Raw genomic sequence first — 43491 nt, forward strand, 5'->3', positions numbered from 1 at the left:
CGGGAATGGAACTAAAGTCGATTGATGGCATCGAAACGCCTGACTGGGATAGCGCGCGTCTGGCCCTGATTGGCAGGATTGGCGAACCTGACGTGGTGATTGAAACCGCTCCGTTAGGGGCAGAGAAAACCGAAAGCAAGCGACTTGAACTGCAACGTTGGCATTTCGATCCGGAAAAGCAAGATCCAGCGATTTCGCTGGGGATTGTACCTAAAGGCCCGCAGGTTGAAGCGGTATTGACTCAGGTCCAGCCTCGTTCTGCGGCTGAAAAAGCGGGTTTGCAAGTCGGCGATAGGATCGTTAAAGTCGATGGTCAGTTGTTGGCTCGCTGGCAGCAGTTTGTCATTGCCGTGCGTGATAACCCAGGTAAGCCGATTGCGCTGGAGGTGGAAAGAGGAGGGAATATACAGCCCGTAACTCTGACGCCTGATGGCAAAACGGTGGCTGAAGGGCGGCTGGAAGGGTTTGCCGGCGTGGTGCCGAAAGTCACTCCGTTGCCTGATGAATATAAAACTGTACGCCAGTATGGGCCGTTCAGTGCCGTCTATGAAGCTGGGAATAAAACCTGGCAACTGATGAAACTGACAGTCAGTATGCTGGGTAAGTTGATTACCGGTGACGTGAAGCTGAATAACCTGAGCGGCCCTATCTCCATCGCGCAGGGAGCAGGCATGTCAGCAGATTATGGATTGGTGTATTACCTGATGTTTTTGGCGTTGATCAGCGTCAATCTGGGGATTATCAATCTGTTCCCTCTGCCGGTACTGGATGGTGGTCATCTGCTCTTTCTGGCTATCGAAAAGCTAAAGGGTGGACCGGTTTCCGAGCGTGTGCAGGACGTGAGTTATCGCATTGGCACGGTGTTGCTGGTGATGTTAATGGGACTTGCACTTTTCAATGATTTCTCCCGCCTTTAGGTGTGGATTAGGTTAGGAAAAACGCATAACAACGATGGCGATGAAAAAGTTGCTCATAGCGTCGCTGCTGTTTAGCAGCGCCACCGTATACGGTGCAGACGGGTTCGTAGTGAAAGATATTCATTTCGAGGGCCTGCAGCGGGTTGCTGTCGGTGCGGCATTGCTCAGTATGCCTGTTCGAGTGGGAGATACCATCACTGACGAGGATATCGGTAACACTATTCGGGCATTGTTTGCAACCGGGAACTTCGAAGATGTCCGTGTCCTGCGTGATGGAAACTCGTTGCTGATTCAGGTCAAAGAACGCCCGACCATTGCCAGCCTGACCTTCTCCGGCAACAAAGCGGTGAAGGAAGAGATGCTCAAGGAGAATCTGGAAGCATCGGGTGTGCGTGTTGGCGAGGCGTTGGACCGCACCACCCTGTCCAATATCGAGAAAGGGCTGGAAGATTTCTATTACAGCGCGGGCAAATACAGCGCCACGGTCAAGGCGGTGGTGACGCCGTTGCCCCGCAATCGTGTTGATCTCAAGTTGGTGTTTACTGAAGGGGTATCCGCCAAAATCCAGCAGATCAACATCGTTGGCAACAAATCCTTCAATTCGGATGAATTGATTTCTCGTTTTCAGCTACGTGATGAAGTGCCGTGGTGGAACGTGGTCGGGGATCGCAAATACGAGAAACAGAAGCTGTCTGGCGACTTGGAAACCCTGCGCAGTTTTTATCTCGACCGCGGCTACGCACGTTTTAGCATTGATTCCACTCAGGTTAGCCTGACACCGGACAAAAAAGGTATTTACATCACCATCAACGTTACTGAAGGCAATCAGTATAAGCTCTCCGGGGTGGTGGTACGTGGCAACCTGGTGGGTCATGCCACTGAAATTGAAGATTTAACCCGCATCCAGCCAGGGGAGCTGTATAACGGCACCAAAGTAACCCGGATGGAAGAGGACATCAAAAAATTGCTGGGACGCTATGGCTATGCCTATCCTCGCGTGGTGACTCAACCGGAAATCAACGATACCGACAAAACGGTGCGGTTAAATATTAATGTGGATGCCGGCAACCGCTTTACGGTACGCCGCATCCGCTTTGAAGGAAACGATGTATCCAAGGATTCTGTGCTGCGTCGTGAAATGCGTCAGATGGAAGGCGGCTGGCTTGGCAACGATCTGGTAGAGCAGGGTAAAGAACGACTGAACCGCCTTGGCTATTTCGAAAGCGTAGATACGGAAACCCAGCGCGTGCCGGGAACACCGGATCAGGTGGACGTAGTGTATAAGGTCAAGGAACGTAACACCGGTAGCCTGAACTTCGGTATCGGCTTTGGTACCGAAAGCGGTGTCAGCTTCCAGGCCGGCGTTCAGCAAGATAACTGGCTGGGAACCGGTAATTCGGTCGGGATTAGCGGGACCCGCAACGATTATCAGACCTATGTCGAACTGTCGATGACTGACCCGTACTTTACGGTGGATGGCGTAAGTCTCGGTGGTCGAATTTTCTACAATAACTTTAAAGCATTAAATGCAGACCTGGCTGATTACACCAACCAGAGTTATGGTGTGGGTACAACGCTGGGCTTTCCTGTCAATGAGAACAACTCGCTGCGCGTTGGTTTGGATTACGTGCATAACTCGTTGTCGGATATGAAGCCACAGGTGGCGATGTGGCGCTATCTGAACAAAGTCGGCGTAGATCCGGATGCAACGACATCAAGCGCCAGCTTTAGTGCCAATGATTTCTTCCTGACGCCTGGCTGGACTTACAATAATCTTGACCGTGGTTACTTCCCGACAGCGGGTAGCCGTATCAACCTGAATACCAAGGTAACGGTGCCGGGGTCGGACAATGAATACTATAAACTGACCTTCGATTCGACGAGTTACTTCCCTATCAGCGAAAATCACAACTGGGTGCTGATGGCGAGAACTAAAGCTGGTTATGGCGATGGGCTGGGTGGTAAAGAAGTACCGTTCTATGACAACTTCTTTGCCGGTGGCTCTAACACCGTACGTGGCTTCCGTTCCAATACCATTGGTCCGAAAGCGGCGTACTATACTGGGTGTGGCACATCAAGTGTGTCGTCTTGCAGTATTGACCCGTCTAAAATGACGGATGCGGTAGGCGGTAATGCGATGGCGGTTGCCAGCGCGGAGTTCATCGTGCCGACACCGTTTATCAGTGACAAGTATGCCAGCTCTGTACGTACCTCTTTCTTCGTCGATGCTGGTACAGTATGGGATACTCACTGGGAAAACACTGCCCAGACACTGGCGGCGGGTGTGCCAGACTACAGCAAACCTGGCAATATCCGCATGTCTTCAGGTCTTGCTGTGCAATGGGTGTCACCACTGGGACCGTTGGTATTCTCGTATGCTCAGCCGTTTAAGAAATACGAGGGAGATCGCTCCGAGCAGTTCCAGTTTAACATCGGTAAAACCTGGTAAGCCGAAGTATCTGGTGTTTGGGTTGAACCAAGACGATGTACCGGTATCTGGTGGTGATTTGAGCATACAGCTTGACTGCCGATACCGTGATTATGATAAGCGCAATCAGCGTAGAAATACTTAGGGTGAGGAGTTTTAAAGTGAAAAAGTGGTTGTATGCCGCAGGGTTAGGTTTAACGCTGGCTGTTTCTGCCGGTGCTCAGGCTGCTGACAAGATTGCAATCGTCAATGTTTCCAGCATCTTCCAACAGTTGCCGCAGCGTGAAGCAGTGAGCAAACAACTGGAAAACGAGTTCAAAGGCCGTGCCTCTGAACTGCAGTCCATGGAGCGTGCCTTGCAGGAAAAAATGCAGAAGCTGCAGCGTGATGGTTCTACCATGAAAGCCAGCGAGCGCTCCAAGATGGAAAGCGATGTTATGGCTCAGCGTGAGCAGTTCTCCAGCAAAGCTCAGGCGTTCGATCAGGACAACCGTCGTCGTCAGATGGAAGAGCGTAACAAAATCCTGAGCCGTATTCAGGACGCGGTGAAAGCGGTTGCCTCCAAGCAGGGTTATGACGTAGTTATCGATGCGAATGCGGTTGCCTATGCTGACAACGCGAAAGACATCACTGCAGATGTGCTGAAACAGGTTAAATAATTCATGTTTTCAATTCGACTGGACGCCTTGGCTCAACAGTTGGATGCACAATTACACGGTGATGGCGACATTGTCATCACCGCTGTTGCTTCTATGCATTCAGCGCAGGCAGGACAGATTACGTTTTTATCCGATAGCCGCTATCGCGAACAATTGAACAGTACTCTGGCTTCAGCCGTGGTATTGACAGAAGCTGATTTGCCGTTTTGCAATACAGCGGCGTTGGTGGTAAAGAATCCTTATTTGGCCTATGCGCGTATGGCGCAGTTGATGGATACGACGCCAGCACCGGCACAGGGAGTCGCACCCTCTGCGGTGATTGCTCCAGATGCGCGTTTAGGAGATGGGGTTTCTGTTGGCGCGAATGCGGTTATCGAATCCGGCGCAGAGTTGGGTGAGGGTGTCGTCATTGGTGCCGGCTGTTTTATTGGCAAGAATGTCCGCATTGGGTCAGGTACCCGTCTGTGGGCTAACGTCACGATCTACCATAATGTTGTGTTGGGTGAGCAGTGCTTGATTCAGTCCGGCGCTATAATCGGCTCGGATGGGTTTGGGTACGCCAATGATCGTGGCAATTGGATCAAAATTCCCCAGTTGGGAACGGTCATCATCGGTGATCGTGTTGAGATTGGCGCCAGCACTACTATTGATCGTGGTGCGCTGGATGACACCATTATTGGTAACGGTGTCATCATTGATAACCAATGTCAGATTGCACACAACGTTATGATTGGGGACAATACCGCAGTTGCTGGTGGGGTAATCATGGCGGGCAGCCTCAAGGTTGGTCGGTATTGCATGATTGGCGGTGCCAGCGTGATCAATGGTCACATGGAGATTTGCGACAAGGTCACAGTCACAGGGATGGGTATGGTCATGCGGCCAATCACTGAGCCAGGAGTGTATTCTTCTGGTATCCCGTTGCAACCAAACAAGGTCTGGCGCAAAACAGCTGCGCTGGTGATGAATATTGACGAGATGAGTAAGCGGCTCAAAGCTGTCGAGCGTAAGCTCGAAGACCGTTAATCATCTGTATTCGCAACCGCTGTTTCGGATGCAAGACTGACGCCTATGTGCGTAATTTTTATTTGCGGCCTGCAGGTGTTCCTTCCTTGTTGGGGAATGTGCAGGCCGTGTTGTTAATGCTATCGTTTTTATTGACAGGAAGAGTATTTTGAATACAGACACGCATACTCTGCATATCGAAGAGATTTTGGATCTACTACCGCACCGCTATCCGTTTTTGCTGGTGGATCGTGTACTGGATTTTGAGAAAGGAAAATTCCTGCGCGCGGTAAAAAATGTCTCTTTTAACGAGCCGTTCTTTCAGGGGCACTTCCCTGGCAAGCCGATTTTCCCTGGTGTGTTGATTCTGGAAGCCATGGCACAGGCTACCGGTATTCTGGCGTTCAAGAGCCTGGGAAAACTGGAGCCGGGCGAACTGTACTATTTCGCCGCTGTGGATGAAGCGCGTTTCAAGCGGCCTGTAGCGCCTGGCGATCAGATGATTCTGGAAGTTGAGTTCATCAAAGAGCGCCGTGGTATTGCACGTTTCAAAGGCGTTGCTAAAGTTGATGGTGAAGTAGCTTGTGAAGCGGAAATGATGTGCGCTCGTCGTCGGGAGGGCTGATTAGTGATTGATCAAACCGCCTTTATTCACCCCAGTTCCATTGTTGAGGATGGCGCAGTTATTGGCGCCGGTGTGCATATTGGACCGTTTTGCCATATTGGTTCGCAGGTTGAGATTGGCGCCGGTACGGTGCTTAAGTCTCATGTCGTTGTTAACGGCATCACCAAAATTGGTCGTGATAACGAAATTTATCAGTTTGTCACGATTGGCGAAGTCAACCAGGACTTGAAATATGCTGGTGAACCGACGCGCGTTGAAGTGGGTGATCGCAACCGTATCCGTGAAAGCGTCACCATTCACCGAGGTACGGTGCAGGGCGGTGGGTTGACTAAAGTCGGTAACGATAACTTGCTGATGATCAATACGCACATTGCTCATGATTGTGTTGTCGGCAACCGCTGCATTCTGGCGAATAACGCTACTCTGGGCGGTCATGTTTCCGTTGATGATTTTGCGATTATTGGTGGTATGACAGCTGTGCACCAGTTCTGTGTGATTGGTGCACACGTGATGGTAGGCGGTTGCTCTGGTGTGGCGCAGGATGTCCCTCCGTATCTGATAGCACAAGGCAATCATGCCACGCCGTTCGGTATCAACATTGAAGGACTGAAACGTCGTGGGTTTGAGAAAGAAACTCTGCACGCTATCCGCAACGCTTATAAGCTTATCTATCGCAGCGGCAGAACGCTGGATGAAGTAAAAGCTGATCTTGAAGTACTGGCGGCGGAACACCCGGCAGTACAGGCCTATCTTGATTTCTTTACCCGCTCGACGCGCGGCATTATTCGCTGAGTCATGACACAACGTCCTTTGATTATCGGTCTGGTCGCCGGAGAAACCTCCGGCGATATTCTTGGTGCGGGTTTGATCCGTGCACTGAAAGCGCACGTACCGGATGCCCGCTTTGTCGGTGTGGCAGGGCCGCTTATGCAGGCAGAGGGATGTGAAGCCTGGTACGAGATGGAAGAGCTGGCGGTGATGGGGGTGGTTGAGGTGCTTGGGCGCCTGCCTCGTTTGCTTAAGATCCGCCGCGACCTGACACAGCGTTTCAGTACATTACAGCCGGATGTGTTTGTCGGTATCGACGCCCCTGATTTCAATATCACTCTGGAAGGCCGTCTCAAACGCAATGGCATTAAAACTATCCACTATGTCAGCCCGTCAGTGTGGGCATGGCGGCAAAAACGCGTTTTCAAGATAGGCAAAGCCACGAATCTGGTATTGGCATTTTTGCCGTTCGAAAAGGCGTTTTACGACCGTTTCAATGTACCTTGCCGTTTTATCGGCCATACCATGGCTGATGCAATGCCGTTGCATCCAGACAAAGCGGCGGCTCGTCGTACCTTAGGATTGGCGGAAGAGGCGCGCTGTCTGGCGATGTTGCCTGGCAGTCGGGGGGCGGAAGTGGACATGCTGAGTGCAGATTTCCTGAAAACGGCGAAGTTATTGCGGCAAACTTACCCTGAACTGGAAGTGCTGGTGCCGCTGGTTAACCAACGACGTCGTGAACAGTTTGAAAGAATTAAGGCTGACGTTGCGCCAGACATGACTATCCGGCTGCTGGACGGGCAGGCGCGAGAAGCGATGATTGCCAGCGATGCTACATTGCTGGCATCCGGTACGGCGGCGCTGGAGTGCATGTTGGCGAAGTGCCCAATGGTGGTTGGATATCGTATGAAATCCTTCACGTTCTGGCTGGCAAAACGATTGGTGAAAACCTCGTGGGTATCATTGCCCAATTTGTTAGCCGGTCGTGAACTGGTCAGGGAATTGTTGCAGGATGACTGCACGCCTGAAAAACTCTCGGCGGCATTGCTGCCCTGGCTTGCTGGCGGCGAAGCGACGCAGCAATTGCAGCAGGCGTTTTTACACCTGCATCAGCAGATTCGATGCGACGCCGATGAACAGGCGGCGCAGGCAGTACTGGAGCTGTGGCGGTCATGAGTGAGGTTTTTGTGTATCCCAAGGCGCATTGCATTGCGGGTGTGGATGAGGTAGGACGTGGCCCGCTGGTGGGTGCTGTGGTGACAGCGGCGGTGATTCTGGACCCTAACCGTCCTATTGTCGGACTGGCGGATTCTAAAACGCTTAGCGAGAAGCGCCGTCTGGCGTTATATGACGAGATTCGTGAAAAGGCGTTGGCCTGGAGTCTTGGTCGTGCTGAACCGGAAGAGATCGATTCACTCAATATTCTACATGCCACCATGCTGGCGATGCAGCGTGCAGTTGCCGGGCTACCGATTACGCCGGATTTTGTGCTGATCGACGGCAATCGTTGTCCGGCCCTGCCGATGCCATCACAGGCTGTGGTCAAGGGTGACAGTCGTGTGGCGGAAATCAGTGCAGCCTCGATTCTGGCCAAAGTGACGCGGGATCGTGAAATGGAAGTGCTGGATCAGCAGTTTCCTGAGTATGGATTTGCGCAGCACAAAGGGTATCCTACAGCATATCACCTTGAAAAGCTGGCGACGTTAGGCGCCACCCTTCATCACAGGCGTAGTTTTGGCCCGGTTAAGCGGGTGCTGGGTCTGGCGTAACGCAACGCATAATATGCCTGAAGATGTGCATCAGGCTGGTTACTGAAAAGATTATGGGATCCGGAAATGGCCGAACCACGTTTTGTTCACCTGCGTGTTCACAGTGACTATTCCATGATCGATGGGCTGGCTAAGACCGGCCCGTTGGTAAAAAAAGCCGCAGCACTGGGAATGCCAGCGCTGGCGATCACCGATTTTACTAATCTGTGCGGATTGGTGAAGTTCTATGGCGGCGCGCATAGTGCCGGCATCAAGCCGATCATCGGTGCCGATTTTTATCTGCAGAGTGAAGAGCTGGGCGACGAGTTGGCGCATCTCACTATTCTGGCGATGAATAACGAGGGTTATCAGAACCTGACGCTGCTGATTTCTCGCGCCTATCAGCGAGGGTATGGCGCTGCCGGGCCTACGATTGATAAGGCATGGCTGGTGGAGCATCAGGCTGGGTTGCTGCTTCTGTCCGGCGGTCGTCATGGCGATATCGGCAAGTTTCTGCTGCGCGGCAATCAGGCGCTGGTGGAACAGAGCGTCGCTTTTTATCAGCAACATTTCCCCCAACGGTTTTATCTGGAGCTGATTCGTACCGGTCGACCGGATGAAGAAAGCTACCTGCATTCGGCAATAAAACTGGCGACGGCACACGGCTTGCCGGTCGTTGCCACCAACGATGTCTGTTTTATCAGTCCGGATGACTTTGAAGCGCATGAAATCCGCGTGGCGATCCATGATGGTTTTACGCTGGATGACCCCAAACGTCCCCGCAATTACAGTGCGCAGCAGTACATGCGCAGCGAAGAGGAGATGTGCGAGCTGTTTGTCGACATCCCTGAAGCGCTGATTAACACGGTAGAAATTGCCAAACGTTGTAATGTCACTATCCGGCTCGGCGAATATTTCCTGCCGCAATTTCCTACCGGCGAGATGTCGACTGAAGACTATCTGGTGATGTGCGCCAGAAAAGGGTTGGAAGAGCGACTGACATTCCTGTTTCCGGATGAAGCGGTGCGCGCCCAGCGTCGCCCGGAATACGACGAGCGTCTGGAAATAGAGCTCAACGTTATCAACCAGATGGGCTTCCCCGGTTACTTTCTGATCGTGATGGAGTTTATCCAGTGGTCCAAGGATAACAACGTGCCGGTAGGTCCGGGGCGCGGCTCCGGCGCCGGTTCTCTGGTGGCGTATGCGTTGAAAATAACCGATCTGGACCCGCTGGAGTTTGACCTGCTGTTCGAGCGTTTCCTTAACCCGGAACGTGTGTCGATGCCTGACTTTGACGTCGATTTCTGCATGGAAAAGCGCGATCTGGTGATCGACCATGTAGCGGACATGTATGGTCGTGATGCGGTGTCACAAATCATCACCTTCGGTACCATGGCGGCGAAAGCGGTGATTCGTGACGTTGGCCGGGTATTGGGGCATCCATACGGATTTGTTGACCGTATTTCCAAGCTGGTGCCGCCTGATCCGGGGATGACGCTGGAGAAGGCTTTTGCCGCTGAGCCGCAGTTGGGCGAGATCTACGAAGCGGACGAAGAGGTCAAGGCGCTGATCGACATGGCGCGCAAACTGGAAGGGGTAACCCGCAATGCCGGTAAACACGCCGGTGGCGTAGTGATTTCCCCCACCAAGATTACCGATTTTGCGCCGCTATATTGCGACCCGGAAGGTAATCACCCGGTCACCCAGTTCGACAAGAGTGATGTGGAATATGCCGGTCTGGTGAAGTTTGACTTCCTCGGTCTTCGTACGTTGACCATCATCAACTGGGCGCTGGAGATGATCAACGCCCGGCGCGCTAAGCAGGGGCTGGAGCCGGTAGATATCGCCGCCATTCCGCTGGATGACAAGAAAAGTTTCGACATGCTGCAGCGCTCGGAAACCACGGCGGTGTTTCAGCTTGAATCGCGCGGCATGAAAGATTTGATCAAACGTCTTAAGCCGGACTGCTTCGAAGACATGATCGCGCTGGTGGCCCTGTTCCGTCCGGGACCGTTGCAGTCAGGGATGGTGGATAACTTCATCGACCGTAAGCACGGACGTGAAGAGATTTCCTACCCGGATATCCAGTGGCAGCATGAAACGCTCAAGCCTGTGCTGGAGCCGACCTATGGTATCATCCTGTATCAGGAACAGGTGATGCAGATTGCCCAGGTACTGGCCGGGTATACCCTTGGCGGTGCGGATATGCTGCGTCGTGCGATGGGTAAGAAAAAGCCCGAAGAGATGGCCAAACAGCGTTCCGTATTCAAAGAGGGCGCCGAGAAGATGGGCGTTGACGGCGAGCTGTCGATGAAAATCTTCGACCTGGTGGAGAAGTTCGCCGGTTATGGCTTCAACAAATCGCATTCGGCTGCCTACGCGCTGGTATCGTATCAAACACTGTGGCTGAAGGCCCATTATCCGGCGGAGTTCATGGCGGCGGTGATGACCGCCGATATGGACAACACCGACAAGATAGTTGGGCTGGTGGATGAATGCTGGCGCATGGGGTTGAAGATTCTGCCGCCAGACATCAACAGCGGTTTGTATCATTTCCACGTCAATGATGATGGCGAGATTGTCTACGGCATCGGCGCTATCAAAGGTGTGGGAGAAGGGCCGATTGAAGCCATCATTGAAGCGCGCAATAACGGCGGTTATTTCCGCGATTTGTTCGATCTGTGCGCCCGTACGGATATTAAGAAACTGAACCGGCGAGTGCTGGAAAAACTGATCATGTCCGGTGCGTTTGACCGGCTTGGGCCTCACCGCGCCGCGCTGATGAATTCACTGGTGGATGCCATGAAATCAGCCGAGCAGCACGCGAAGGCAGAGGCCATCGGTCAGGCGGATATGTTCGGCGTACTGGCGGAAACGCCTGAGCAAGTGGAGCAGTCCTACAGCACGGTGCCGCCGTGGCCGGAGCAGGTGGTGCTGGATGGTGAAAGGGAAACGCTGGGGCTGTACCTGACCGGGCACCCCATCAATCAGTATCTGAAGGAAATTGAACGCTACGCGGGAGGCGTGCGGTTGAAAGACATGCACCCCACGGAGCGGGGAAAAATGACCACCGCCGTTGGACTGGTGCTTGCCGCCAGGGTGATGGTAACCAAACGGGGCAACCGTATTGGCGTCTGCACGCTGGATGATCGCTCTGGTCGTCTGGAAGTGATGCTGTTTACCGAAGCGCTGGAAAAATATCAGCACCTGCTGGAGCAGGACCGTATTCTGATAGCCAGTGGACAGGTCAGCTTTGATGACTTCAGCGGTGGACTTAAAATGATGGTCAGAGAGCTAATGGATATCAGCGAAGCGCGGGAAAAATATGCGCGCGGGCTTGCTATCTCGCTGACTGACAGGCAAATTGATGACCAGTTGTTAAACCGTCTCCGTCAGTCGTTGGAACCCCATCGATCGGGGACGATTCCGGTGCATCTCTATTACCAGCGCCAGGATGCGCGTGCCCGGCTACGTTTTGGTGCGACTTGGCGTGTTACGCCTACTGATGTGTTGCTGAATGATTTACGTACCCTGGTTGGTAATGAACAGGTAGAACTGGAATTTGACTAAAATAGGAATACTATGAGTCTGAATTTTCTTGATTTTGAGCAGCCGATTGCAGAGTTGGAAGCGAAGATTGATTCCCTGACCGCAGTCAGTCGCCAAGATGAAAAATTGGATATTAATCTGGACGAAGAAGTTAAGCGTCTGCGTGAAAAGAGCGTGGAACTGACGCGTAAAATCTTTGCCGATCTGGGTGCCTGGCAGATTGCCCAACTGGCACGCCATCCGCAACGTCCTTATACCTTGGACTACGTTCAGCATATTTTCTCTGACTTTGACGAATTAGCTGGTGATCGCGCTTATGCCGATGACAAGGCTATCGTCGGGGGTATTGCCCGTCTTGATGGACGTCCGGTGATGATTATTGGTCATCAGAAAGGCCGCGAAACCAAAGAAAAAATCCGCCGGAACTTCGGTATGCCAGCACCGGAAGGTTATCGCAAGGCGCTGCGTCTGATGGAGATGGCTGAGCGCTTCAAAATGCCGATCATCACCTTTATTGATACCCCTGGCGCCTATCCGGGTGTGGGTGCAGAAGAGCGCGGTCAGTCCGAAGCCATTGCCCGTAACCTGCGCGAAATGTCCTGCCTGCGTGTGCCTATCGTTTGTACGGTGATTGGCGAGGGTGGTTCCGGCGGTGCGCTGGCTATCGGCGTTGGTGACAAAGTTAACATGTTGCAATACAGCACCTATTCGGTGATTTCGCCGGAAGGCTGTGCTTCTATTCTGTGGAAAAGTGCTGATAAAGCGCCGCTGGCAGCAGAAGCGATGGGGATTACCGCCCCGCGCCTGAAAGAGCTGAAACTGATTGATTCAGTGATTTCTGAGCCGCTGGGTTCAGCCCATCGTGACGTGGCGGCGATGTCTGCGTCGCTGAAATCTCAGCTGTTATCTGACCTGAGCGAACTGGATACGTTGAGCGAACAGGAACTGCTGAACCGCCGTTATCAGCGTTTGATGAATTACGGTTACTGCTGATTTAGCTCGCTGTATGCCAGAAAAGTCCGCGATTGGAAACGATCGCGGACTTTTTGTTATGCTAATAGCGGTTTTTTATGTGATGCATCATCCCAACGCGGCGGCGATTGCCTGACCCGAATATTTCTCCTCACTCACATCACATCGACGAGCGTGGTGGTGCGCTACTCAGGAGAACCAACCTTATGCTAACACTGCTGGATATCCATCATATTGCGATTATTGCCTCGGATTATGAGCGCAGTAAGTGTTTTTATTGCGATGTGCTTGGTTTCACGCTGCAACAGGAAGTTTACCGTGTGGCCCGTGATTCCTGGAAAGGCGATCTGGCCCTTAATGGCCGTTATCTGATTGAACTGTTTTCATTCCCCTCGCCGCCGGCACGGGTTAGCCGACCGGAAGCCTGCGGGTTGCGTCATCTGGCGTTTGCGGTTGACGATGTCGAACAGGCGGTGATTGCGCTGAGTGAGGCGGGGGTAAATTGTGAACCGGTGCGCACAGACGAATATACCGGTCGCCGGTTTACGTTCTTTGCCGACCCGGACGGATTGCCGCTTGAATTGTATGAACGCTGATATCGATATTTCCTCTGAACTGCTGACGGTGATTGATGCGCAGATTGTCACCGATGGGCGCTACCTGGTGGCTTACAGCGGCGGGTTGGATTCCACTGTATTGCTGCATCTGATGACGCGCTTGCGCCAGCGGGCCGTATCATTGCGGGCGGTGTATGTGCATCACGGCTTGAGTTCGTACGCCGATATGTGGGCTGAGCATTGTCGTACCCAGTGTCTGAACTGGCGGGTGCCGTTTGATGCGCTGCGGGTTCAGGTGGATGCGCGTGATGGTGGTGTCGAAGCCGCAGCCCGGTCAGCACGTTATCAGGCACTGCAACAGCACTTATTTGATGGAGAAACGCTGTTGACTGCCCAGCATCAGGATGATCAGAGTGAAACCTTCCTGCTGGCGCTCAAACGTGGTAGCGGACCTGCCGGACTGGCGTCGATGGCGGCAACTGCGCAATCAAATGGCGTTCGGCTGCAACGCCCGCTGCTGAGTATCGCTCGTGAACAGTTAGAGGCGTATGCCAGAGCGAATCAACTGCTCTGGGTGGAGGACGACAGTAACGCCGATGAGCGTTACGACCGCAATTTTCTGCGTCGGCAGGTATTGCCATTGCTAAAGCAGCGTTGGCCTCATTTTCCATCGGCAGTAGCACGCAGCGCACAGTTGTGTGCCGAACAGGAACAACTGTTAGATGAACTGTTGGCTGAATCGCTGGTGGCCTTGCGCAATGCCGATGGTGGGTTAAGTGTGAACGCTCTGGTACCCATGAGCGCGACACGCCGGTTTGCTTTGTTGCGTCGCTGGCTGGCGGAGCAAGGAGCACGTATGCCGTCCCGCGAGCAACTGAACCGATTATGGCAAGAAGTGGCGATCAGCCGTGATGATGCTAACCCTTGCCTGCAACTTGGTGCCTGGCAGGTTCGGCGGTTTCGTCATTATCTCTATTTATTGCCGATGATGACGCCAGTAACCGACTACGTGTTGCCGTGGCAACCGACAGTAGCCCCGTTGCCATTGCCGGATAACCTGGGTCAACTGCAGCTATCGACGCAGGGAACTTGGGTAAGACAGCCACGTGATAATGAAACCGTTACCGTACGTTTTGGTTTTCAAGGGTATGTGCAGATAGTGGGACGCACGCATGGTCGCCCGATGAAGAAATTATGGCAGGAACTGAATGTTCCGCCATGGCTACGGGAGCGTACGCCGCTGATATTCTACAACAATCACCTGATTGCGGCGGCAGGGCGATTTGTGACGCGTGAAGGAGAGGTGATGCCGGATAGTTGTGGATGGTTTATTGACTGGTGCTGACGGAAATAAAAACGGACAACCAGCGTTGTCCGTTAGTGTTGGTGAGGCGGTTTGTCAGGGTTCGCTGACCACTACTTTACCAATCTCAGGGTGACTAAAGCTAAGAATATGGTCGAGACGGAGTTCGTGCAGTTGGCCCGAATTTTCAATCACCAGATATTCGATGTTTTTTCGAGAGATCATATCACTGGCTTTACCGACCACGACCTCGCCGGATCGCAGTTCAACCGTTAACGTCAGATGCTGCTGACAGGTGGCTTCCAGGTTATCGTAATCATCACAATTGATGGGTTGATATTCATTACTCATTGACATAATCGCTCACCAATAAGTTAGCGGCGGCATAGGCCGCCTGTTCCCTGACAGAGGATGGTAATTCGCTGTTTGTCGCGATGCCATCCAGGGTTTTCAACACACAACCCAGCGCATCGGGTATAAATCCCAGATCGCCACTGGCGATCTCTGCGTACAGACGGCGTACTAATTCACTGTATTGTTGCACAATATCCTCCCTTAGAGCTTAGCCCGGTAGCGATTCATGCACACTTCATTGTTATCGTGACTGCAATGTAATTCTACGAAGATAAGCTCTCCTCTTCTTTTCGACTATAGCATAGGCCCCGGCAGGTTATCAGCATAATGCAACTGCATATTCTGCTGTTATTACCCGGTATGTGCGTGTGACTGTGATGTATGTCGCAGCTGAGGTAGACTAATGCCTCTGTGAAAAGGGGTAAATAATGGCCTTAAAAGCAACGGTTTATAAAGCCAACGTCAATATCGCCGATATGGATCGCGCGTTTTTCCAAGATGTCAGCCTGACACTGGCTCAGCACCCTTCCGAAACTGATCAACGAATGATGCTAAGGTTACTGGCGTGGATCTGCCATGCCGATGAGCACTTGCGTTTTACCAAAGGATTGTGTGCGGATGACGAGCCGGAAATCTGGCAGCATAGCGATGATGGGCAGGTGACGTTATGGATTGAACTGGGGCTGCCGGATGAGAAACGGCTGAAGAAAGCCTGCAGTCTGTCACCTGCCGTAGTGCTCTACGCTTACGGTGAACGTGCCGCCAGGGTTTGGTGGCAAAATATGGCCGATAAAGCGGGGGCGCTGTCTAATCTGACGGTACATTTTTTGGATGATCAGCAACTGGCGAATCTGGCCATGCTGGCGCAGCGTACCATGACATTGCAGGCGACGTTGCAGGAGGGAACTATCTGGCTATCTGACGATCAGAATAATCTGGAATTGTCGTTCAGCAACTGGCAAATCGCCCAAGGTTAAGGATGATCTGACAACATGCCAGCACAACAGCGCAGGAGAATAAAGATGAAAAAACTGGCGACAGGGGTGATGCTTGTTGTTTTATTATCAGGGCTGATGGGATGCCATTCCCGTACTCAGATTGAGGAGCAGCCATTGCGCCCGATGGCGCAGTATTATCGCGGTAAGTTGCCTTGTGGTGCGTGTGGTGAGATAGACGCTTCACTGTTTCTGAACGCGGACGGCAGTTTTGTCATGCAGGAGAGTTATCCGTCAAAGACTGACCGCCAAAAAACCGTTGCAGAGTTTGGGCATTGGAGCCGTACTGCCGAACGCCTGGTGTTAACCGATAGCGAGGGTGAGAAACGCTATTTCCGTGCGTTAGACAATGACCTGGAAGCGTTGGACGATGATGGTCAGTCATTGGGGCGTGATGCGCAGCGTTACCGGTTATTGGCGGTAGAGAAACAGAGCAAGCCAATCGTACCCGTTTGCCTGAGCCGTTTTTTAGGTCGAGATGTGCACACGATCATGGCATCGGTTGAGCGGTATATGACGGTGCAACCGGATGAGCACGTTTTTTCCATTACCTCCGTGCCAGTGAGCACGGAGGTTCGCGTGAGCTATGACTCTCATTCCCGCGTGATGAGCCATCCTGTGACGCTGTGACGTCGTTCTGTGCTGCCCAAGCCAGCAGGTTGACATTGTAAGCGGAGATCGAAACGCTGTCGTTCTCCGCTTAATGACTTCTTTACATCATGCTTTTCAGTTTATACAACCAGTCCAACGCCTGACGCGGCGTCAGCGTATCCGGGTCGATGGACTCCAGTGCTTCCAGCGCCGGTGAGGGGTCTTCTGGTGCGAGCAATGCAAGTTGCGAACCATCGACATGACTGGCCGACGCATGGCCTGCCAGCGACTCCAGCTCTTTTAGCTTTTGTCTTGCCCGTTTGATCACCTCTTTGGGGACGCCAGCCAGCGCCGCTACTGCCAGACCATAACTCTTGCTGGCTGCCCCCTCCTGCACACTGTGCATAAATGCGATGGTGTCGCCATGTTCCAGTGCGTCGAGATGGATGTTGATGACGCCTTCCATTTTCTCCGGCAGATTGGTGAGTTCAAAGTAGTGGGTGGCGAATAAGGTCATCGCCTTAATGTTGTTCGCCAGCGCTTCGGCACAGGCCCAGGCCAGTGACAGACCATCGTAAGTGGATGTACCGCGACCGATTTCATCCATCAGCACCAGACTGTGTTCGGTGGCGTTATGCAAAATGTTGGCGGTTTCCGTCATTTCCACCATAAAGGTTGAACGACCGGAAGCCAGGTCATCAGCAGCGCCGACACGGGTGAAGATGCGATCCACCGGACCAATCACCGCCTGCTCGGCTGGGACGTAACTGCCGATATGCGCCAGCAAGACAATGAGTGCCGCCTGTCGCATATAGGTACTTTTCCCGCCCATATTGGGACCGGTGATGATCAGCAGCCGACGTTGGGGAGAGAGCGACAACGGGTTGGCAATAAACGGTTCGCTCAGCACCTGCTCGACCACCGGATGGCGACCACCGGTAATTCTGATCCCCGGTTTGTCGCTCAGTGTCGGGCAGACATAATTCAGCGTGTCGGCACGCTCAGCCAGATTGCTGAGTACATCCAGTTCCGCCAGTGCGCCCGCGCTTTGCTGTAGTTCTGCCAGATGTGGCAGCAACAGCTCGAATAACTCGTCATACAAGGCTTTTTCCAGCGCCAGCGCCTTGCCTTTCGAGGTCAGTACCTTGTCTTCGTATTCTTTCAGTTCGGGAATGATGTAGCGCTCGGCGTTTTTCAGCGTCTGGCGGCGAACATAGTTCATCGGCACCAGGTGGCTTTGCCCACGGCTGACCTGAATATAGTAGCCATGCACGCCGTTGAAACCGACTTTCAGCGTGTCGATGCCGAGCCGGTCACGCTCTCGAATTTCCAGTTTTTCCAGATAGTCGCTGGCACCGTCGGCCAGCGTTCGCCACTCGTCCAACTCGTCGTTGTAGCCGCTGGCGATAACGCCGCCATCGCGCACCAATACTGGCGGCGCTTCCACTACTGCACGTTCCAGCAGGTCGCGCAGCTCATCGAAATGACCGACAAACCCGCGCAATTGCTGTACCGCTTTGGCGTTGACCGTTTCCAGCAGGGCATGGATATCCGGCAATTGTTGAAACGCGTGGCGCATTCTGGCCAGATCGCGCGGACGGGCTGAGCGTAATGCCAGGCGCGCCAGAATACGCTCCAGGTCGCCTACCTGGCGTAGAAACGGTTGCAGGTCAGTTGCAATGTCTTGCAGCGCACCAATAGCTTGCTGACGCAGCAGCAGCGCCTGAGTATCACGAATGGGGGCGTGCAGCCAGCGTTTGAGCATACGGCTGCCCATCGGAGTAACGGTACGATCCAGTACCGAGGCCAGCGTGTTATCGCCGCCACCGGACAGGTTTTGCGTCAGTTCCAGATTGCGGCGTGTTGCGGCATCCATGATGATGCCATCCTGCTGGCGTTCCATGGTAATACCACGGATATGCGGCAGCGATGTCCGCTGAGTATCTTTGGCGTACTGCAACAGGCAACCTGCGGCGCGTAGCCCCAGACGGGCCTGTTCTACGCCGAAGCCGGTCAGGTCGCGGGTGCCAAATTGCAGATTCAACTGCTGGCGAGCCGTGTCCAGTTCGAACTCCCACAATGGCCGGCGTCGCAGTCCATGACGGTGCTCAATCAGGAACATGGCCTCAAAGGTTTCGGGGTAAAGCAATTCTGCCGGATTGGTGCGTTGCAGTTCTGCCGCCATAGTTTCCTGATCAGCCGGTTCTACCAGCCGAAAACGGCCAGAGCTGATATCCAGCGTGGCATAACCGAACCCGCGGTTTTCCTGCCAGATAGCGGCCAGCAGGTTATCCTGTTTTTCCTGTAACAGGGCTTCATCACTGATAGTACCGGGGGTGACGATACGGACTACTTTGCGCTCTACCGGCCCTTTGCTGGTTGCCGGGTCGCCAATCTGCTCGCAAATCGCTACGGATTCACCTAATTGCACCAATTTTGCCAGATAGTTTTCTACCGCATGATGAGGAACACCGGCCATTGGAATCGGTTCGCCAGCTGAGGCGCCGCGTTTGGTTAGCGAGATATCCAGTAACTGCGACGCGCGTTTAGCGTCGTCATAAAACAGTTCATAGAAGTCGCCCATGCGGTAAAACAGCAAAATATCGGGATGCTGAGCTTTCAGCTTCAGATACTGCTGCATCATTGGCGTGTGGGCGTCGAGACTCTCTGGTGTACTCATCGGTTTGTGATGTCCGTCTTCTTAAGTTTTAATGAGTTAATGATGGTGGTTGTGCTCATTCGTTCTCATTAAATCCTGTGTTTTATTGCTGGCCGGTCTGGTTATCACCCGATGATAGGGGGAATGTACAGCCAGCATGGTTTTCATTCGTATGCAGGCAGCATGATAACGGAGTCTTTATGGCAGTAAAATAAGAGGGACTACCACATTCTTCGAGCGTGATCGAAACAATCGTGTTTGGTAATGGTGGTGACGTTGCTATCGATGAAGGTCGGGGCTGGTGCGGCTGATGGGGTAAAACTGGCGTTAAAACCTTTTTTCCACCGTTACACCAACCCTGTTACCGGCAAACTTGCACAGGTCAAAATTGGTAACTTCCCACAGACCTCTATGTTGCTGCTCGTCTTAAATTCAACGAGTAGTTCTGGTCAAGGAGCAGTTGAGCGGATTCGTGTTTAAACTCTGCGCTGAAATTTCTTCTTTTCAGTGGGACACCGGTATTGTTCTGAGGTGAGCATATCACCTCTGTTCAGGTGACCAAATTCAGTGTGCCACTACACCCGAATGATCTAACGGAGCACAAAACGGTCAATCTGCGTTATCAGCATACTGGGCAGGTTTTTCGCTGGCCGTTCCGGGTTGGCGAGCAGGAGATAGAAATTGTGCCTTCATCTAATATCATCGTTGATGCAAGTGAAGCCGTTGTAGCGGCAGTTGCTGCCGGTGCAGGAATAGGAATGGCCGCGAGCTTTATGGCTGATTCGTGGGTAAAGAATAAAAAATTAGTTCCTCTGCTGACGAACTTTACCGTAGAGCGGCATAATATTTCGGTACTGTGGCATGAAAGTCGTCGTTCTAATCCTGTTGTGCGGGCATTCCTGGATCATCTTTTTGGACATTTTTAAATTCTTATTACTGGTCTGGGCATTTTCAGGTTGATCTCTTGCGGAGCGCTATCGTCAAGCGCAGCCCCTTGCGCATGTGCGACTGCCAGACATTCACGCAGATAGGTCAGTGCCAGTTCAGTAATATCCCCGCGTGAGAACATCCCGGCTCAGCGATTCGCCAGAACCATCAGGCCTCCGACAGCATTTTGCAGCAGTTTACGCCAGGCCTCCGAGGTAAAATCAGATGACAATTCAACCGTGCAGCGAGTACCGCTGAGCGCATCAACGCGTTTTGCCTGTGGTACATCCGGCTGTGTCAGACGCGGTTTGGCGCACAGCCAGACGGAGGCATCTGGCTCGCGCTGTGCCGGTAGTCATCGTCGATCACCAGCAGATAATTACCGATATTAGATGCGCTGACCCTCATAAAGTCATGACTTTTCCTGACGACGTCAGTATCAAAATGTTGACCAATTTTCGGCATCGGGTGCTGAGGTTTTGTGCGTAGTCTCTCTTCCTCGTGAATGATCTTTATTGGTCAGCCACAGAGAACCTGCCTCGTGTGTGGTCGCTTGATCTACGGCAGCCTGATGCTCATGAGCTATACTCGCTTGCATTGCATTGTTTTCCAATTGGAATCTTCCCATCAGTCCGGCAAGCAATTGCGACTGGTGTGTGAGGTTTTTCGCAGTCGTTGCGCCTTTTTCAACCAGAGAGGCATTTTGCTGTGTCACCAGGTCGAGTTGCCCCACAGCATCAGTGATTTGGCTGATAGCGGAGACTTGCTCTTTCGCCGTGGAACTGATCTCTGTGATGAAGTCGGAGACTTTGCCTACTTGCAAAACAATGCTGTCCATCGATGCTCCAGCGTTTTCAACCAGATGTGAGCCGTTTTCGACTTTCTCCATACTGGCGCTGATCAGTTTTTTGATCTCCCTGGCGGCTTCAGCACTGCGTTGGGCCAGTGAGCGGACTTCACCCGCTACAACGGCAAAACCTCGCCCTTGCTCACCGGCGCGGGCAGCTTCAACCGCAGCATTCAGGGCCAGGATGTTAGTCTGGAAGGCGATGCCATCAATGATTGCGATGATTTCCGTGATTTGCTGGGCACTAGTCGTGATGTCTTGCATGGTTGAGATCACCTGATGCATGACCTCGCCACCTTGTTGCACCGTATGACTGGTTGAAGACGCCAGCCTGGTGGCTTGCTCGGCTGTTTCAGCGTTCTTTTGTACCGCAGAGCGAATCTCCATCATAGAAGCTGTAGTTTGCTGCAAGCTGGAAGCCTGCTCTTCCGTGCGTTTGCTCAGGTCGAGATTGCCTGTGGATATCAGCATCGAATCGGTGAAAATAGCGTCGGAACTGGTACGCACCATAGCGACGATGCTCTGCAGACTATCCTTCATGTCGGCCAGCGCTTTGAGCATTTGCCTGGCTTCGTCGCGGCCATGAACGTGGATGTTACAGGTCAGGTCGCCCTCTGCAATCTTCTGTGCGGCCTCGCAGGCATTCAGCAACGGTGAGGAGACTGCCGTGTGCAGACGACGGCGTGCACCGATGTAGAGTGCCAGACACACGCACAGTGCCCCTACAAGTACGCCCATGCTGGCTCTGGAGTTCGATGCTTCGATCGCATCAAAGGCCGCCAAATTCTTATCAGCGAAGGCATTGGAAACCTCCACTGTCTTGTCCACCGCTACGCGATGCGCTTCATAGAGCTTGTGCACGCCAGGCAGTCCTGCGCGTGCGGCCGCTATATTGCCGACTGCCAACGGTTGCAGGACGTCACGGCGTGCTGCCTCCAGAAATTTTAGCGCGGCATCGTGTTGTTCTCCCAAAAGGTACTTCTCGATGCCGAAGGTTGGCGTCTTGCGCCAGTAGTCCACACGGGCAGTGTAGTCCTGGGCCAGTTTGTCGAACGTTTTTGTCGCTTCGTCTGGCGATAGCATTCCATCAAGCCCCTGCGATAACGTCAGACGAGCCTCAATCAGGTACAAAGGCGGTGGCAGAATATCCGCGGTGATGTCTTTGGCTGTGAAAATCTTACTGGCCTGCGTGAGCATTTGCTGCCCCGACCACCAGTTGACGGCACCTTGCGTTAGCACAGATCCGAGGCCGACAAGTAGCAAGAAAAGCAGGATGGATTTGATTGATTTCATGGGTACATCCTCTGAGTAGCGTCCTGGCAGAGAGTTTTTCTGCGCCCGAATTCATTGCCAGCGAGAAGCTCGTGGCTTATTAAGCACGCTATAGTCAAATTGGCTGTCTCATCATCCTGAAAGCCTTCCTGAATACGGCTTATGAATTCTTACAGTAATTGTAATGGCTCTGACATATATTGCTCGGTTCAGTTGTCATGAAAATCGGTCTTTCAGGCTGTTTTTAAGGGAAATGGTTTGCTGAAAAGATAATTTTGTTTTTATAAAACAAAGGTTTTTTCAGGAAGTTGTTGTCGGAAAGATTCCAGCCTTTGCTGTGGGCTGGTTGTGTTGACCCCAAGTCCTGTTGGTTAGTACAACCTAAGGTTGGTAATTTCTGCTTATGGATATGGCCCTATCTTAAAATCCGGACCTATTCAGAAACAGAATTTCGGTATGATCATGACTCCTCCGGAATGAAGGAGAGGCTGATGAAAAAGTCACAATTTACCAAAGAATAGCTCGTTTTTACCCTAAAACAGGCTGAGTTGGGGACGTTCGTATAAAAGGCCTGCCTACTGACAGTCAACCCGGTCCTTCGCTTGCGACCGCCGGCAATGGTGCCGGCACGTCGCTGATGGGAGTGGAGATGTCTCGGCAGGTGATATTGTTGGATATGTTTTAGTGTATTACTTGGTTTGTATAAATTCTGTTTTTTAGTATTAGGAGTGATTATTTACGTCAATTGAATTGTGTTTAATAACCATGAAAGGTAATGCGTGGTTATATGTTAACGTGACTTACGGTGATAGTGGATTTTATTTTCCGTTTTTATTTATCTTGATAAGAACATGTCTTTATGTGATGAGGTTCAAAAAAACAACCCTTATATCCAAATGATTACCAGAACTTCATGGTGACGACTTGGGTGGAGTTTCCTGATTAGGGGTGATAGAGTCAAACTGGGGTGAAAAATGATGATTATCATAAAGGGGATGGGATGTATAGTAAATTATCAGTCCTTTTTAATGAGTTGCTTGATGGTGAGTATCATACTGCTCGTGATTTGGCAGCCAGGATTAATGTTAGTGAAAAAACGGTTCGTAGTAGATTAAAAGATTTGAATGATTTTTTAATTTCACATGGTGCGATTATTACATCAAGATCGAATATGGGGTATAAACTTGTTGTTGATAATCATGATGATTTTAATGAATTTGCCATTTCGCTCGGTAAAAATATTCAAGGGCGGCACCCAACAACTTCAAATGAAAGAGTTTTCTTTATCCTGAATTTTCTTTTAAATCGTAATGATTATATAAAATTAGATGATTTATGTGACCAGTGTTATGTCTCTCGTAATACGGTTAGTGCGGATCTGAAAAAAGTAGAGTATATACTTCACATACATCATCTTATTTTAGAGAGACGCCCTAATTATGGGGTTATTATTAATGGGAGTGAGTTTAATAAAAGAGTTTGTATCGTCAATAATCTTATAAGACGCAGTGATTATATGAACGCTGACGGTAAGAAGGATGAGAAACTAAAGATTATTGGTAATGTTGTTTTGTCTGTTTTATATAAGTATGAGTTGCGTATATCAGAGGTTTCATTAGAGAGTTTTATTTCGCATATTTTTATTGCGGTATATCGACTTCAGCAAATGCAACTGGTCGCTATTGATGGTGATCGAATAATGGAAATGATGAAGCCAGATGTGCTTGTTGCAGCAAACGAGATCTCACACTCTATTCAAGAGGTATTTCAGATTGTGTTACCTGAAAGTGAGGTTTTATATATTTTACTGCATATGGGAGCAAAGTTATCTTCTGATTCTTATAAGAAATCAGGAGGGAACATTATCATTTCAAGAAAAATTGATGAATTGACATGGAAAATGCTAGAGATTTTATATAAGAGTTTCAAGATCGATTTCATGGATAATCTTGAATTAAGAATGTCGTTGAATCAGCATATGGTGCCATTGGATATAAGAATGCAGTATGGTATTCCACTTAGTAACCCATTATTGCATGAAATCAAGAAAGAGTATGCATTTGCTTATACTATGGCTGCAACGGCATGTATTGCGCTCTCTGAACACTATGCTACCAAAATCCCAGACGATGAAGTCGCTTATTTTGCAATTCTTTTTGAGCTGGCTTTGGAAAAAAAAGATAAAAATATTGATAAGAAAAATATCATTGTGGTGTGCTCATCAGGTAAAGGTACGACTCAATTATTCATGTATAAGTATAAGCAGGCCTTCGGAAAATATATCGATAGAATTTATGAATGTACCGCCTGGGAGTTATCGTTATTCGATTTTAAAAAAAACAATATTGACTATGTATTTACAACCATTCCTATTAATGTCGATGTGCCAGTTCCTGTTTTTGAGGTAAATCTTTTTCTTGAGAATAAGGATATAGCTACATGTAGTGAGATATTTGAAAGTAGTAGTAATACTTTTCTTAATAGATATTATCTTCCTGAACTTTTTTTTACGGATATCGATGCTTCGACTAAAGAGGAGGCCCTTGATATATTATTTCGATATACAAATAAACATCATCAGTTACCGGAAGGGTTTCTTGATGCGGTAATGAAGCGTGAAGTGCTGGGACAAACTGACTTTGGTAATTTAGTTGCCATTCCTCATCCCTTTCAGGTCATGACTGAGGTGAGTTTTGTCACAGTAGGAATTTTAAAAAAGCCCATTTGGTGGGGATATAATGAGGTACAGATCGTTTTTCTCATCTCTATCTCTTCCGAAGAAGATGCCGATATAGGCCGTTTTTATCAGCTGACAACAAAATTATTATTTGATGCTGAGGCTATCAATAAATTGATTGCTAATCAATCGTTTGATGTGATGATGATGCTGCTGAAAGGTTTGCCGACATCATGAGTAGATTGCAATGTTGACCAGATTAAACATGGTAAATCTTCCGCTGGAGAGCATGACTGCCGGTCGCTAAGATTACCTTAAATAGCCATAGTGAGCAGGAGGAGTATTAATGATGGAAATTAGCCTGGAAGATATTATTACAGAGTTAGTGGTGAACGGTGGTAGTGCTAAGAGTAAAGCTATGCAGGCAATGAAAGCAGCCCGGATGGGGGATTTCGATACAGCAGAAATGCGCATTGCCGAAGCGAATGAATCTTTGCAACAAGCGCATTTCTTTCAAACGGAATTGATTCAGGCAGAGGCGCGTGGAGAAAAAAAAGCTTCTGTTTCACTTATCATGGTTCATGGACAGGATCATTTAATGAATGCAATGACAACCAGAGATATTGCTCTTGAAATGATAGAAATGTACAAAATTATTAAAAATAAATAATAGCAAGGAGAGTCTATGATTCATATTACTTTGGTTTGTGCGGCGGGTATGTCAACCTCCATGTTGATGGCGAAAATGCAGCAAAGTGCTAAAAGCAAGAGCATTGATGCTAGCATTATTGCAATGCCGGAGGAGAAATTTAAAAATTATAATGGTCAAACGGAAATACTATTGTTGGGTCCACAAATTTCTTATCTTGAAGATGATTTAAGAGAAAAATATGAGCCTCGTGGAATAAAGGTTTCTGTTATTGATATGGTTGACTATGGAACCATGAATGGTGAAAAGGTACTAATGGATGCATTAAGTCTGTTGAATTAAATTTCAATTGAAAAGGTCTTAATTTTCACGGTTCAACATTCGTAGCCAGGGGAGCCCTATGTATAATTTTGATAGGAAAAAGATAACCAATAAAATCCATCCTGTAGTAAATAAAATCCAGACCAGTAAACTGGTGAATGGTATTACAGGTGGGATGATGGGGGCAATGCCCATTACTATATTAGGTGCCTTTGCTGCATTGTTCTTAAACCTACCAATCCCAGCCTATAAGGAGTTTATCATACAGGCAGGCATTGCTGGGGCATTAAAAACAATCATCATGTTCACTACTAATTTCCTGGCTGTTATATTTGGTGTGGCTATCGCTGGGAGTTATGCGAAACAGCATGATGAAGATGGTTTGTTTTGTGGGCTGCTGGCGCTACTGAACTTTTTTATCGTTACACCAGTCGATTTTTCTGAAAAAGGATTACCGTTGATTCCCATGCAGTGGCTGGGGGGGACAGGTATATTCACTGCTATTGTCGTTAGCTTGTTATCAACATGGATCTATATTTTTTTGAAACGCCAGGGATTCACTATAAAAATGCCAGAAAGTGTTCCTCCCGTTGTCTCAAGTAGTTTTAGTAGCCTGATTCCTGGATTTGTATCTATTATATTTTTTACGGCTGTTTCTTCTGTTTTTACCATTACGCCATTTAAAAACCTGCATCAATTTATCTATGCATTTCTGCAGCTTCCGTTACAAGGTGTCGGCGGGAATATTGTTTCCATCATAATACTGTGGACTCTGGCACAGTTACTGTGGTTTATGGGTATTCACGGTACAATGGTAATTTATTCGGTCGTTTTGCCTATTTTTACCGCAATGGATGCTGTACAACTTTCAGCATATTCTGCCGGTGAGGCATTGCCTAATATTACTGGTCGCTCATTCGTCAGTACTTATACAATGTCTGCCAGTGCTATTGGCTTGACACTGCTTATGCTGTTTTTTTCAAAAAGTCAGCAGTTTAAAACATTAGGGAAATTGACAACAATTCCAGCATTGTTTGGTATCAGCGAACCTCTGGTGTTTGGTACTCCTATGGTTTTTAACTTTCGCTTTGCCATCCCATTTATCTTTATGAATGCTATCAGTTTGGGTATTGCTTATCTGGTTACTTATATAGGCCTGGTACCAAGAGTCGCAGGGATAACACCGATAACAGGTATGCCAATTATATTGAGTGGTATTATGGAAGGAAGTTGGAAAATTGCTGTATTACAGGTTTTTTTAGTCGGTGTACAACTGCTGGTTTGGTATCCTTTCTTCAGAAGAGCAGATAACGCATCCTATGCTTTAGAGATGGGAGGGAAAAAATAAATATAATAACAAGTTGCTCTAATTAGTGAATATACCCGTCATACTTCAAATTGCAGGAAAGGCATATTGGTGTTTTTAAAACGCTATACCTTGGTTCTTTAACGGGAAGCTTATTTATGTACAGGGTAATAACACTAATATATCTTCAACGTGAAGTATGATGTCGATATCAATTAAATTAGATGATTTGCCAGGTGTTATTTTAATCCTGCTTAACCATGTGTCTGGTATTTATCGTTATTTTAAATAAAAACCTCATGCACTCTATAGAGAATAATGATGATGAAAAATAGAAAATTATCCATTTTGTTTTTTATTTTGGTGTCTGGCTCATTGGCAGTGCAGGCTGCGGAAATTAATGATAATGAAGATTCATTAAGGATTCGTCTAAAAAATGATTTCCGGCGTGCAGACCGACCCAGTGCTGGTGCTGCATCAAGAGATATTTATGGGTGGGTTCAGGGGACCATGCTTGATGCCAATACCCATTATTATTCTGATTTTATCGGAGCCGAAGCCGGAGGATATTATGTTTATAAACTAGGTGCGAAAGCGCGTTGGAGTACTCGTGGATATCTTGCAGACTACGATAGCTTCGGTCTTGCTTCCGGTGCGATTAAGCTAAAGCCGACAGATAATATCTATGTAAAAATAGGCCGTTTTGGTACTGATAATGGCTATGGTAGTTTGCCATATCGAGTTCCGCTTATTGCATCCGGCTCAACGAGAACCATGCCAACCCTTTCTGAAGGTGTCATTGGTCGTTATGATGTCGATAAAAATATTGATATATGGGCTATGTACAGAACCCGTGTATTCCTCTGGCCTGATGCGGCTGTGGGGGTTCGCAATGAGGGGATCTATAACTCTGCGACAGGTCACTATGATACAAAACGCGCCCGTTCTTTTTTAGCGGGTAGTTGGCATGACGATAGTAGTCGTTATTCCTTCGGAGGTTCGTGGCAAAGTGATGTTTCATCTCAATATGAAACAATTGTTGAGAAAAAATTCTCGCTTGAAAATAAAGATACGATAAAAATAGAACTACTTGCATTCCACGCAATGCTGGATGGGGTTTCACGCTCTCGCAGTATTCATGATAATACTCAGGTATATTCGGGTCAGGTAACTTACAGTATGCCAAAATTAAGTTTCTTTGGCGCTGCTGGTATGGTCACACATGCCATGAATAATATTGGCTCCAATGTGGATACAGATATTGGATATCCTAATTCTCTTAGCATTGATAGAAACAAAGAAGATATGTTTTCTTTACAGGCCGGGGTGCAATATTTTTTTCAGCCTAACTTTAGCGTAATGATTGCACCACTTATTACCCATGGGTATGAGGATGCCAATAGAACCATTGAAATTAACGGGAGAGGTATTCTTACCGGGGTTTTCTATAACATAAAAGAAGGGCCACTCTCAGGCGTGAAAATGTATGTGGCATCTGATGTGGCAAAAGAAAAAAGAAATGGTAGCAAACTCGGCAATGAGTTGAATTACTGGGATGTAAAAGCAGGAATACAGTACGATTTTATGTGGAAGTAAATGCTGTGTTTGTTTTCTCGATATAAAAAGCCGCCAGAAGGAATCGTAATGTTAAAACCAATAGAATCAGAATCCCGTGAATATAAACTGCTCGATGGTCTGTGGGCATTTAAAGTTGATAGCGACAGACAAGGATATACGCAAACATGGTGGAAAGCGCCTCTTGAGGGCGGACGTAAGATTGCTGTTCCCGCAAGTTATAATGATCAATTTTCCGATGAGAGTGTGCGTAACCATGTTGGTGATGTGTGGTACCAGACAGAAGTATATATACCGAAGGGTTGGAATAACCAACGTATAGTACTGCGTTTCGATGCTGTGACGCATCGTGGCACAGTATGGCTGGATGATGAACAAATTATGTGTCATCAGGGGGGATATACACCTTTCGAAACGGATATTAGTGCCCTGATCGGTTCGAAACGGACTGTGCGTATCACGGTATGTGTGAACAATGAGCTGTCATGGCATACGATCCCGCCAGGGGTTATCGTGGAAGAGCATAACGTGCGTAAGCAGCACTACTTTCATGATTTCTTTAATTATTCGGGTATTCATCGGCATGTATGGCTGTATACCACGCCACACCAGTTTATCCGTGACATCACGGTTAATACACATTTCCTGGATGATGTGAGTAAAGGCTATGTGCAGTACCACATTGATGCGCCCGGTACGGTGATCTGTCAGTTGATGGATAGAGCAGGAACCATCGTCGCGCAAAGCGAAGGGAGGCAAGGGTGTCTTGAGGTGGCTCACCCCATACTCTGGCAACCAGGGAACGCTTTTCTATATCGGTTGAAAGTGATAGCAGGGGATGACCGTTACGAACTTCCCGTTGGTATTCGCTCGGTTCGTGTGGATGGCGACCGTTTTTTAATTAATAACCAGCCCTTTTATTTCACCGGATTTGGTCGGCATGAAGATGCCGATTTCCGTGGTAAAGGGTTTGATAATGTTCTGCTGGTACATGACCATGCACTCATGACGTGGGTTGGTGCTAATTCCTACCGAACCGCTCATTATCCGTATGCCGAAGAAATGCTGGATTGGGCTGATGAACATGGCATTGTGGTGATAAATGAAACCCCAGCAGTAGGATTTAACGTTTCATTGCCGATGATCCGTAATTTTACGCGGCCAGAAAAACTCTTTTGTTCTGAAGCCATCAATGAGGTAACTCAGCAGGCACATCTCGATGCTATACGCGAATTAATATCCCGGGATAAAAATCATCCATCGGTGGTTATGTGGAGTATCGCCAATGAGCCAGATGCGCGCGAACCGGCCAGTCGGGATTATTTCTTGCCCCTTGTTCAGGCAACAAAGGAACTGGATCCTGCTCGTCCGATTTGCTGTGTTAACATCACCAAATCCTCATTGCAGGAAGATAAAATCAGCGATCTGTTTGATGTACTGTGCCTGAATCGCTATTACGGCTGGTATGAGAATCCGGCTGATTTGGTGGCAGCAGAGAAAACGCTGGAAAGCGAACTTATTGCCTGGCATGAGCATCATAAAAAACCCATTATTATCACTGAATATGGTACCGATACGCTGTCAGGGCTGCATTCGGTATATAACGAAATGTGGTCTGAGGAATATCAATGTGCATTTCTTGAAATGTATCACGACGTATTTGATCGGCTGCCATTTGTAGTGGGTGAGCATGTATGGAATTTTGCTGACTTCGCTACTTCGCAAGGCATTATTCGTGTAGGCGGAAATAAAAAAGGGGTTTTTACACGAGACAGAAAACCGAAATCCGCAGCCTTTTTACTAAAAAAACGCTGGACGAAAATGTCGTCGAGACCGTAGTACGTGTCAGGTCGTAAGAAAGGTATATCCGTTATATTTTAAGTTGTAGGTATGTTGGGTGAACTTGCCTACCCGAATCACTAATCTGAGCAAGTGATTCGGGATTTACTCACCTGTCACGTGACAATGCTTAAATGAGTCTTGTCCTGAAAGGCCAACATATTATTTTGTTCAAAGCGCCAGCCTCTTTTTGCTGCCGAACAGCTGAAATTAGAACATAAGATTCGGGAACTGCTTTGAACTGCCGAAAAGATAATGTTTGAGAGCGCGTAAGTTCAACAAATAAACCAGCACCCCGCTTCGGCAGGTGCTGGTACGCCGGTAAATCAAACCTGCTTCCCGTAATCTTCTTGCATCGATGCATACAGATGTTGTCGATCAGCGGAGATAGCGATGCACAAGACTCCAGAGTTCATCACCGTACGCAGCACATACTGGCTACGAGCAACAATCTGATGAGTCAGTGGCGAGTTGGTGGGGGCACAGTGGGGCATTGGATCTGCCGGCTGGTGCCCGTCAGGTGCGCATTGATTACGGGGTGGCAGCATGGGGCGGAGTCTGTCCGCCAGCAGGTGACAAACCTCATCGTTACATTTTCACAGTGTATGCGTTGAAGAGCAAAACGCTGGATGTGCCTAAAGACGCGAATCCGGCACTCGGTGGCTATATGATTAATGGCAATACGCTGGCCAAAGCCAGTTTCACGGCGTACTACGGTCGCCCGGCGCAGTAACTCTCTTGGTGCTCCGCAGCTCGGCGGGGCGCTATTTTCCAGTCAAACCGGATGACGGGTGTGATGTTTTAAGACAGCGTTAATACGGGCAACCTGGCGTTATGTGGTTTCTCCTGCTTCCAGCGTCTGGCGTTGGGTTAACGTTGGAAAATACTTCATCCATAGCGCTACCACCAGCAGGGTGCCGATTCCACCCAGTACGATGGCCGGCACGACCCCCAGCCAGGCGGCGGTTACGCCGGATTCAAACTCCCCCAGTTGATTAGAGGTGCCGATGAAAATGGAATTAGCGGCGCTAACCCGGCCACGCATCTCGTCTGGCGTTTCCAGTTGCACCAGTGTTGAACGGATGACGACGCTGACCATATCGGATGCGCCCAGAAACAACAGTGCAAACAGCGACAGAAACAGATTGGTGGACAGGCCAAATGCGATAGTGGCGATACCAAACATCGCCACCGCAGAGAACATGATTTTCCCCACGTTGCGAGTAAGCGGATGGCGGCTCAGATAAAGCGACATCAGTACCGCACCGAGCGCTGGCGCGCAGCGCAGCAGCCCCAGCCCCCACGGGCCGGTATGCAGGATATCCTTGGCGACGATGGGCAACAGCGCGGTAGCGCCTCCAAGTAGTACGGCGAACATGTCCAGCGAGATAGACCCCAGAATCACCGGGTTACGGCGAATGAAATTCATGCCGCCAAACAGGCTGTTCAGGTTTACCGGCGTGCGGGCTGGCGCTTTGTATTCATAGCGCAGATTGAGCAGCACCAGAAACGACACCATAAAACAGGCTACGCTGGTGGCGTAAAGTGTGGTGGCTCCTATCAGGTAAACCAGGCCGCCGAGTGCCGGGCCGGCAATAACCGTGGCCTCACGGGCGGAGGCCATCAGCGCTACGGCACGTGATAACAAACCGGGGGCGATCAGGTTTGGCAGCAGCGCCTGCGTGGCGGGCATTTCGAATGCTCGCGTTGCACCCAACAACGCTGAACACGCGTAAATCATTGTGGCGCTGATGGTGTGGCTGACGTTACCCAGCACCAATACCAGTATGGTGGCAGCCATCAGCAGGCGACAGCATAGGATAATGACGCGGCGGTTATACTGATCCACCGCGTGGCCAGCCACCAGTGTGAGCGCCAGCTGTGGCAGAAATTGAGCCAACCCGACCAGACCGAGACTCAACGCGCTATTGGTCAGGTCATACATTTGCCAGCCAATCCCGACTACCAGCATCTGAAAGGCAAAGGAGGAGGCGATTTGCCCGATCCAGAAGCACAGAAAAGTGGGGTTTTTAAGTGGGGAAGCGGTTTCCACGGAGTGTCATCCATGCCAGTAGTTGTAATAAGAAGTGTTCAGTTTAACCAACTTACTGTTTTATTAAACTGAAGTTTTCTGCATAGATGTAAGTAAAAAATAACGAAGGGGGTGGGCTGGTATGCATGATTGCGCAATTGGCCGGTGTATCCATCTGGTTAGCGTTGTGATGACAATAAAAGTGAGTGAATTAAGTAACTTTGATGAAAAATGCTGAAAAATATCGGTTTGTCTGGTTTTTTTTGCTGTCGGCATGTAAGGAAAGGCGATAAAATAATGAACACGATGTTTTTTATTGATTGATATATTTAACTTTTATCTAATTTATTTGATTTTAATGAGGATTACTATGCAACAGTTGCCCGCTTGCCCAAAATGTCAGTCTAAATATACCTGGCAGGATGATGCCATGCTTAACTGCCCGGAGTGTGGACACGTGTGGTCGCAGGAGGGGGATGGTGTTGTGCAGGACGAGGGGCTGGTAGTGCGAGACGCCAACGGCAACCTGCTGGCGGACGGCGATACCGTTACCGTCATCAAAGATCTGAAGGTTAAGGGGAGTTCATCAACGCTGAAAATCGGCACTCGTGTGAAAGGAATCCGTCTGGTGGAAGGCGACCACAATATTGATTGCAAGATTGACGGTTTTGGCGCGATGAAGCTGAAATCTGAATTTGTGAAGAAAAACTGAGCTGAAAAACTCAACCTGATGAATTACTCTGCCCAAATTGCTCTGGGCAGTTTGTCAGTTAACTAACCGTATCGATAGGCATGTATGCGACACGGTTGCGGCCCTGATGTTTGGCCTGGTAGAGCGCCGTGTCGGCGGTACTGTACAGCGTGTCGAAACCGGTGTGCGGCGGCGCCCAACTGACGCCGAAGCTGGCGGTGACCTGATGCTGAGGCAGGGGTTCCAACGCGGTATGATTCAGACTGGCGTGGATATGTTCAGCGACATCCACCGCCGCCATCAGCGTGTAGCCATCCAGCAGAATGGTGAACTCCTCGCCGCCGACGCGACCAATACTGCCTGTCCCTTGTAATACGTCACGGATACGGGCTATCAGCGAACAAATCACCGCATCACCGGTCGGGTGACCGTAGACATCATTGACCTGCTTGAAATGGTCGATATCCAACACAATCAGCGCCGCCTGATCCTGCTCCAGCGCGTGATCGACCAGGTCGATGATCGCACTGCGGTTGAATACGTCGGTCAGCGGGTCATGGGTGGCTTTGTATTCCAGCTCTACCGCCAGTTGATGCAACTGGGTATTGAGGCGAGTCAACTCTCGCTCTGCGCGGTCACTGCGGGTAATCAGTCGGTGAGTTTCCCGCACCAGCCGCTGATAATGTTCTGCCAGCATAATCAGGCTTTCCCGGTACACCTCCGCCGGCATGTCGGCCTGAGCCGCGACATTGCGGGCTGACAGCAGGATGTCGTATTCGGGGGTGAACAGTTCATAGCTACTCATGCCGTTACTCCAGGATGTGGGGGTGGAAGTCGAGCGCAGAAAAGTCGATATGCAGTTCCTGCCCGAACTCCTCGGCGATATCATCGTCCTGGTCGTAATACCAGTGCAGCGCGATAGGAAGCTGCTTCTGCGCGGCTTGGTTGAGGATATTGAACAGGCTGAACAGCATCTTGGTGCTTGAGCTGTTGAAGTAGGGCAGCGATACATGCATGTCAGTGCGTGTCGGAGGCATTGCCATGGTGGCAAGACGCGTTTGCAGATCAAGACGTGTTTGCAAATAGTGTTGAACCCGCTCAATCAGAGGACCGTAAAACGCGGCCGCATTTTCCGGGTAAGATTCCCCGGACAACGAAAGCTGATGTGTGTCAAAGCGAAAATCCACCGTCGGGGTACTGGTTGTCCCGGCGATATGGATATTGTCTGTTGTTATTATGTCTGTCATGGTTAAATCACCGCCTTCAGATAAAACGTGGAGAGCCCGGTGGTGGCATCGCTACGAAAGGTAAATTGTAGTGGCTCGCTGGCATCGCGGGCTACGGTCAGCAGGCCGATATCTGCACCTTTGCTGGAAGCCGGGATGTCTTCACGCAGTGAGGTCTTGTAGGCAAGCCGGATCTCATCAAGCGTCATCATACACAGCGGCTCCAGTCGCTGGCGCAGTATCTCGGCATCTGCCGGGTATACCCGATTGGCGCTGAGCAAAAAGTATTTTCCCGCCTCAACGCCGATACACACCGAGCCATGACGGATTTCATTTTTCTGTTCTTCCGACGTGAGTGCCGAAGCGGAATAATGGATGATGTTCTGCACCACTTCCACAAAACTGGAAAACAGTTTACGGCGGATAGTGGGCGGCACCCGGTTTTTTTCCAGTTGCAGCCGTACCGTTTCCGCCAGTGAACAGACAATGTTTTGTGAAAAATACCCCACATAATACAGCGTGATATCTTGCTGCTGGGTGAGATCAAAGAATTCAGCATACTTCGTTTCGGACATGTTCCGGTTTTACCTGGTTAATAATATTCACGGGTGCCTGAAGCCCCAAAATGTAAGATCGTCCCGCCGATCCTGAGATCCCTGCCAGTCGTGGTGGTGTTGTAATAATTGAATAGCGAGCTGGTGCATGGGGAGATCCCTGATACGTAGCAACAGGTTTTGCAGGCGGCGTTTGCCGAATTTGATTTGTCGTTCGCCGCCAATCTGGTCAAGCAGGCCGTCGGTGGTCGAAAAGAACAGGTCCTGCGGTGACAGTGGATGCTGAAACGTCGGCCAACTGTAATCGTAGGGCGTATTAATATAACCCACACCCATACGATCATTGTCGAGCGTCAACAGGTCGCCGGTTTGTGCTCCGATCAGAAATGCCGTCATGCGTGCGCTGGCCCAGTTGAGGGTTTGTTCAGTAGTATTCACATAGACTACCAGCGCGTCGCAGCCATCGTCGGAAGCAGACATTTGTCCAGGATAGCCGCTGTTTTGGCCTAATGTATCCTTGATATAGCGATTGATTCCTCCCAGCAACTGTCCTGGCTGATCCGGGCGATGTTGCGCCAGCGCCTGTTCCAGCGCCGAATTGAAAATCAGCGTCATGAAGGCGCCGGGCACGCCATGACCGGTACAGTCGGCAAGCACCGCCAGCCAGCCATGCTCATATCGCCTGAAGGCATAACAGTCGCCACCAACGCAGTCGCGCGGTTCCCAGACCAGACACCAATCCTGTAAGGTCGTGGCCAGCGTTTGTCGGAATGGGGTAAGCATCGCCCCCTGAATCACGCTGGCATATTCTATACTCTGTACAATATGTTGATGCTGTCGGACATGGATGTCTGAGACGATGCGGAACAGATCGATACCCAGGCCGATGCCGAGGTAGTGCCCTTTCTCGGTAATAATGAAGCCATCAGCCAGAAAGCGATCACCGCTGATCACTGCTTTATCCGCCACATCGCTCAGTGAGGCAGAGGCTTCGACGATAAGCGGGGTTTTGTCCATAAACGCGATGCAGCTTTTTCGGTCATACAGTTCGCGGTAATAAGGGCGTGCCATTTGTGACAGGAAACTATGGCGGTTGATCAAGCCGAAAGGGCGTCCATCCTCTACCACCGGCAGGCTGACCAGATCTTTGTGGCGGCTGAATAGTTGCAGCACAGTGGCGTTATCCGTGGAGGGAGACACATCCGGCGTGGTGATACACAAGTCGCGTGCACTTGGGAAGGAAACGAAGTGTAACCGGTGTTCCTGTGACGGTAAGGCACTCATTATCTTGTCTTTCTGGGGAAATAGGCTGCCGCCACCATAGCAGTAGCAGATGACGAAAACATGACAGCCTGCTGAAATGTTAAGTTACTGTCAGATTTGTCTTTACACTGATGACTAAATATTGCTGATGCGCTCGTTTCGTGAGCGTTTTTATGCCTTTTTCGTATTAATGAAAAAATAAAATGGCCGATATATTTTACGAGTGGATCTATGTTTTCTATTCCGTTAATGCGGTGTAAAAATGAGACGGTGCTTGTGTGGTTTGTGAACTACACTTCTATTTCCTGATAGCTTTGGGCGGCATAAATCACTTGAGTCGCTCTGCTTGATACTTGTTGCGGCAGGTATGCTGTTTTTCTTTCGGTGTGCTGGGTTGAGTCGTAGTAAATCAGTGCCCTCAGAGGCATGTTAAGGCTAAAAAATAAAAGGAGTGACATCGTGGTCATATCAGGCGTTCAGAGTCAAAACATTACATCTTTTTATCCTCAGTCGGCTTATACAGCGAATAGCAGCCCTGGTGATAACACTGACGCTGTCGGAACAAATAAATCCGATTCCCTTAACACAGGGAAAAAGAATGATTCGCTAAATAATGAATTTGCGGATAATAATTCCAACGACGTTACTGATGTGCGTGAGCGTACCAAGTCGCTGGATGATCGTCTGGCCAAAGAAAAATTGCAGAAACAGCAACATGAATCATCCATAGAGCGCTCGCTGCGCATGACGGGTATCCCGCTTTATGGTGGTGTGCTGGTTTCCGTGGTGAAATATCCCGACGGCCAAAGTGAAAGCTATGACGTATTTACCGGTAAACGTATTGCATCTACCGATCCGAACCTGAATGCTTCTCGCGTGCCAGCCAATACTGCTGAGTTTGGTTATTATAGTCAGGGTTTATATAGCGGTATGTCAGCGGCGGAAGTGTACGAAAAAATACAGCATTTATTGGGAACGGGTTCCGGTGAAGTATCCTGGACATTACCGGGTAGCGAAAGCGAATTACCTCGCTCAAGTTAATACCAAAAAGTTATTGCTAGTGTATTTGCTGCTCATAAAGAATATTAATCGCCTGATTTACTAATCGGGTAGATGTTTTTTTGTATTTTCCTTTTTCAGCCTTTCCAAAATCAGGTGTAACGCTGTATTCAACGGTTTGTTCTGTCGCATAGTGATGATCCGTGTCCTGCCCATAGCCGGACTCAGTGGCCGGTATTACATGCTGATGCCTTATGCCAGCGCTTACTGACCGTATCGTGTTGAGTATTTCCTGTCATTCCAGATTCAATCTGACCAGATCAAACGTTCCTTTATGACGGGCATAAGTGTTTGTGTCTGTTGCCTCTATCAGATGTTGGTTAAACTGTCGGATATCCTGTTGCTGCACATGACAGTTGGTGAGCCAACACGGTCCGGTCTAATTTAACCTGCTGTTTTGACAAGGGTACACTAATGAGCACCATGGTAATTGAGGATGCCAGAGCGGAGCATATCGCGGCTATCAGGGATATTTATGCTCAACATGTTTTGCATGGTATCGCCACCTTTGAAACCGAGCCGCCTGATGAAGCAGAAATGTGCGACCGTTGGCAGAAAATTCGTGCTGCTGGTTTGCCCTGGCTGGTAGCGATAGAAAACGATCAGGTGTTGGGGTACTGCTATTTGGGGTTGTATCGCGCTCGTTACGCTTATCGTTTCACGCTGGAAGATTCTATCTATCTGCATCCAGATCATCTGGGTAAAGGCGTTGGTAAACGCTTATTATCGGCGGCGCTGTTGCAGGCTGAACAGCAGGGATACCGTCAGGTGGTGTCGGTGGTGGCTGACAGCGGCAATCGGGCCTCGCTGCAATTGCACCTGTCTTTGGGATTCGAACAGGTCGGGACGTTGCGCTCAGTAGGCATGAAGCATGGGCGCTGGGTGGATACTGTATTGCTGCAACGCGCACTGGGGGAGGGGGACTCATCTTTGCCGTATGCCTGATATTGCCGTATGAATATCTGCTCCCCTGGTAACGACAATCCCTGTCAGAGCGCAGTGGTCTTGCTCTAAAGGATCGCGTAACACTATCTGCGATGATACGTCACGATAGACGTCTGACTAGCGTTGCCAGTGGCAGATTTGCCAACCGTTTTGCTGCGCTAACGCTGCCAGTTCGGGGGCCGGGTTGATGACGTAAGCCTGATCGACGAACTCCAGCATGGCCCGGTCGTTGAGCGAGTCGCTGTAGCCGTGAATATGGTCGAATGGATCGCCATCGCGTTGTGCCAGCCATTCGCGTATGCGTAGCACTTTGCCTTGCTGGTATGTCGGCACACCATGAATATCACCGGTAAAACGGCCATCTTCCAACGTGACGCCAATCGCCAGCGCGTGGTCGGCCCCCAGATGACAGGCGATTGGCCGTACCAGATGTTCGCCGCTGGCTGAGATGATAAGCAGAGCATCACCACGCTGGCGATGCCAGTCCATTCGCTCACGTGCTGCCGGATAGAGCCGCGGCAGGATGTCTCGACGGATAAAACGATCTACCCAGGAAGACACTGTCTCGGCATATAAACCAATCAGCGGCGACAGTGCGAGATGCATATACTCTTCTATCGCCAGCGTGCCCTGATAATAGCGCTGCATCAGGTGGTGTTCCTGCTGTAATAATTCACTACTGGCGAATCCCTGCGATTCCAGCCAACGCAGCCACAAGCCGGTACTATCAGCACAGATTAGGGTTTCGTCCAGATCAAACAGGGCTAAATCCATTAGGGTTCTCCGGAAGTGAAAAACGGTTATCGGGTCATTGGATTACAGCAGGCGCGGTATCATCAGTGTACCTTTCCATGATGACAGTCACACATTACGGTTCATCTTTTTGTGAATCATGTCCGGCCAGTTATATCGTGCGGACAAGCTATTCTTTTAAGAGAATACAGCAAGTTGAGTGATGAAAATCACTAATGGAATCATGATGATGGTGGCTTATAGATACCATTTACCTTGGTACAAAACTCGGCGTCAAAAAATGTGCAGGAGCAGGAATATATAACATCGTGTGAATGGTGAAATTAATGGAAATAAAATAATTTAAAATAGTTATTTGTTGATGTGGGCAAGCCAGTGCGACAATCGTCCGCTTCTATTAATTGACATCGGTGAACGAATCAGTGACAGTCCGCTGCCTGAAAGATAACCAGAGTAAATGCAAGCGTAGCGCATTGAGGCGCGATTGTGTCCTGGTCTTGTAAGGTCCATCGTGTAGACCAGGCCGTCCCTTGTAAACCAAAAGGATGCGTGAGATGCGCACAGTAAAAAAACCTTATCCACCGTTTCATGCTGAACATGTGGGCAGTTTTTTGTTGCCCTATCGCCTGAAGCAAGCTCGCAAGGCGTGGCGGCAGGGGCTGATTGCCCCGGATAGACTGACTGAAATTGAAAACGAAGAAATACTGCATGTGGTTGAGCGCCAGAAAGCATGTGGGTTGAGTGCGATTACTGATGGTGAACTGCGTGTCCGAGAGGGGATCACGGATTTTTTCTCCTGCCTGACCGGTATTGATGTTGATGAAACGGCCCTGCCGGACGGGGATACGCCTTGTCGGTTGAGGATAGTGGATAAACTCGATTTTGACGATAACCACCCATTTTTGACCCATTACCGCTTTTTACATCAGGCAGTGGGCAATAGCGGGGATATGCTGGCGAAGCAAACCCTGCCCAGCCCAAATATGTTGATGTACCCTGCCATCCGCAACAATCAGGTTTATGCATCGTTGGATGCATTCTGTGATGACCTGGCAGCAGTTTACCGTAAGGTCATTCAGGGATTTTATCGTCAAGGGTGCCGCTACCTTCAGTTGGATGATCTATTCTGGGCACGCTTGTGCGACGGTCAGGTGATGGCGCGGGAAAATGCGGCAGGGTTCGAATTGCGCGACTTGCTGGACCGTTGCACTTACATTCTGAATCAGGCGTTGGCGCAACGTCCTCAGGATATGTACATTGCTTTGCATGTGTGTTGCCGCCGTTTTTCACCCCATTGGGTTTATGGCTCTGGGCGTGAAGTGATGGGGCACGCCATGGCGAATCTGGCGGTGGACAGTCTGTTTATCGAGTACGATGATCGCCGTCCGGTTGAGCTGGAGCCGTTGCGACAGGTGCGTTGCCAAAAGGTGGTGCTAGGCATACTGGATTCCCATAGTGCTGAACTGGAAGCGCCGCACTCGGTCAAAATGGCTATTAATACCGCAGCGTTGTATCTGCCGTTGCAGCAGTTGGCGATTAGCCCTAAATGCGGCTTCGGGCATGATGACAAAAACGACATCACCCAAGAGCAGCAGTGGGCCAAATTGCAGCATATGGTAAATATCGCCCACGAAATTTGGACGCTACCAGAATAATTTTTTGAAATAATGCATGAAATTCATCCCAATTTTTTGAATTAATTGAACTGGCCGCTATCTTGTTTATCCGTTTGATGCGCCTTAGTCGGCACTCCGGGTGTGTATAGTTGGCCTGCTTATCTCTGCGTCAACAACTGCATCTTCTGAAAATAGTCAGATCATTCAGTGATCTGGCTCTCCTGTTGAATATCCGATGCTATACAGCTTCCAAAGAGCGCTGCAACATAAGCGCCGATGCTGGCTTTCTGGCTGGCAGATAAGGAGTTTTTCGATAAAAAATGATCGGCTGGCAGTTTTTTAGGCAGTAGCTGCCTGATCATCCTTTGACCAAATAAAGAGAGTCCGCTATGGAAAGATGGTTTAAGTCTCTATTTGTTCTTGTTTTATTTTTTGTTTTCACGGCGAATGCGGCAGACAAGCTGCCAAATATCGTTATTCTGGCAACCGGCGGTACCATTGCCGGCTCAGCGGCGACGGGTACGCAAACCACTGGTTATAAAGCCGGAGCGCTTGGTGTGGATACGTTGATCAACGCTGTACCTGAGGTTAAAAAACTGGCTAATGTGAAAGGTGAGCAATTCTCCAACATGGCCAGTGAAAATATGACCGGCGATGTGGTGTTGAAATTGAGCAAGCGAGTCAATGAGCTGCTGGCGCGGGATGATGTGGACGGTGTAGTGATTACTCACGGAACCGACACGCTGGAAGAATCAGCCTATTTCCTTCATCTGACGGTGAAAAGCGACAAGCCCGTGGTGTTTGTGGCGGCGATGCGCCCGGCTACGGCCATCAGCGCTGATGGCCCAATGAATCTGCTGGAAGCCGTACGTGTGGCAGGTGACAAACAGTCGCGTGGTCGTGGCGTGCTGGTGGTACTTAATGATCGCATTGGTTCTGCCCGTTACATTACCAAGAGCAATGCCTCGACGCTGGATACATTCCGGGCGAATGAAGAAGGTTACCTGGGCGTTGTGATCGGTAACCATATCTATTATCAGAACCGCATCGATAAAGTACATACCACCCGTTCGGTGTTTGATGTGCGTGGTCTGAACTCGCTGCCGAAAGTCGATATTCTTTATGGATATCAGGATGATCCGGAGTATCTATATGATGCCGCCATTAAGAATGGCGTAAAAGGTATCGTCTATGCCGGCATGGGGGCTGGTTCGGTGTCGGTTCGCGGTATTGCGGGAATGCGTAAGGCGCAGGATAAAGGCGTGGTTGTCATTCGTTCTACCCGTACCGGCAATGGTATTGTACCGCCGGATGAAGAGCTGCCGGGCCTGGTTGCAGATTCACTCAACCCGGCACATGCTCGCATCCTGTTGATGCTGGCGTTGACTCGTACCAGCGATCCGAAGGTGATTCAGGAATATTTCCACACTTATTGATTCTCTGAACGTTGAAGTACGTTTTGGTATAGGCAGGCCGCCTTCGGGCGGCCTTGTTATAGTCGAAAGAACTATAAATATTGTAGTGGCATTATGGGGGGAATTTGCCATATTGCGCGAAAATGATGGCGCATTGTGCTGGATTTGAGCAGAAATCTGGCGTGAAGTGACTTTCCCCATGCCGGTACGATACAGAAGCTTTCTTAATGAGGATTATTGCCTGTATTATTCTGCTCTTGGTAAGACAGGCGCTGGCTGGCGGCAACCCCGCCGCAGATGACAAGCCTGAAAAAAGTAAGGACTGGTCGTGACATGACACAACCCATTTTTATGGTCGGTGCCAGAGGGTGCGGAAAAACCACGGTCGGCGGTGAGCTGGCACGGGCGCTTGGCTATGAGTTTATTGATACGGATATTTTTATGCAGCATACCAGTGGCCTGACTGTGGCAGACGTTGTTGCTGCAGAAGGGTGGCCTGGGTTTCGCCGTCGGGAAAGCGAGGCATTGCGGACAGTGACGGCATCGAATCGGATAATCGCAACCGGCGGCGGCATGGTATTGCTGGAACAGAATCGTCAGTTTATGCGCGCACAAGGGACCGTCATCTACTTGCACGCACCGGCACAAGCGCTGGCACAGCGTCTGCAGGCTAGCCCGCAGGCTCACCAGCGACCGACATTAACCGGGCGCCCCATCGCTGAAGAGATGGAAGCGGTGCTCAGGGAACGCGAGGCGCTGTATCAGGATGTGGCGCACTATGTGGTAGATGCGACTCGTGAGCCAGCTGCGATTGTTTCGGAATTGTTGCAGGCGCTGAGCTTACCGGCGGCCTGACGGTCAATCGATTTTTAACAGAAAGGTTGGGCATTATGCTGAATGTAAATGAATATTTTGAAGGGAAAGTAAAATCCATCGGTTTTGACGGCAGCCGCATCGGTCGCGCCAGTGTTGGGGTGATGGAGGCCGGGGAATATACCTTTGGTACCGGGCAGGCGGAAGAAATGACGGTGGTTAGCGGTGCACTGAATGTGTTGCTGCCTGGCACACAGGAATGGCAACTGTTTGAAGCCGGTGCTGTCTTTAATGTGCCGGAAAAAAGCGAGTTCAAACTAAACGTGTCTGAACCCTCCTCTTATCTGTGCCGCTATCTGTAATTTCTCTTTATTTACTTTTCGTAACAACCGGCTGTCAGCATTATTGGCAGCCGATTTCTAAATATAGATATATTTCGGTTTACGTTGTTGAAAATGTAATCTGTCTGTCATTCAGTTTTCATATAGTTATTGAATTGTTTTGTCATTCACCTTTCAGGTGATAATGATATGTAGTTATTGTCAGTGAAAATGACAATACTAAAAATATATATTCATCTA

The 43491-nt window shown here is 49.7% G+C and carries 40 protein-coding genes and 2 pseudogenes (1 of these 42 only partly in view); 30 read left to right on the forward strand and 12 right to left on the reverse strand.

Annotated elements, in window-relative coordinates; genetic code table 11:
- The 12 genes from rseP to tilS form a co-directional block, all read left to right on the forward strand.
- Window positions 1-917, forward strand: the 3' portion of a protein-coding gene (rseP, locus tag Dpoa2040_RS01905) for a sigma E protease regulator RseP (RefSeq protein WP_168640088.1). The gene continues 439 nt to the left of window position 1, outside the view; the window shows 917 of its 1356 coding nt (coding positions 440-1356); its start codon lies off the left edge, out of view; it ends in the stop codon at window positions 915-917.
- Window positions 918-951: 34 nt separating this feature from the next.
- Entirely contained in the window at window positions 952-3366 is a 2415-nt protein-coding gene (gene bamA / locus Dpoa2040_RS01910; RefSeq protein ID WP_168640089.1) for an outer membrane protein assembly factor BamA, read from the forward strand.
- Between the two features lie 140 nt (window positions 3367-3506).
- Window positions 3507-4004 carry a molecular chaperone Skp gene (gene skp / locus Dpoa2040_RS01915; RefSeq protein ID WP_042869156.1) on the forward strand — a complete coding sequence of 166 codons (498 nt, stop codon included), beginning with the start codon at window positions 3507-3509 and terminating at the stop codon, window positions 4002-4004.
- 3 nt (window positions 4005-4007) lie between these two features.
- Window positions 4008-5030: a UDP-3-O-(3-hydroxymyristoyl)glucosamine N-acyltransferase gene (lpxD, locus tag Dpoa2040_RS01920; protein WP_168640090.1), complete on the forward strand. Its 1023-nt coding sequence runs from the start codon at window positions 4008-4010 to the stop codon at window positions 5028-5030.
- A 148-nt stretch (window positions 5031-5178) separates the two neighbouring features.
- Complete coding sequence (gene fabZ / locus Dpoa2040_RS01925; RefSeq protein WP_042869160.1) at window positions 5179-5634, forward strand: 3-hydroxyacyl-ACP dehydratase FabZ; 456 nt, start codon at window positions 5179-5181, stop codon at window positions 5632-5634.
- Between the two features lie 3 nt (window positions 5635-5637).
- A complete protein-coding gene (gene lpxA, locus Dpoa2040_RS01930; RefSeq protein ID WP_042869162.1) occupies window positions 5638-6426 on the forward strand; it encodes an acyl-ACP--UDP-N-acetylglucosamine O-acyltransferase in 789 nt (262 codons plus the stop codon).
- 3 nt (window positions 6427-6429) lie between these two features.
- Entirely contained in the window at window positions 6430-7578 is a 1149-nt protein-coding gene (gene lpxB / locus Dpoa2040_RS01935; RefSeq protein WP_168640091.1) for a lipid-A-disaccharide synthase, read from the forward strand.
- Complete coding sequence (gene rnhB / locus Dpoa2040_RS01940; RefSeq protein ID WP_042869166.1) at window positions 7575-8171, forward strand: ribonuclease HII; 597 nt, start codon at window positions 7575-7577, stop codon at window positions 8169-8171. Before lpxB ends, rnhB begins: the two co-directional genes overlap by 4 nt.
- Window positions 8172-8237: 66 nt before the next feature.
- On the forward strand, window positions 8238-11720 hold the full coding sequence (gene dnaE, locus Dpoa2040_RS01945; protein ID WP_042869169.1) for a DNA polymerase III subunit alpha: 3483 nt from the start codon (window positions 8238-8240) through the stop codon (window positions 11718-11720).
- A gap of 12 nt (window positions 11721-11732) precedes the next feature.
- Window positions 11733-12692, forward strand: a complete 960-nt coding sequence (accA, locus tag Dpoa2040_RS01950; RefSeq protein WP_042869171.1) for an acetyl-CoA carboxylase carboxyl transferase subunit alpha — start codon at window positions 11733-11735, stop codon at window positions 12690-12692.
- Window positions 12693-12877: 185 nt separating this feature from the next.
- Window positions 12878-13267: a VOC family protein gene (locus tag Dpoa2040_RS01955; RefSeq protein WP_042869172.1), complete on the forward strand. Its 390-nt coding sequence runs from the start codon at window positions 12878-12880 to the stop codon at window positions 13265-13267.
- On the forward strand, window positions 13257-14573 hold the full coding sequence (gene tilS, locus Dpoa2040_RS01960) for a tRNA lysidine(34) synthetase TilS (RefSeq protein ID WP_168640092.1): 1317 nt from the start codon (window positions 13257-13259) through the stop codon (window positions 14571-14573). The genes Dpoa2040_RS01955 and tilS overlap by 11 nt, the downstream gene beginning before the upstream one ends.
- 54 nt (window positions 14574-14627) lie before the next feature.
- On the opposite strand, the gene rof is transcribed toward tilS, so the two are convergent.
- Both rof and Dpoa2040_RS01970 read right to left on the reverse strand, forming a co-directional pair.
- A complete protein-coding gene (rof, locus tag Dpoa2040_RS01965) occupies window positions 14628-14888 on the reverse strand; it encodes a Rho-binding antiterminator (RefSeq protein ID WP_168640093.1) in 261 nt (86 codons plus the stop codon).
- Window positions 14875-15075 (reverse strand): YaeP family protein, encoded by a 201-nt coding sequence (locus Dpoa2040_RS01970; protein ID WP_013316770.1) that lies wholly within the window; start codon window positions 15073-15075, stop codon window positions 14875-14877. Before Dpoa2040_RS01970 ends, rof begins: the two co-directional genes overlap by 14 nt.
- 238 nt (window positions 15076-15313) lie before the next feature.
- Here Dpoa2040_RS01970 and Dpoa2040_RS01975 point away from each other — a divergent pair, with 238 nt between their 5' ends.
- Window positions 15314-15862: a YaeQ family protein gene (locus Dpoa2040_RS01975; RefSeq protein ID WP_168640094.1), complete on the forward strand. Its 549-nt coding sequence runs from the start codon at window positions 15314-15316 to the stop codon at window positions 15860-15862.
- Window positions 15863-15907: 45 nt separating this feature from the next.
- Window positions 15908-16510: a copper resistance protein NlpE N-terminal domain-containing protein gene (locus tag Dpoa2040_RS01980; RefSeq protein ID WP_042869181.1), complete on the forward strand. Its 603-nt coding sequence runs from the start codon at window positions 15908-15910 to the stop codon at window positions 16508-16510.
- Between the two features lie 82 nt (window positions 16511-16592).
- Here Dpoa2040_RS01980 and mutS read toward each other — a convergent pair whose 3' ends face one another.
- Window positions 16593-19151: a DNA mismatch repair protein MutS gene (gene mutS / locus Dpoa2040_RS01985; RefSeq protein WP_210423784.1), complete on the reverse strand. Its 2559-nt coding sequence runs from the start codon at window positions 19149-19151 to the stop codon at window positions 16593-16595.
- A 243-nt stretch (window positions 19152-19394) separates the two neighbouring features.
- On the opposite strand from mutS, the gene Dpoa2040_RS18305 reads away from it, so the two are divergent.
- Together Dpoa2040_RS18305 and Dpoa2040_RS01995 are read left to right on the forward strand one after the other, a co-directional pair.
- Complete coding sequence (locus Dpoa2040_RS18305) at window positions 19395-19610, forward strand: hypothetical protein (protein WP_246867226.1); 216 nt, start codon at window positions 19395-19397, stop codon at window positions 19608-19610.
- A 92-nt stretch (window positions 19611-19702) separates the two neighbouring features.
- Window positions 19703-20056: pseudogene (locus Dpoa2040_RS01995) on the forward strand (LysR substrate-binding domain-containing protein); the annotation flags it as partial.
- A 32-nt stretch (window positions 20057-20088) separates the two neighbouring features.
- Here the strand turns inward: Dpoa2040_RS01995 and Dpoa2040_RS02000 are convergent.
- Window positions 20089-20409: pseudogene (locus tag Dpoa2040_RS02000) on the reverse strand (oxidoreductase); the annotation flags it as partial.
- Window positions 20410-20496: 87 nt separating this feature from the next.
- Complete coding sequence (locus Dpoa2040_RS02005) at window positions 20497-22143, reverse strand: methyl-accepting chemotaxis protein (RefSeq protein ID WP_371810564.1); 1647 nt, start codon at window positions 22141-22143, stop codon at window positions 20497-20499.
- Between the two features lie 1000 nt (window positions 22144-23143).
- Here Dpoa2040_RS02005 and Dpoa2040_RS02010 point away from each other — a divergent pair.
- From Dpoa2040_RS02010 to uidA, 6 genes are all read left to right on the forward strand, one after another.
- Window positions 23144-25090, forward strand: coding sequence for a transcription antiterminator (locus Dpoa2040_RS02010; RefSeq protein ID WP_371810565.1), 1947 nt, complete (start codon window positions 23144-23146; stop codon window positions 25088-25090).
- 109 nt (window positions 25091-25199) lie between these two features.
- Complete coding sequence (locus Dpoa2040_RS02015) at window positions 25200-25523, forward strand: PTS lactose/cellobiose transporter subunit IIA (RefSeq protein ID WP_168640095.1); 324 nt, start codon at window positions 25200-25202, stop codon at window positions 25521-25523.
- Between the two features lie 15 nt (window positions 25524-25538).
- Entirely contained in the window at window positions 25539-25844 is a 306-nt protein-coding gene (locus Dpoa2040_RS02020; RefSeq protein ID WP_168640096.1) for a PTS sugar transporter subunit IIB, read from the forward strand.
- A 58-nt stretch (window positions 25845-25902) separates the two neighbouring features.
- A complete protein-coding gene (locus Dpoa2040_RS02025) occupies window positions 25903-27171 on the forward strand; it encodes a PTS sugar transporter subunit IIC (protein WP_168640097.1) in 1269 nt (422 codons plus the stop codon).
- A 279-nt stretch (window positions 27172-27450) separates the two neighbouring features.
- Window positions 27451-28725 carry a glucuronide uptake porin UidC gene (gene uidC, locus Dpoa2040_RS02030; RefSeq protein ID WP_371810566.1) on the forward strand — a complete coding sequence of 425 codons (1275 nt, stop codon included), beginning with the start codon at window positions 27451-27453 and terminating at the stop codon, window positions 28723-28725.
- 48 nt (window positions 28726-28773) lie between these two features.
- Window positions 28774-30543, forward strand: coding sequence for a beta-glucuronidase (gene uidA, locus Dpoa2040_RS02035; protein WP_168640098.1), 1770 nt, complete (start codon window positions 28774-28776; stop codon window positions 30541-30543).
- A 326-nt stretch (window positions 30544-30869) separates the two neighbouring features.
- Here the strand turns inward: uidA and Dpoa2040_RS02040 are convergent, their stop codons facing one another.
- Complete coding sequence (locus Dpoa2040_RS02040; protein ID WP_168640099.1) at window positions 30870-31037, reverse strand: hypothetical protein; 168 nt, start codon at window positions 31035-31037, stop codon at window positions 30870-30872.
- On the opposite strand from Dpoa2040_RS02040, the gene Dpoa2040_RS02045 reads away from it, so the two are divergent.
- Window positions 31037-31276 (forward strand): YbhB/YbcL family Raf kinase inhibitor-like protein, encoded by a 240-nt coding sequence (locus Dpoa2040_RS02045; RefSeq protein ID WP_246867225.1) that lies wholly within the window; start codon window positions 31037-31039, stop codon window positions 31274-31276. The genes Dpoa2040_RS02040 and Dpoa2040_RS02045 overlap by 1 nt on opposite strands.
- A 99-nt stretch (window positions 31277-31375) precedes the next feature.
- Here Dpoa2040_RS02045 and Dpoa2040_RS02050 read toward each other — a convergent pair whose 3' ends face one another.
- On the reverse strand, window positions 31376-32596 hold the full coding sequence (locus tag Dpoa2040_RS02050; protein WP_168640100.1) for an MFS transporter: 1221 nt from the start codon (window positions 32594-32596) through the stop codon (window positions 31376-31378).
- Between the two features lie 349 nt (window positions 32597-32945).
- On the opposite strand from Dpoa2040_RS02050, the gene Dpoa2040_RS02055 reads away from it, so the two are divergent.
- Window positions 32946-33287 carry a zinc ribbon domain-containing protein YjdM gene (locus tag Dpoa2040_RS02055; RefSeq protein WP_168640101.1) on the forward strand — a complete coding sequence of 114 codons (342 nt, stop codon included), beginning with the start codon at window positions 32946-32948 and terminating at the stop codon, window positions 33285-33287.
- A 58-nt stretch (window positions 33288-33345) separates the two neighbouring features.
- Here the strand turns inward: Dpoa2040_RS02055 and Dpoa2040_RS02060 are convergent, their stop codons facing one another.
- From Dpoa2040_RS02060 to Dpoa2040_RS02075, 4 genes are read right to left on the reverse strand one after another with little or no spacing between them, the layout of a single operon-like run.
- A complete protein-coding gene (locus Dpoa2040_RS02060; RefSeq protein WP_042869202.1) occupies window positions 33346-34071 on the reverse strand; it encodes a GGDEF domain-containing protein in 726 nt (241 codons plus the stop codon).
- Between the two features lie 4 nt (window positions 34072-34075).
- Complete coding sequence (locus tag Dpoa2040_RS02065) at window positions 34076-34513, reverse strand: DUF1987 domain-containing protein (RefSeq protein WP_168640102.1); 438 nt, start codon at window positions 34511-34513, stop codon at window positions 34076-34078.
- 2 nt (window positions 34514-34515) lie between these two features.
- The gene (locus Dpoa2040_RS02070) at window positions 34516-35067 is read right to left on the reverse strand and encodes a SiaB family protein kinase (protein ID WP_042869206.1); all 552 of its coding nucleotides are present in this window, start codon (window positions 35065-35067) and stop codon (window positions 34516-34518) included.
- Between the two features lie 27 nt (window positions 35068-35094).
- Window positions 35095-36330 carry a SpoIIE family protein phosphatase gene (locus Dpoa2040_RS02075; protein ID WP_168640103.1) on the reverse strand — a complete coding sequence of 412 codons (1236 nt, stop codon included), beginning with the start codon at window positions 36328-36330 and terminating at the stop codon, window positions 35095-35097.
- 438 nt (window positions 36331-36768) lie between these two features.
- On the opposite strand from Dpoa2040_RS02075, the gene Dpoa2040_RS02080 reads away from it, so the two are divergent.
- Window positions 36769-37350, forward strand: coding sequence for a hypothetical protein (locus Dpoa2040_RS02080; protein WP_168640104.1), 582 nt, complete (start codon window positions 36769-36771; stop codon window positions 37348-37350).
- A gap of 432 nt (window positions 37351-37782) precedes the next feature.
- On the forward strand, window positions 37783-38313 hold the full coding sequence (locus Dpoa2040_RS02085; protein ID WP_168640105.1) for a GNAT family N-acetyltransferase: 531 nt from the start codon (window positions 37783-37785) through the stop codon (window positions 38311-38313).
- 117 nt (window positions 38314-38430) lie between these two features.
- On the opposite strand, the gene Dpoa2040_RS02090 is transcribed toward Dpoa2040_RS02085, so the two are convergent.
- Window positions 38431-39087 carry an HAD family phosphatase gene (locus tag Dpoa2040_RS02090; RefSeq protein ID WP_168640106.1) on the reverse strand — a complete coding sequence of 219 codons (657 nt, stop codon included), beginning with the start codon at window positions 39085-39087 and terminating at the stop codon, window positions 38431-38433.
- Window positions 39088-39620: 533 nt separating this feature from the next.
- Between Dpoa2040_RS02090 and Dpoa2040_RS02095 the strand changes: the two genes are divergently transcribed.
- The 4 genes from Dpoa2040_RS02095 to ppnP all read left to right on the forward strand — a co-directional run bounded on the left by Dpoa2040_RS02095 (window position 39621) and on the right by ppnP (window position 43272).
- Window positions 39621-40721 carry a methionine synthase gene (locus Dpoa2040_RS02095; RefSeq protein ID WP_042869216.1) on the forward strand — a complete coding sequence of 367 codons (1101 nt, stop codon included), beginning with the start codon at window positions 39621-39623 and terminating at the stop codon, window positions 40719-40721.
- A 350-nt stretch (window positions 40722-41071) separates the two neighbouring features.
- Window positions 41072-42118 carry an asparaginase gene (locus Dpoa2040_RS02100; protein ID WP_168640107.1) on the forward strand — a complete coding sequence of 349 codons (1047 nt, stop codon included), beginning with the start codon at window positions 41072-41074 and terminating at the stop codon, window positions 42116-42118.
- Window positions 42119-42430: 312 nt separating this feature from the next.
- A complete protein-coding gene (aroL, locus tag Dpoa2040_RS02105) occupies window positions 42431-42952 on the forward strand; it encodes a shikimate kinase AroL (protein WP_168640108.1) in 522 nt (173 codons plus the stop codon).
- Window positions 42953-42987: 35 nt separating this feature from the next.
- Window positions 42988-43272, forward strand: a complete 285-nt coding sequence (gene ppnP, locus Dpoa2040_RS02110) for a pyrimidine/purine nucleoside phosphorylase (RefSeq protein ID WP_168640109.1) — start codon at window positions 42988-42990, stop codon at window positions 43270-43272.
- Window positions 43273-43491: the final 219 nt, after the last annotated feature.

Source organism: Dickeya sp. CFBP 2040 (assembly GCF_012273755.1).
Taxonomy (GTDB): Bacteria; Pseudomonadota; Gammaproteobacteria; order Enterobacterales; family Enterobacteriaceae; genus Dickeya; species Dickeya poaceiphila.

What these genes read in the sequence shown, in the direction of transcription:
- bamA (WP_168640089.1), top strand. Translation starts at nt 952, where the DNA reads ATGGCGATGAAAAAGTTGCTCATAGCGTCGCTGCTGTTTAGCAGCGCC.
- lpxD (WP_168640090.1), top strand. Translation starts at nt 4,008, where the DNA reads ATGTTTTCAATTCGACTGGACGCCTTGGCTCAACAGTTGGATGCACAA.
- lpxB (WP_168640091.1), top strand. Translation starts at nt 6,430, where the DNA reads ATGACACAACGTCCTTTGATTATCGGTCTGGTCGCCGGAGAAACCTCC.
- rnhB (WP_042869166.1), top strand. Translation starts at nt 7,575, where the DNA reads ATGAGTGAGGTTTTTGTGTATCCCAAGGCGCATTGCATTGCGGGTGTG.
- dnaE (WP_042869169.1), top strand. Translation starts at nt 8,238, where the DNA reads ATGGCCGAACCACGTTTTGTTCACCTGCGTGTTCACAGTGACTATTCC.
- accA (WP_042869171.1), top strand. Translation starts at nt 11,733, where the DNA reads ATGAGTCTGAATTTTCTTGATTTTGAGCAGCCGATTGCAGAGTTGGAA.
- Dpoa2040_RS01955 (WP_042869172.1), top strand. Translation starts at nt 12,878, where the DNA reads ATGCTAACACTGCTGGATATCCATCATATTGCGATTATTGCCTCGGAT.
- tilS (WP_168640092.1), top strand. Translation starts at nt 13,257, where the DNA reads ATGAACGCTGATATCGATATTTCCTCTGAACTGCTGACGGTGATTGAT.
- rof (WP_168640093.1), bottom strand. Translation starts at nt 14,888, where the DNA reads ATGTCAATGAGTAATGAATATCAACCCATCAATTGTGATGATTACGAT.
- Dpoa2040_RS01975 (WP_168640094.1), top strand. Translation starts at nt 15,314, where the DNA reads ATGGCCTTAAAAGCAACGGTTTATAAAGCCAACGTCAATATCGCCGAT.
- Dpoa2040_RS01980 (WP_042869181.1), top strand. Translation starts at nt 15,908, where the DNA reads ATGAAAAAACTGGCGACAGGGGTGATGCTTGTTGTTTTATTATCAGGG.
- mutS (WP_210423784.1), bottom strand. Translation starts at nt 19,151, where the DNA reads ATGAGTACACCAGAGAGTCTCGACGCCCACACGCCAATGATGCAGCAG.
- Dpoa2040_RS18305 (WP_246867226.1), top strand. Translation starts at nt 19,395, where the DNA reads ATGGTGGTGACGTTGCTATCGATGAAGGTCGGGGCTGGTGCGGCTGAT.
- Dpoa2040_RS02015 (WP_168640095.1), top strand. Translation starts at nt 25,200, where the DNA reads ATGATGGAAATTAGCCTGGAAGATATTATTACAGAGTTAGTGGTGAAC.
- Dpoa2040_RS02020 (WP_168640096.1), top strand. Translation starts at nt 25,539, where the DNA reads ATGATTCATATTACTTTGGTTTGTGCGGCGGGTATGTCAACCTCCATG.
- Dpoa2040_RS02025 (WP_168640097.1), top strand. Translation starts at nt 25,903, where the DNA reads ATGTATAATTTTGATAGGAAAAAGATAACCAATAAAATCCATCCTGTA.
- uidC (WP_371810566.1), top strand. Translation starts at nt 27,451, where the DNA reads ATGATGAAAAATAGAAAATTATCCATTTTGTTTTTTATTTTGGTGTCT.
- uidA (WP_168640098.1), top strand. Translation starts at nt 28,774, where the DNA reads ATGTTAAAACCAATAGAATCAGAATCCCGTGAATATAAACTGCTCGAT.
- Dpoa2040_RS02040 (WP_168640099.1), bottom strand. Translation starts at nt 31,037, where the DNA reads ATGCCCCACTGTGCCCCCACCAACTCGCCACTGACTCATCAGATTGTT.
- Dpoa2040_RS02055 (WP_168640101.1), top strand. Translation starts at nt 32,946, where the DNA reads ATGCAACAGTTGCCCGCTTGCCCAAAATGTCAGTCTAAATATACCTGG.
- Dpoa2040_RS02060 (WP_042869202.1), bottom strand. Translation starts at nt 34,071, where the DNA reads ATGAGTAGCTATGAACTGTTCACCCCCGAATACGACATCCTGCTGTCA.
- Dpoa2040_RS02065 (WP_168640102.1), bottom strand. Translation starts at nt 34,513, where the DNA reads ATGACAGACATAATAACAACAGACAATATCCATATCGCCGGGACAACC.
- Dpoa2040_RS02070 (WP_042869206.1), bottom strand. Translation starts at nt 35,067, where the DNA reads ATGTCCGAAACGAAGTATGCTGAATTCTTTGATCTCACCCAGCAGCAA.
- Dpoa2040_RS02075 (WP_168640103.1), bottom strand. Translation starts at nt 36,330, where the DNA reads ATGAGTGCCTTACCGTCACAGGAACACCGGTTACACTTCGTTTCCTTC.
- Dpoa2040_RS02085 (WP_168640105.1), top strand. Translation starts at nt 37,783, where the DNA reads ATGAGCACCATGGTAATTGAGGATGCCAGAGCGGAGCATATCGCGGCT.
- Dpoa2040_RS02090 (WP_168640106.1), bottom strand. Translation starts at nt 39,087, where the DNA reads ATGGATTTAGCCCTGTTTGATCTGGACGAAACCCTAATCTGTGCTGAT.
- Dpoa2040_RS02095 (WP_042869216.1), top strand. Translation starts at nt 39,621, where the DNA reads ATGCGCACAGTAAAAAAACCTTATCCACCGTTTCATGCTGAACATGTG.
- Dpoa2040_RS02100 (WP_168640107.1), top strand. Translation starts at nt 41,072, where the DNA reads ATGGAAAGATGGTTTAAGTCTCTATTTGTTCTTGTTTTATTTTTTGTT.
- aroL (WP_168640108.1), top strand. Translation starts at nt 42,431, where the DNA reads ATGACACAACCCATTTTTATGGTCGGTGCCAGAGGGTGCGGAAAAACC.
- ppnP (WP_168640109.1), top strand. Translation starts at nt 42,988, where the DNA reads ATGCTGAATGTAAATGAATATTTTGAAGGGAAAGTAAAATCCATCGGT.